Annotated in this window: 59 protein-coding genes and 1 pseudogene (2 of these 60 running past the window's edge); 37 read left to right on the top strand and 23 right to left on the bottom strand. The window is 34.0% G+C overall.

Going from position 1 to position 57,671, the window contains the following annotated elements; genetic code table 11:
• The 8 genes from topA to CW751_RS09290 all read left to right on the top strand — a co-directional run.
• Window positions 1–907 carry the end of a type I DNA topoisomerase gene (gene topA, locus CW751_RS09255; protein ID WP_101334722.1) on the top strand. Its footprint begins 1,496 nt before the window's first position, so 907 of the gene's 2,403 nt are visible here — the last part of the coding sequence; its start codon lies off the left edge, out of view; the stop codon is at window positions 905–907.
• Between the two features lie 30 nt (window positions 908–937).
• Window positions 938–2,092, top strand: coding sequence for a formimidoylglutamase (locus CW751_RS09260; protein ID WP_101334723.1), 1,155 nt, complete (start codon window positions 938–940; stop codon window positions 2,090–2,092).
• 182 nt (window positions 2,093–2,274) lie between these two features.
• The gene (locus tag CW751_RS09265; RefSeq protein WP_101334724.1) at window positions 2,275–3,201 is read left to right on the top strand and encodes a PorP/SprF family type IX secretion system membrane protein; all 927 of its coding nucleotides are present in this window, start codon (window positions 2,275–2,277) and stop codon (window positions 3,199–3,201) included.
• Between the two features lie 110 nt (window positions 3,202–3,311).
• Entirely contained in the window at window positions 3,312–4,856 is a 1,545-nt protein-coding gene (gene porK / locus CW751_RS09270) for a T9SS ring complex lipoprotein PorK/GldK (RefSeq protein ID WP_101334725.1), read from the top strand.
• Window positions 4,857–4,914: 58 nt separating this feature from the next.
• On the top strand, window positions 4,915–5,736 hold the full coding sequence (porL, locus tag CW751_RS09275; protein ID WP_101334726.1) for a type IX secretion system motor protein PorL/GldL: 822 nt from the start codon (window positions 4,915–4,917) through the stop codon (window positions 5,734–5,736).
• A 66-nt stretch (window positions 5,737–5,802) separates the two neighbouring features.
• The gene (gene porM, locus CW751_RS09280) at window positions 5,803–7,503 is read left to right on the top strand and encodes a type IX secretion system motor protein PorM/GldM (protein WP_101334727.1); all 1,701 of its coding nucleotides are present in this window, start codon (window positions 5,803–5,805) and stop codon (window positions 7,501–7,503) included.
• 19 nt (window positions 7,504–7,522) lie between these two features.
• Window positions 7,523–8,530 carry a type IX secretion system ring subunit PorN/GldN gene (gene porN / locus CW751_RS09285; protein WP_101334728.1) on the top strand — a complete coding sequence of 336 codons (1,008 nt, stop codon included), beginning with the start codon at window positions 7,523–7,525 and terminating at the stop codon, window positions 8,528–8,530.
• A gap of 111 nt (window positions 8,531–8,641) precedes the next feature.
• A complete protein-coding gene (locus CW751_RS09290; RefSeq protein WP_101334729.1) occupies window positions 8,642–8,968 on the top strand; it encodes a 2Fe-2S iron-sulfur cluster-binding protein in 327 nt (108 codons plus the stop codon).
• A 2-nt stretch (window positions 8,969–8,970) separates the two neighbouring features.
• Here the strand turns inward: CW751_RS09290 and nadE are convergent, their stop codons facing one another.
• Entirely contained in the window at window positions 8,971–9,753 is a 783-nt protein-coding gene (gene nadE / locus CW751_RS09295; RefSeq protein WP_101334730.1) for an NAD(+) synthase, read from the bottom strand.
• Between the two features lie 3 nt (window positions 9,754–9,756).
• On the bottom strand, window positions 9,757–10,572 hold the full coding sequence (locus CW751_RS09300; RefSeq protein WP_165779275.1) for an outer membrane beta-barrel protein: 816 nt from the start codon (window positions 10,570–10,572) through the stop codon (window positions 9,757–9,759).
• A gap of 91 nt (window positions 10,573–10,663) precedes the next feature.
• Between CW751_RS09300 and gldB the strand changes: the two genes are divergently transcribed.
• A complete protein-coding gene (gene gldB / locus CW751_RS09305; RefSeq protein ID WP_133122185.1) occupies window positions 10,664–11,671 on the top strand; it encodes a gliding motility lipoprotein GldB in 1,008 nt (335 codons plus the stop codon).
• A 10-nt stretch (window positions 11,672–11,681) separates the two neighbouring features.
• Complete coding sequence (gene gldC, locus CW751_RS09310; RefSeq protein ID WP_101334733.1) at window positions 11,682–12,035, top strand: gliding motility protein GldC; 354 nt, start codon at window positions 11,682–11,684, stop codon at window positions 12,033–12,035.
• Between the two features lie 23 nt (window positions 12,036–12,058).
• Here the strand turns inward: gldC and lnt are convergent, their stop codons facing one another.
• Together lnt and CW751_RS09320 are read right to left on the bottom strand one after the other, a co-directional pair.
• Entirely contained in the window at window positions 12,059–13,669 is a 1,611-nt protein-coding gene (gene lnt, locus CW751_RS09315; protein ID WP_101334734.1) for an apolipoprotein N-acyltransferase, read from the bottom strand.
• Between the two features lie 215 nt (window positions 13,670–13,884).
• Window positions 13,885–16,182, bottom strand: coding sequence for a choice-of-anchor L domain-containing protein (locus CW751_RS09320; protein ID WP_165779276.1), 2,298 nt, complete (start codon window positions 16,180–16,182; stop codon window positions 13,885–13,887).
• A gap of 233 nt (window positions 16,183–16,415) precedes the next feature.
• Here CW751_RS09320 and CW751_RS09325 point away from each other — a divergent pair, with 233 nt between their 5' ends.
• The 3 genes from CW751_RS09325 to CW751_RS09335 all read left to right on the top strand — a co-directional run bounded on the left by CW751_RS09325 (window position 16,416) and on the right by CW751_RS09335 (window position 19,596).
• Window positions 16,416–17,273 (top strand): M23 family metallopeptidase, encoded by an 858-nt coding sequence (locus CW751_RS09325; RefSeq protein WP_317045807.1) that lies wholly within the window; start codon window positions 16,416–16,418, stop codon window positions 17,271–17,273.
• Window positions 17,274–17,381: 108 nt separating this feature from the next.
• Window positions 17,382–18,077, top strand: a complete 696-nt coding sequence (locus CW751_RS09330; protein WP_101334736.1) for an inorganic pyrophosphatase — start codon at window positions 17,382–17,384, stop codon at window positions 18,075–18,077.
• An 82-nt stretch (window positions 18,078–18,159) separates the two neighbouring features.
• Window positions 18,160–19,596 carry a VWA domain-containing protein gene (locus CW751_RS09335; protein ID WP_101334737.1) on the top strand — a complete coding sequence of 479 codons (1,437 nt, stop codon included), beginning with the start codon at window positions 18,160–18,162 and terminating at the stop codon, window positions 19,594–19,596.
• A gap of 82 nt (window positions 19,597–19,678) precedes the next feature.
• On the opposite strand, the gene folE is transcribed toward CW751_RS09335, so the two are convergent.
• The 5 genes from folE to CW751_RS09360 all read right to left on the bottom strand — a co-directional run bounded on the left by folE (window position 19,679) and on the right by CW751_RS09360 (window position 25,112).
• Window positions 19,679–20,272 (bottom strand): GTP cyclohydrolase I FolE, encoded by a 594-nt coding sequence (folE, locus tag CW751_RS09340; RefSeq protein ID WP_101334738.1) that lies wholly within the window; start codon window positions 20,270–20,272, stop codon window positions 19,679–19,681.
• 21 nt (window positions 20,273–20,293) lie between these two features.
• Window positions 20,294–20,725, bottom strand: coding sequence for a 6-pyruvoyl trahydropterin synthase family protein (locus CW751_RS09345; RefSeq protein ID WP_101334739.1), 432 nt, complete (start codon window positions 20,723–20,725; stop codon window positions 20,294–20,296).
• A gap of 432 nt (window positions 20,726–21,157) precedes the next feature.
• Window positions 21,158–21,508 (bottom strand): T9SS type A sorting domain-containing protein, encoded by a 351-nt coding sequence (locus CW751_RS09350; RefSeq protein ID WP_101334740.1) that lies wholly within the window; start codon window positions 21,506–21,508, stop codon window positions 21,158–21,160.
• A gap of 126 nt (window positions 21,509–21,634) precedes the next feature.
• Window positions 21,635–22,381: a GLPGLI family protein gene (locus CW751_RS09355; RefSeq protein ID WP_101334741.1), complete on the bottom strand. Its 747-nt coding sequence runs from the start codon at window positions 22,379–22,381 to the stop codon at window positions 21,635–21,637.
• A complete protein-coding gene (locus CW751_RS09360; protein WP_101334742.1) occupies window positions 22,356–25,112 on the bottom strand; it encodes a TonB-dependent receptor domain-containing protein in 2,757 nt (918 codons plus the stop codon). Before CW751_RS09360 ends, CW751_RS09355 begins: the two co-directional genes overlap by 26 nt.
• 183 nt (window positions 25,113–25,295) lie before the next feature.
• Between CW751_RS09360 and rsgA the strand changes: the two genes are divergently transcribed.
• The 5 genes from rsgA (at window position 25,296) to rluF (ending at window position 28,451) form a co-directional block, all read left to right on the top strand.
• A complete protein-coding gene (gene rsgA, locus CW751_RS09365; RefSeq protein WP_101334743.1) occupies window positions 25,296–26,222 on the top strand; it encodes a ribosome small subunit-dependent GTPase A in 927 nt (308 codons plus the stop codon).
• The gene (gene dtd, locus CW751_RS09370; RefSeq protein ID WP_101334744.1) at window positions 26,223–26,675 is read left to right on the top strand and encodes a D-aminoacyl-tRNA deacylase; all 453 of its coding nucleotides are present in this window, start codon (window positions 26,223–26,225) and stop codon (window positions 26,673–26,675) included.
• On the top strand, window positions 26,675–27,013 hold the full coding sequence (locus tag CW751_RS09375; RefSeq protein WP_101334745.1) for a nucleotide pyrophosphohydrolase: 339 nt from the start codon (window positions 26,675–26,677) through the stop codon (window positions 27,011–27,013). Before dtd ends, CW751_RS09375 begins: the two co-directional genes overlap by 1 nt.
• A gap of 229 nt (window positions 27,014–27,242) precedes the next feature.
• Entirely contained in the window at window positions 27,243–27,656 is a 414-nt protein-coding gene (locus CW751_RS09380) for a T9SS type A sorting domain-containing protein (protein ID WP_165779277.1), read from the top strand.
• 72 nt (window positions 27,657–27,728) lie between these two features.
• The gene (gene rluF, locus CW751_RS09385; protein WP_101334747.1) at window positions 27,729–28,451 is read left to right on the top strand and encodes a 23S rRNA pseudouridine(2604) synthase RluF; all 723 of its coding nucleotides are present in this window, start codon (window positions 27,729–27,731) and stop codon (window positions 28,449–28,451) included.
• A gap of 305 nt (window positions 28,452–28,756) precedes the next feature.
• Here rluF and dinB read toward each other — a convergent pair whose 3' ends face one another.
• From dinB to xseA, 3 genes are read right to left on the bottom strand one after another with little or no spacing between them, the layout of a single operon-like run.
• Window positions 28,757–29,836 carry a DNA polymerase IV gene (gene dinB, locus CW751_RS09390; RefSeq protein ID WP_101334748.1) on the bottom strand — a complete coding sequence of 360 codons (1,080 nt, stop codon included), beginning with the start codon at window positions 29,834–29,836 and terminating at the stop codon, window positions 28,757–28,759.
• Window positions 29,829–30,038, bottom strand: coding sequence for an exodeoxyribonuclease VII small subunit (gene xseB, locus CW751_RS09395; protein WP_101334749.1), 210 nt, complete (start codon window positions 30,036–30,038; stop codon window positions 29,829–29,831). Before xseB ends, dinB begins: the two co-directional genes overlap by 8 nt.
• Entirely contained in the window at window positions 30,022–31,485 is a 1,464-nt protein-coding gene (gene xseA / locus CW751_RS09400) for an exodeoxyribonuclease VII large subunit (protein ID WP_101334750.1), read from the bottom strand. Before xseA ends, xseB begins: the two co-directional genes overlap by 17 nt.
• A gap of 523 nt (window positions 31,486–32,008) precedes the next feature.
• Here xseA and CW751_RS09405 point away from each other — a divergent pair.
• The 3 genes from CW751_RS09405 to CW751_RS09415 are packed head-to-tail and all read left to right on the top strand — an operon-like array spanning window position 32,009 to window position 34,151.
• Window positions 32,009–32,686, top strand: coding sequence for a hypothetical protein (locus CW751_RS09405; RefSeq protein WP_101334751.1), 678 nt, complete (start codon window positions 32,009–32,011; stop codon window positions 32,684–32,686).
• Window positions 32,683–33,435, top strand: coding sequence for a hypothetical protein (locus CW751_RS09410; RefSeq protein ID WP_101334752.1), 753 nt, complete (start codon window positions 32,683–32,685; stop codon window positions 33,433–33,435). The genes CW751_RS09405 and CW751_RS09410 overlap by 4 nt, the downstream gene beginning before the upstream one ends.
• A gap of 2 nt (window positions 33,436–33,437) precedes the next feature.
• Window positions 33,438–34,151, top strand: a complete 714-nt coding sequence (locus CW751_RS09415) for a hypothetical protein (protein WP_133122186.1) — start codon at window positions 33,438–33,440, stop codon at window positions 34,149–34,151.
• A 414-nt stretch (window positions 34,152–34,565) separates the two neighbouring features.
• On the opposite strand, the gene CW751_RS09420 is transcribed toward CW751_RS09415, so the two are convergent.
• The 5 genes from CW751_RS09420 to CW751_RS09440 form a co-directional block, all read right to left on the bottom strand.
• A complete protein-coding gene (locus CW751_RS09420; protein WP_101334754.1) occupies window positions 34,566–35,105 on the bottom strand; it encodes a hypothetical protein in 540 nt (179 codons plus the stop codon).
• Window positions 35,102–36,034 (bottom strand): RHS repeat-associated core domain-containing protein, encoded by a 933-nt coding sequence (locus CW751_RS09425; protein ID WP_101334755.1) that lies wholly within the window; start codon window positions 36,032–36,034, stop codon window positions 35,102–35,104. The genes CW751_RS09420 and CW751_RS09425 overlap by 4 nt, the downstream gene beginning before the upstream one ends.
• Window positions 36,019–36,795 carry a hypothetical protein gene (locus CW751_RS09430; protein WP_101334756.1) on the bottom strand — a complete coding sequence of 259 codons (777 nt, stop codon included), beginning with the start codon at window positions 36,793–36,795 and terminating at the stop codon, window positions 36,019–36,021. Before CW751_RS09430 ends, CW751_RS09425 begins: the two co-directional genes overlap by 16 nt.
• Before the next feature lie 75 nt (window positions 36,796–36,870).
• Window positions 36,871–37,827: a phosphoribosylaminoimidazolesuccinocarboxamide synthase gene (locus CW751_RS09435; RefSeq protein WP_101334820.1), complete on the bottom strand. Its 957-nt coding sequence runs from the start codon at window positions 37,825–37,827 to the stop codon at window positions 36,871–36,873.
• A 1-nt stretch (window position 37,828) separates the two neighbouring features.
• Entirely contained in the window at window positions 37,829–38,764 is a 936-nt protein-coding gene (locus tag CW751_RS09440) for a PhoH family protein (RefSeq protein ID WP_101334757.1), read from the bottom strand.
• A gap of 241 nt (window positions 38,765–39,005) precedes the next feature.
• Here CW751_RS09440 and CW751_RS09445 point away from each other — a divergent pair, with 241 nt between their 5' ends.
• A complete protein-coding gene (locus CW751_RS09445) occupies window positions 39,006–39,305 on the top strand; it encodes a YbaB/EbfC family nucleoid-associated protein (protein ID WP_101334758.1) in 300 nt (99 codons plus the stop codon).
• Window positions 39,305–39,877 (top strand): 5-formyltetrahydrofolate cyclo-ligase, encoded by a 573-nt coding sequence (locus CW751_RS09450; RefSeq protein WP_101334759.1) that lies wholly within the window; start codon window positions 39,305–39,307, stop codon window positions 39,875–39,877. The genes CW751_RS09445 and CW751_RS09450 overlap by 1 nt, the downstream gene beginning before the upstream one ends.
• A gap of 1,019 nt (window positions 39,878–40,896) precedes the next feature.
• Here CW751_RS09450 and CW751_RS09460 read toward each other — a convergent pair.
• Window positions 40,897–41,544, bottom strand: a complete 648-nt coding sequence (locus tag CW751_RS09460) for an HD domain-containing protein (RefSeq protein WP_101334761.1) — start codon at window positions 41,542–41,544, stop codon at window positions 40,897–40,899.
• Window positions 41,545–41,615: 71 nt separating this feature from the next.
• Between CW751_RS09460 and acs the strand changes: the two genes are divergently transcribed.
• Together acs and CW751_RS09470 are read left to right on the top strand one after the other, a co-directional pair.
• Window positions 41,616–43,520: an acetate--CoA ligase gene (acs, locus tag CW751_RS09465; protein ID WP_101334762.1), complete on the top strand. Its 1,905-nt coding sequence runs from the start codon at window positions 41,616–41,618 to the stop codon at window positions 43,518–43,520.
• 1 nt (window position 43,521) lies between these two features.
• On the top strand, window positions 43,522–43,770 hold the full coding sequence (locus CW751_RS09470; protein ID WP_133122187.1) for a hypothetical protein: 249 nt from the start codon (window positions 43,522–43,524) through the stop codon (window positions 43,768–43,770).
• A gap of 114 nt (window positions 43,771–43,884) precedes the next feature.
• On the opposite strand, the gene CW751_RS09475 is transcribed toward CW751_RS09470, so the two are convergent.
• Complete coding sequence (locus CW751_RS09475; protein WP_101334764.1) at window positions 43,885–44,616, bottom strand: biotin--[acetyl-CoA-carboxylase] ligase; 732 nt, start codon at window positions 44,614–44,616, stop codon at window positions 43,885–43,887.
• Between the two features lie 71 nt (window positions 44,617–44,687).
• Here CW751_RS09475 and rsfS point away from each other — a divergent pair, with 71 nt between their 5' ends.
• The 6 genes from rsfS to CW751_RS09505 all read left to right on the top strand — a co-directional run bounded on the left by rsfS (window position 44,688) and on the right by CW751_RS09505 (window position 49,472).
• Window positions 44,688–45,062: a ribosome silencing factor gene (rsfS, locus tag CW751_RS09480; protein ID WP_101334765.1), complete on the top strand. Its 375-nt coding sequence runs from the start codon at window positions 44,688–44,690 to the stop codon at window positions 45,060–45,062.
• Between the two features lie 9 nt (window positions 45,063–45,071).
• A complete protein-coding gene (gene ftsH / locus CW751_RS09485) occupies window positions 45,072–47,231 on the top strand; it encodes an ATP-dependent zinc metalloprotease FtsH (protein WP_101334766.1) in 2,160 nt (719 codons plus the stop codon).
• Window positions 47,185–47,442 carry a putative signal transducing protein gene (locus tag CW751_RS09490; RefSeq protein WP_101334767.1) on the top strand — a complete coding sequence of 86 codons (258 nt, stop codon included), beginning with the start codon at window positions 47,185–47,187 and terminating at the stop codon, window positions 47,440–47,442. The genes ftsH and CW751_RS09490 overlap by 47 nt, the downstream gene beginning before the upstream one ends.
• Window positions 47,435–48,250 carry a phosphatidate cytidylyltransferase gene (locus CW751_RS09495; RefSeq protein WP_101334768.1) on the top strand — a complete coding sequence of 272 codons (816 nt, stop codon included), beginning with the start codon at window positions 47,435–47,437 and terminating at the stop codon, window positions 48,248–48,250. Before CW751_RS09490 ends, CW751_RS09495 begins: the two co-directional genes overlap by 8 nt.
• A gap of 283 nt (window positions 48,251–48,533) precedes the next feature.
• Window positions 48,534–49,199, top strand: coding sequence for a phosphatidylserine decarboxylase family protein (locus CW751_RS09500; RefSeq protein ID WP_101334769.1), 666 nt, complete (start codon window positions 48,534–48,536; stop codon window positions 49,197–49,199).
• A 36-nt stretch (window positions 49,200–49,235) separates the two neighbouring features.
• Window positions 49,236–49,472 (top strand): hypothetical protein, encoded by a 237-nt coding sequence (locus CW751_RS09505; RefSeq protein ID WP_101334770.1) that lies wholly within the window; start codon window positions 49,236–49,238, stop codon window positions 49,470–49,472.
• Window positions 49,473–49,581: 109 nt separating this feature from the next.
• On the opposite strand, the gene CW751_RS09510 is transcribed toward CW751_RS09505, so the two are convergent.
• Window positions 49,582–50,136, bottom strand: a complete 555-nt coding sequence (locus CW751_RS09510) for a 1-acyl-sn-glycerol-3-phosphate acyltransferase (RefSeq protein ID WP_101334771.1) — start codon at window positions 50,134–50,136, stop codon at window positions 49,582–49,584.
• 236 nt (window positions 50,137–50,372) lie between these two features.
• Between CW751_RS09510 and CW751_RS09515 the strand changes: the two genes are divergently transcribed.
• The gene (locus CW751_RS09515; RefSeq protein ID WP_133122188.1) at window positions 50,373–51,599 is read left to right on the top strand and encodes a hypothetical protein; all 1,227 of its coding nucleotides are present in this window, start codon (window positions 50,373–50,375) and stop codon (window positions 51,597–51,599) included.
• Between the two features lie 183 nt (window positions 51,600–51,782).
• Here CW751_RS09515 and CW751_RS09520 read toward each other — a convergent pair whose 3' ends face one another.
• Window positions 51,783–52,574 carry an ABC transporter substrate-binding protein gene (locus CW751_RS09520; protein WP_101334773.1) on the bottom strand — a complete coding sequence of 264 codons (792 nt, stop codon included), beginning with the start codon at window positions 52,572–52,574 and terminating at the stop codon, window positions 51,783–51,785.
• A 6-nt stretch (window positions 52,575–52,580) separates the two neighbouring features.
• Complete coding sequence (locus CW751_RS09525) at window positions 52,581–53,942, bottom strand: pyridoxal-phosphate dependent enzyme (protein ID WP_101334774.1); 1,362 nt, start codon at window positions 53,940–53,942, stop codon at window positions 52,581–52,583.
• Between the two features lie 261 nt (window positions 53,943–54,203).
• Here CW751_RS09525 and CW751_RS09530 point away from each other — a divergent pair, with 261 nt between their 5' ends.
• Complete coding sequence (locus CW751_RS09530; protein WP_101334775.1) at window positions 54,204–54,683, top strand: hypothetical protein; 480 nt, start codon at window positions 54,204–54,206, stop codon at window positions 54,681–54,683.
• A 390-nt stretch (window positions 54,684–55,073) separates the two neighbouring features.
• Here the strand turns inward: CW751_RS09530 and CW751_RS16115 are convergent.
• Window positions 55,074–55,199 (bottom strand): annotated as a pseudogene (locus CW751_RS16115) (IS91 family transposase); the annotation flags it as partial.
• A 285-nt stretch (window positions 55,200–55,484) separates the two neighbouring features.
• Between CW751_RS16115 and CW751_RS09535 the strand changes: the two are divergent.
• From CW751_RS09535 to CW751_RS09550, 4 genes are all read left to right on the top strand, one after another.
• Window positions 55,485–56,300, top strand: a complete 816-nt coding sequence (locus CW751_RS09535) for a hypothetical protein (RefSeq protein WP_133122189.1) — start codon at window positions 55,485–55,487, stop codon at window positions 56,298–56,300.
• A gap of 139 nt (window positions 56,301–56,439) precedes the next feature.
• The gene (locus CW751_RS09540; RefSeq protein ID WP_101334777.1) at window positions 56,440–57,069 is read left to right on the top strand and encodes a CatA-like O-acetyltransferase; all 630 of its coding nucleotides are present in this window, start codon (window positions 56,440–56,442) and stop codon (window positions 57,067–57,069) included.
• A 116-nt stretch (window positions 57,070–57,185) separates the two neighbouring features.
• The gene (locus CW751_RS09545) at window positions 57,186–57,641 is read left to right on the top strand and encodes a GNAT family N-acetyltransferase (RefSeq protein WP_101334778.1); all 456 of its coding nucleotides are present in this window, start codon (window positions 57,186–57,188) and stop codon (window positions 57,639–57,641) included.
• Window positions 57,629–57,671: the 5' end (the start) of a GNAT family N-acetyltransferase gene (locus CW751_RS09550; RefSeq protein WP_101334821.1), read on the top strand. The gene runs 482 nt beyond the window's last position; only the first 43 of its 525 coding nucleotides appear in the window; its start codon is at window positions 57,629–57,631; its stop codon lies off the right edge, out of view. Before CW751_RS09545 ends, CW751_RS09550 begins: the two co-directional genes overlap by 13 nt.

The raw sequence follows: 57,671 nt of genomic DNA on the forward strand, positions 1-57,671 counted from the left end.
AGGAACAAAGAAAGAAGAAGCAACAGAAATAACTGGACGCGATCGTAATAAACTTTCTCCTTCAGATATTGGAATGGTGGTAACTGACTTCCTTGTAGAACACTTTGGAGACATTCTAAACTACAATTTTACCGCTGAAGTAGAACAGGAGTTTGACGAAATTGCCAACGGATTAAAAGAATGGACAGAAATGATCAAACGTTTTTATGATCCATTTCATAAAACAGTTGAACATACACTAGAACATTCTGAACGCGCATCGGGTGAGAGATATTTAGGAGAACATCCTAAAACTGGCGAAAAAGTAATTGTTAGAATTGGACGTTACGGTCCAATGGCACAAATAGGAGATACTGAAGGTGAGAAAAAAGCAAGATTTGCAAGCTTACGCCCACAACAATCAATCGAAACAATAACATTTGATGAAGTTATGGATTTGTTTAAACTTCCTAGAGAATTAGGCGAGTTTGAAGATAAAGTAGTAAAAGCAAACATCGGACGTTTTGGACCTTATGTGCAACATGACGGTAAATTTGTATCGATAAAAGAAGACGATCCTATGGATATCGAGCTTGATCGCGCAATTGAATTAATAAAAGAGAAGCGCATTGAAGATGCAAAAAAGTTAATCAAAACATTCCCCGAGGATGACAACATGCAGTTACTTAATGGTCGATGGGGACCGTACTTGAAAATTGGTAAGAAAAACTATAAACTCCCTAAAGATCTTGAGGAAGAAGATATTCCGAAGCTAACCTACGAGCAGTGTGTTGAAATATCGGAAAATCAGCCTAAGAAAACAGGACGCAAAAAAAGTACTGCAAAGAAAAAGAGTACAACAAAAAAGAAAAGTACGACGAAGAAAAAAAGTACGACGAAGAAAAAAACAACAGAAAAAAAGAAATAAGTTCGTAAACATCCATTCAGAAAACGAAAAATGAAAGACATATCCTTATATTTTCAACCTGTCGGAAATACAGAAGAAAAAATAGAAGATTCTTTACATACTTATATTAATATATATCAAGAGGAAGAATTTCCAACTTTAGATAAAAAAGGGGTCGCCATTTTTCACGTACCTGAATACCGTAACGATACTCATGCTAAAGAGAAGCGATACAAAAATGAATTTAGAAACAAACTATATCGTTTATTCAGTGGTTCTAATTGGGAGCACACTATTTACGATTTAGGCAATATAGCACCTGGTAAACACATTAACGACACCTTTCATGCTATAGAAACTGTATGTGAAGAACTCATAAAAAAAGAAATTATCCCAATAGTCGTTGGAGGAACACATGATCTTACCAACGCTATTTACAACACCTACGGCAAACTTGAACAATTGGTAAACTTAACTGTAGTGGATCACAAGATAGACTTAGGAGATGCTAATCAACAAGTTAAGAGTGATGGTTGGTTGAGTCATTTACTACTTCAAAAACCGTGTTACCTCTTCAATTTTGCAAACATTGGCTTACAAGGTCATTACACCAGTAAAAATTCATTAAAGCTTTTTGAAGAGTTATATTTCGATGTTACGAGGTTAGGTGACATCAGCAGTAACATAACTTTAGCTGAGCCTCAACTAAGAAACACAGATTTGCTTAGTTTTGATTTAAACAGCATCAGAGCAAGTGATTTACAGAATGAGAATTACTCATCGCCCAATGGTGTTTTTGCCCACGAAGCTTGTCAAATAATGAGATACGCAGGAATAAGCGACAAATTAACAAGCGTTGGTGTTTTTAATTATTTCAGTGAAAATCATCAAGTAACAGATGAACTCCTCGCGCAACTCATTTGGTATTTCAACGAAGGATATGCCAATAGAAAGGGAGACTTTCCGATTGGAAGCAAAAAAAGTTACACCAAGTACCGGGTGTTTTTGGAAGAACTCAATGAAGAAATTTTGTTCTACAAAAGCGACAAGTCTAGCCGATGGTGGATTGAAGTTCCTTATCCTGGAACTTCAAAATCTAAATTCTTAAGACATCAAATGGTTCCCTGCGATTATAACACTTACCAAGAAGCAATGAAAGGAGAGATTCCAGATGTTTGGTGGAAGACATATCAAAAGTTTGTATAAACAAATATTACGAAAGATTTCGAAAACCAATAAAGCACCGAAAAGCATTATTTTATTACAGAAAATCGAGAATTTTATTTTTTTTATTTTCTTTTTACATTTTTTTAACTACTTTAGTCGACTGATGAAGGTAATAAAACCATCGTCAAAGGCTTAAACTATTGAAAAGAAGCAGTATAACTATGAAAAAACTTTTACTTATTTCTATCTTAATATCCGTAAGCGTTCTATATACTTACGGACAACAGGACAAAGTTCTTACACATTTTATTTTTGATAAGATGAGTATTAATCCTGGAGCAACAGGTGTCGGAATGAACCATCAGGTTTGTGGAACAATGATTTACCGAAATCAATGGGATAAATTTAATGGTGCCCCCAACTCAGTTTTAGTTAATGCAGAAGCAAATCTATCTCAGTACTTTCCAAGTGCTGCAGGTATTTCATTCTATCATGATGCTATTGGATACTCAAGACAAAACAACCTCACTTTGAACTACGCTTATCATTTGAATTTAGCGGATGGTGTTCTTGGAATAGGAGCTGCATTAGGAATGGTAAGTTATGGAATGAATCCTACATGGATCACTCCTGACGGAAACCCAAATGACAACTCACTTCCTGAGTCAAAATCACAAGCCACTTTTGATGCTAATTTCGGAGTTTACTATATGTCAAACGGAGGTTGGTATGCAGGACTTTCTTCAACACATTTACCTGCAATGGGTTTAAGTGATTTAAACTTTAACACCGCTAGACATTATTATGCAATGGGTGGTTATCGCATGGATGAAGCATTTGATGTTTCTCCGCTTTCACTCGAAGCGAATGTCCTTGTTAGATCGGATTTCAAAGTATTGAGTTCCGACATTAACGTAAGAGCAATCTGGGATGATATGTTTTATGGAGGAGTAACTTTTAGAACAACAGATGCTATTGGAATTATGGCAGGTTTAAACTGGAATTCATTTACATTTGGTTATTCTTATGACATCACTGTTAATCGAATTTCAAATATTTCAGCAGGTTCTCACGAACTCCTTGTGAAATATTGTCATCCATTGCCTCCAATTCCAATTACAAAGGCAAGAAATCCAAGATATTTATAAAACTTTAATTAGAAACTGTAACCATTTACAAAGCTTTACCGTTATATTAATCCCAAGTATGTTGATCCTGTAGAAAGTTATTGGAGATTCGGAAAGCAAAAACGAGGTATATGAAAAAATTATTAATTATTGGTTTAATCGGGTTAATACTCGGGTCTTGTAGTACAAGATCAGGGCATTTAACAGGTGTTTTAGGTAGACAAGTTTACTACCCTGAAATTCCATTAGGAATGGTCTATATTCCATCAGGTTCTTATATCATGGGGCAAAATGACCAAGATGTTCCTTTTATGCATCAATCAGTTGCTAAGACGGTATCTGTTCAAGCATTTTATATGGATCAAACAGAAATCACTAACAATGAATACCGTCAATTCGTTAATTGGGTAAGAGATTCGATAGCGCGTACAACAATTTATACCACAGTTGAAGAAGACGAGACTGCTGATAGATTCTTAAACTATCGTGAAGAATATTACGATGAAGGTATCGTTGAGTGGGTTGAATACGAATCAAGTGACCGTTTCGAAAACATTGAGAAGTTTCCATTGAACTGGGATCGTTCATTCTCGTATGATGATCCAGAGTTAGTTCCGTTATTAACTGATATGTATTATCCATCATCGCAACGTTTCTACAAAAGAAAAGAGTTTGATACAAGAAAGTTAAACTTCAAATATTACTGGATTGATATTGTTGAAGCTGCACGTAGAGGTAAAATTCATATCAAGCAGGACGGATATGATAATACGGGGTCTAAACTTGACAATGATCACCGTACATTGCGTACACCAAAGCATCCTTTTACGAAGGAAGAACAAGGACAAGACAAAGATATGGGTCGTGTTAATAAACTTGGACAAAACAATGCCATTAGAGGACACGAAAACAGACAACGTTTTGTGATTGAGGAAACAATTAATGTTTATCCTGATACTTTATGTTGGGTACGTGATTTTACATATTCTTTCAATGACCCAATGACTAATATGTATTTTTGGCATCCTGCGTACGACAACTATCCTGTCGTAGGAGTAACGTGGGTTCAAGCAAAAGCATTTAATGTATGGAGAACCCAGCTTTTAAATAGTTGGTTACAATCCATGGGAGAAATCTATGTTAATGATTTCCGTTTACCAACAGAAGCAGAATGGGAAAGAGCATCTCGTGGTGATTTAGATTTGTCACAATATCCTTGGGGTGGTCCTTATATCAGAAACTCTTCAGGATGTTTCTTAGGAAACTTTAAACCGATGAGAGGAAGATATTTTGAAGATGGAGGTTTCCATACTGTTAAGGCATTTTCTTACAATCCAAATGGTTGGGGATTATATTGTATGGCTGGAAACGTATCTGAATGGTGTGAAACTGCATATGACGAGTCTATGTATGAAATGTCTCATGACTTGAATCCAGAATACCGTTACAACGCAATGGATTGGGATCCACCATCAATGAAGCGTAAAGTAATAAGAGGAGGTTCATGGAAAGATATTGGATATTACTTACAGAATAGTACAAGAACTTATGAGTATAGAGATACAGCTAAATCATACATTGGATTTAGATCTGTTGCAACTCATTTAGGTCGTGGAGGAAGAGATTTCTCAAGTGAAGGAGGTGAAGAATTAGATCAAGACCTTCAATTAAGATAAGAACAAACAAGTAAATAAAAACAAATAAATAAATCGTTAAACCTTAAAAATTAAAACTATGAAACCAGGAAGTAAAGGATGGAAAAATTTTATGGCTAAATTATACGGTATCGGAGCGGCCGTAGTAATTCTAGGAGCATTATTCAAAATTATGCACTGGCCAGGGGCAGGTCCGATGTTAGTTGTAGGTCTAGGAACTGAAGCACTTATTTTCGTATTCTCGGCATTTGAACCAATACATGAGGATCCGAATTGGGAATTAGTATATCCCGAATTAGCTTTAGGAAATGATGAAGACTTCAATCCAGAAGAGCTACAATCAGGGTCTAGACGTGGAGGAAATGGTGGTACAGGTATCACTGGTGAACTCGACAAAATGCTCGAAGAAGCGAATATAGATAGTGAGCTTTTAAATCGCTTAGGTGAAGGAATGAAAGCTTTAGGAGATAATGCCGCACAATTAAAAGGTGTAACATCAGCAGCTGCTGCAACAGATTCGTATGTTGAAAGTTTACAAGCCGCTTCAGATAAAGTTTCACAGCTTTCAGAGTCGTATGAAAGAGCATCGGTTGCAATTTCAGGAATGACGTCTTCAACAGAGGAAGGTCAATCTTTCGGAGAGCAAATGCAAAAAGTATCGAAGAACTTATCAGCTTTGAATAATGTTTATGAGCTCCAATTAAAAGGTTCATCGGCACACTTAGAGGCAACTGAAAAGTTCCAAGGACAAGTTACAGATATGATGCAAAACTTATCTGAATCTGTTGAAGATACAAAACTATACAAAGAAAATATGTCTATGTTGTCTAAGAATTTAACAGACTTAAATAATGTATATGGTAACATGCTTAAAGCAATGACAGTTAGAGATAACGGTTAATTATCATATCGAACCAACAAAGAAAGGTTCAACATTAATTAGTAAATTCTAAAATATTAATAAAAGATGGCAGGAGGAAAAGAAACCCCAAGACAAAAGATGATCGGGATGATGTATCTCGTTCTTACTGCTCTTTTGGCACTGAACGTGTCAAAGGAGATAATTGCAGCATTTGTTACAATTAATGATAAGCTAGATGCCAGTGGTGAAGTTATAGATAACGCCACAAAGTCTACTTATGGTACATTTGAAGCGAAAAGAGCTGCTATTCTTGCAGAGAAAGGTGATTTAAAAGTCATTAATTTATGGCAAGGAAAAGCAGATAACTTAAACAACAGAACAAAACAAATTATTCACTTTATATTATCTGAATCTAACGACATGATTAAATATGTTGAAGGTAAAGACTGGGTTGCAGACAAAGATGAACAAGGAAGAATTGTTGAATTAGAATCGCTTTTGAAGATTCAGGCGATGGATAATTACGATAAACCGACTGAAATGTTTATTGGTCCAAATCCAATGAAACCAAAAGCAAGAGGTTTAGCGATTCTTGACAGTATACATGCATACAGGAATTATGTTGCTGAACAAATGGGTAACTATAAAGTCGGAGCAAAAGAATATACGTTCACTGCACCTGATGATATATCTGGATTAAAAGAGGCATTGAAAACTGCAAATCCTGAAGATACTTCACGAATTGCACAGTATTACAAGTCAATGACTATTCCTGCTGAAATAGAAGTAAAAGATGCTGGAAAAAACAGAATGGTTCCATGGCCTACAGCTATGTTTGACAGAGCACCAATTGTTGCAGCAGCAGCTATGTTTACAGCACTAAAGCTTGATGTTTTGAATAGTGAAAGTACAGCCGCTGATTTTATGTTATCAAAAGTTGATGCACCGACATTTAACTTTAATAAAATTGAACCATTAGCTTTTGCGAGAACAGGTTATATTAACGCAGGTGATTCTTTGAACGTACGCGTGATGATTGCGGCTTATGATTCAACAGATGTGCCTCCGATTAAGTATGGAGTAAATGATTCTATACCTGGAAATTGGAAAAGCACAACTGGAAGTATTAAGGTAGACGGCTCATCTCCTGGAAACTACAGAATGACAGGATCAATTGGAGTTAAGGAAAAAGGAGAGTTGAATTGGAAGCCTTGGGAGTTTAATTACACTGTTGGTAAGCCATCTGGTACAGTTTCCCTTCCAGAAATGAATGTACTTTACCGTGGTTATGACAATAAGGTTGAAGGAGCCGCATCTGGTTTTCCAGATTACAACCTATCAGGTGCAGGAAACGTTTCAGTAACTAGGAGCGGTGATGGATACATTGCTAAACCTGGGTCAGGAAGAACAGCTAAAATTAATATATCAGGGGTAGCTGAAGATGGTTCAAGTAGTAACTTGGGTAGCTTTGAATTCAGAGTTCAAAACTTACCAAAACCTTCTGTATCTTTAGGTAGAATTAAGGATGGAGAATCTGCTACTTCAGGTCAATTACGTGCCTCTAGACAATTATTCGCAGGTTATCCGCCTTCTATACCATTGAAAGCAAAGTTTGGTGTTGTTTCTTGGGAAATATCTGTTTCAGGAGCACCAAGACCAGTGAAAGGTACAGGTTCGAAGTTAAGTGGAGCAGCATTGAGAATCATTGCGAATGCTCAAAAAGGTGGCATGGTAACAATTGTTACTAATTATCGTGAACCAAGCGGTAGAATTAAGCGTCAAAATGCTGTATTTACTGTAAAATAAATGAATTAAAAACAAAGTCATGAAGAATTTAATGCTATGTACAATGTTGATTTTTAGCTTGAGTCTTTTTGCTCAAGAAATCAATGGAGGACCAATTAATAGCCGAACGGAAACGGGTGTTATTGATGGAGTTTATCTAAAATCAAACATTCCAACAAAACGGCTTATTCCCTACGAACATGTGCGTGAAGCTGATGTTATATGGAGTAAACGTGTTTGGCGAGCAATAGACCTTCGTGAAAAAATAAATCGTCCTTTGTACTTTCCATTGGATGAGTTTACAAATCCAGATCCGGAAACAGGAGAGGTAGAATGGGTTAGAAATGATAACCGTTGGAGTTTGTGGACAATCATACGCCAACATATTTTATCTGGTGATCTAACAGTATATTCAGACTACAACCCTGTAAGACCTTCAATAAAGGATGGTGATAAATTTAAATATCCATTATTACCTGAACCTGGTAAAAATTATGCAACAGACTCTATCTATAGAGATGAATTGTTATATTATTTAGCAGAGTTAGGTGAAGTTGCATTAGATCCATATCTAAACATATACGGAGAAGACTCAGTTGATATTAATGGAGAATTAGTTTATCCTCCTCGTGATACAATCTGGTATACCTCTAAAGACATTATTCAATACCGTTTGAAAGAAGATTGGTTTTTTGATAAAGAAAGATCAGTTCTTGATGTTAGAATCCTTGGAATTGCACCGGTAAGGTACTTGAAGGATCAAAACGGAACAATTTCTGGAACATGGACAATGTTTTGGTTATACTTCCCTACTGATTGTCGTTACGTATTTAACAATTACTTTGTTTATAATGAAGACAATGGTGCTAGATGGATGAGTTTTGATGATTACTTTATGAAAAGACGATTCAGTTCATTCATTTACAAGGAAGAAAACGTCTATGACAGAAGTGTTGAGAAATACCGTGTAGGTGTTGATGCCTTGATGGAATCACAAAGGATAACTGAGGAAATAAGAACCTTAGAACACGATGTTTGGAGTTACTAAACATTGATAAACAAATTGAAAAGCCGTATAATTTACTTTATACGGCTTTTTTGATTTAATGATTTGCAGCATATCAGTATATATGGTTATTTTTGTAAAAAATATTGAACGATGGAAGAAAACAGCATCATTGTAAACATAATTGATAGAGAAGGAGAAACACATAAATTAGAGGCTCCAACAGATATGAACATGAATATTATGGAGCTGTGTAAATCCTATGACTTACCTGTAGAAGGAACATGTGGTGGAATGGCTATGTGTGCTTCTTGTCAATGTTATTTAGAATCTGATCATGAATTGGAAGAACAAAGTGATGCAGAGTTAGATATGCTAGATCAGGCTTTTTTTGTTGAGGACAATAGCCGTTTAGGCTGTCAAATTGAAATCACTGAGGCAATAAACGACATTACACTCAGGTTAGCACCCGAGGCATAAACCTAAGATTTAACCTCACTCAAATCACAATAAGGTATTGGTTTCATTTTATGTTGATTCATGGTATTGTAACGTTTATAAATATCATAAATCTCTTTTTGACGACCAGATAAATCATCATAAGCTCCTTTATAATTCATAGCGAATTCAAGTTCGTCATAAGAGGCACCAATCTGATCTTCATCATTACGATTGTCACCCCATAGTCCGTCTGTTGGTTTAGCTTCAATGATTGATTTACATACGTTCAAATGACGAGCTAACTTGTACACTTCAGATTTTAACAAGTCTGCAATTGGATTTATATCCACTCCCCCATCTCCATATTTGGTAAAAAAACCTATTCCAAAATCCTCAACTTTATTACCTGTTCCAACAACGAGACAGTAATGCTCTTGACCAATAGCATATAAAGTGGTCATTCTAATACGGGCTCTAGCATTTGCCATAGAAAGATCGTTAGATCCAACAGATTCAGGTAATGCGTTTTTAAAAGTTATAAATGTCGACGTTAAATCAATTTCCAAAGAAGAGACGTTTTCATAAGATACTTCTAAATGATGAATTTGCTCTTTAGCTCTTTCATACTCTGCTGAAGACTGAAGGATAGGCATATTCAATAGAAGAACCTTTTTTCTAGTTTGTGCACATAGCGTAGCGACTACAGCCGAATCAACGCCTCCAGAAACACCAACGATAAAGCCATCCAATGGTGCTTCTTCCAAATAATCAACAAGCCAGTTAACGATGTAACTGGCTATTTTTTCACTATTAAATTGAGTCATTTCTTAAAATAAAACTGCTACTTTGAGCAATAGTTGACTTTGTTTTAGGCTTGGTGAGTAATATGCTCCACGCGTACCATCTTCTTCTCTTTGAAATAAAGACAAAGATTTATCATCGTCCCCGAATAAAGCACCTTCTTGTTGAAAAACTTCCGAAAAGCCATAATAAAAACCAAGTTCTGCCACTAAAACTGTACTTCCTGTAATATTATACTCGGCTCCGCCTGATAAACCAATAGATCCTTTATAAAAAGACATCACACCCGGTGAGATCATATCATCTAATTGTGTAATCTCTTTATCGATTGCACCTAATTCATTAAATCCTTGACCTTCGTTATTGGTTCTTGTTGTCAATAAAAAACTATTTCTAACACCAAACTTTCCATAATAACGCATATATCCCATAAAATTAGTTTGAAATTTAAGCATTACAGGGATAGTTAAATATATGCTTTTGTGCTTTCTCTCGTTCAGCATAAAGCTTGTTTCCGCGTTATTCGGTTCATCTTTTGCTTGAATCACATTCTTATCTCTGTAGTCAAAGAAAATATCTTTGTTGTAAGTTGTTCTGAAACGGTTAAAATCAAACTCTAAACCTGTTGCAAGACCAATATTATTTGAGAAATTCCAATCAAGTGCCATTCCTGCAACAAAATCACCTCCTACATTGGCATCAATGGTATTTGTTTGTGGTTTATTAAAGTTTAAAGCACCTCCAAAAGTTAAACCAGCCATAACTTTTTTATCTGCTGCATCTTGTGCATTTGCACTGAAGAACATTGTTGATGCTAAGGCTAAAGTCAATATTTTTTTCATATTTTTGGTAATCATAATTTCAATATGTGTTAGATACATCTTTTTAATGAGTAGTCTATCTACTTATATCTCACAAAAATAATCATAATTCATGAACTTTAAGAAAGCAATATGGTCAATTCTTATTATCTCCCTCTTTTTTTCATCATGCAAAAGCAATCGTTTGGATGTTGACATTAAAAAAACAGATAATGTAAAGATAAATTTTATAAATGCAGACCAATTATTAAACTCAACTGATATAATAAAAACCAAGAAAAATCTAGATAAGTTAAAGCAGGAACTTGGTAGTTTATTTGAATATGAACTGAGTCAAAATATTCGTCAAAATCTTAATGATTCAGTTTATCAAGCAGTTTTCAACTTTTATAATACGGCATATATATCTGATCTAGAAAAAGAGAAGTCTAAACTCTATCCAGACTTAGAAGATCGTAAAGATAAGATTATATCTGCTTTTAATTATTTAGCATATCATTTTGGAGATTCAATTATTCCTGAAAGAATTATTTACCTCAATAAGTTATTTAGTCAGGTTTCATGTTCGCAAACAGAAATTGCTGTAGGTTTAGAAAACTATATTTCTCCAAAGAGTGAAGTTATTCAATCCATTCCTAACAGCCAACTTTATCAATGGCAACGAGATCGCATGGATATTCAATATCTAGAGAGAGACATATTACTCAATTGGATTCAGGTACAATTATTTAATGAAATGGATGGTAAATTTGCAGAACATCTTATACAAGCTGGAAAAATTCTTTACATTTTAAATGCAGCATTTCCGAAAGCATCAGAGCGATATGTTTTGCGTTATAAAAAAGAACAAATGGAATGGGCCAATCAAAATGAAGCCATTGTCTGGAATTATTTAATAAAACAAGAGGTGCTCTTCAAGAATGATTTAAGAATGCGAACTAACTTTTTAAATGAAGGTCCTAAAACAGTTGGTTTAGCTGATGACGCTCCCGATCGTATTGGACAGTTTCTTGGTTATCGTATCGTAAAAGGTTTCATGGATAAAAACAAAGCATTATCTTTGTCAGAATTGCTAAAAGTAAGGTATAATACCATACTTCAAACATACGAAATCAAGTAATTAAATTAAGATGGAAAAAGAAGATAAAATAACCAAGACCTCAGAGATATCAATAAAAGTTGGAACAAATGAGAACAATGTACCTGTGCGAATGAAGTGGAGTGCACAAGACGGTAATATTGAAAATGCTGAAGCAAGCTCAATGTTTTTGTCAGTTTGGGATCCAAAAGAAAAAAATACCATGAAAATTGATCTTTGGACAAAAGAATTATCCATTGAAGAAATGAAACAATTCTTTCATCAAACCTTGGTCACAATGGCAGATACCTTTGAACGAGCGACTGGAGAAAAGAACATTTCTGAGGACTTAAGAGATTATTGTTATCATTTCGCAGAAAAAATGGATATTCTTCCAGAAGATTAACACGTAGAATTAATAGCGCTTACTTAAACAGAAGTTCCAAAAGTTTTCAGATACTTGACGATAGTTAATATAATCAATAAAAAGAAAACAAAAGAGAAAGAACGACCAATAACGTCTCCGTAGGTGATGTAAAATGTTGGCCTATTATTGAGATGAACAACTGATTTAAAAGCATCTCTAACCCAATAATCCGTAGCTTTTAAGACATCTCCTCTTTGATTAATCACACAAGAAGTACCCGTATTAGCAGAGCGTACAACGTAACGACCTGTCTCTACAGCTCTTAATCTAGCAATACTTGCATGTTGCTTATGACCCGCAGAATTTCCCCACCAACCATCGTTGGTTATTACAAATATCACTTCAGCCCCTTTTCTGCACTGTTCTGCAATCATACCCCCATAAATGGATTCATAACAAATAATAGGTGCAAAGGTGAACCCGTGACTATTGAGAACACGAGGCTCTTCTTCTACTCCTAATGTTCCAGAAGTGCCTCCATTTTGAACAGATAATTCCTCTAAAAAAGGAAACCATTCAGAAAAGGGAATTTTTTCAACACCCAAAACCAATTCAGATTTATGCACAAAAGAAGGAGGTTTTATTTTTGAAATTAATGCTGAAGTATTATAAGATTCATAAAACATGTCAGAACCTGCAATAGGTTTTGCTGCCGCACTCACCTTTTTATCAAATGTTTTATAGGTAGATGCACCAGTAAACAAACTAGTACCTCCCCAATTATTTACACGTTCTTGTAAGTAATTAAAAGCAGCCGATGTTTGATATTGATCTTCATTAAAAGGTTGTGAAATTGCTGTTTCGGGTGCTAATACGACACTTGTTTTTGGTGTGATTAAAGCTTCTGCATCCAATACAAACTTATCTAATTGCGTTTTTACATCTGTTGAAAACTTCTCATTATAAGGATCAACATTGGGTTGGGTAACCACAACTTCAATAGGATTTTCTTTTTCCTGATAACTAGCATAACTCCAATAGGATAAAAGAGCTGGAATAATTAATAGGAATATCGAAAGATAAATTAATGGCGTTTGAATTTTAAAGCTTTCCTTTTTAAAAATTAGATTAGATGAAATCTTAAAAACAAGCATATTTATTAACAAAATCCATAACGCACCACCTAAGATTCCCGTATATGAATACCATTGCACTATTTCAGGCACAGTTGCAAAAGTATTTCCAATATTAATCCATGGCCAGCTTAATTCCCAATGAAAGTGTAAATATTCAAATCCTATCCAAAAAAACAATAATCCTATATACCCCTCTTTTTGTCCAACATATTTTTTGGTCCAATGAAAAAGCATAAAGACCAAAGCCATTAAAAAACCGTTTAAGAAATAAGCCAATATTGCACCGGCCTCTCCTCCTATTGAATAATATATCCAATAGGTTGTTCCTAAATTATAAATGAAAAAAGTAATATAAGCGTGCAATAAAACCTTTCCTGACTTATATTTTTCTCGATATATATTATGCTCTACAAGAAGCAAAGGGACCCAAGCTATAAAAACCAATGGAAAAATACTTCCCGTATGGGGAAAAGAAACAACCATAAGTATACCACTCAAAATACTGAGTAAATACCTTTGTAAACGTGTCAACTTCATATCAAGAATTTTCGAATCATTACAAAGATAATATTGCCTACCTATTGAAAGCAAAAATCAGGTAAAAGTATTCTACTAACTATGTGTTTTGTTTTATTGAACTATCAAAGATTATGTGACTTCTAAATAAATGATTCCATTACCTTCACATCTGAATTCTAATAAAATAAATGTGGAAAGTGGCAAACATCACCAAGCAAATCATTTTAGACAAATTACCTTAAGACATTAATATGTCCTGTCTTTAACCTGGTTGCCTCATCATGTATAGTTCTATATTCGATTTTCCACACGTATGTACCATCGCGTACAACTTTATTTCTATACCTTCCATCCCATTCAAAATCGACATCATGGGATTCATAAATTTTCTCACCCCACCTATTAAATATCTTAATATGTAGCTCTACAATTCCAATTGCTTCGACTGTAAACACGTTATTTGCGCGATTCCCATCTGGAGTAAAAGTATTTGGAATATACAAGTAAACCTCATCTAAAATCACAATAGGTTTTGTAATTGTATCTTTACAACCATACTGATCTGTTGCTATTAAATTAATGTTATAATTACCAGGCACTTCATAGATATTATTAGGATGTGTCATTGTTGAAGTCGATCCATTTCCTAAATCCCATGTATAACTATCACCATTATTGGTTAAATTCTGAAAAGTTATCGGTAAACCAATAAACTTCGGTTCTGTAATCGCTTCAAAATTTGCCTTGGGTTTTACAACTTCTACAAAAGTTTCTGCTACTACTTGAAATGTTTGGCAATCATCTTTTACAATAACTGAATAACCGGTACTTTTTTTAGGATTAACCCAAACACTCTGTGTGGTTTCTCCTGAATGTGGCCAATTGTAATAATAATTTCCAAAACCTCCTGTTGGATTAACGGTAAGTAATACAGAATCGCTGGGGCAAACTTTTTGTTCTGGCGTAATATCCAATAATAAAGGTGGACTTAGGACAGTAATCGTAACTTCTGTTGTGTCTGATTCGCCGCAATCATCTGTAACAACCACAGTATAAGTAGAAGTTTCTCTTGGTGCAGCTTCGGCTTCCGAAAAAATACTAATCATCTGACCTTGAGGATTAAACCATTGATACGAATATTCCCCCGAACCACCTATTGCTTCTACAAATAAGGATTGTGGTACATAAGGACATTGTTCCACAATATCTGGTGTAGCATCAATAACCAATGGATCAAATACAGGTACAGTTACCTCAATAGTTGTGGTAGCGGTTTCATTTAAACAATCATCAGTAACACTAACGGTATAACTTTGTGTTGTATTGGGATTAACAAAAATAGTTGGTGTTGTTTCTCCTGTACTCCAACTATATGTGTATCCTCCGCCTCCACCTGTAGCCACAGGAATTAATTCAATTTCTTCACCAGGACAATTTAGAGTTTGATCATCTAATGTAATTTCAACAGGGTCTACAGGTTTTATGAAAAGTTCTATTTCTTGAGTTTCTATATTACCACATGCATCTTCAATTTCAAATGTCATAATTAAATTAACAACACCCGTAATTGCGGTATTATTTAAAGCATCAATTGTAAAACTCACTGTTCTTTGTCCAGGTGAAAAAGTTACTGAAGACGGAACAGAAGAGTAATCCAATCCTTCAACAGCTGAACCCGAAAGATCAATAGGTATGGTTAACGCTTGATTCAAATTCCCTCCAGATCTTGAGACCGTCACCTCTGCCCCTGTACAGTTTTGAGCCATCGTTTGACCATCACCTGTTGGGTCGCTAGTTAGTGTATATTCTACTTTCACTGGCTGTTCACTATTCAAACTGTTTTTTTCTAGAAATATACCCGAATCATAAATTGCATCTTGGACGTCTGCAAGAGCTATTACCAAATGATACGTTTCACCACATTCAACTTTAGAAACCGCCTCTAATGGAGTTGTAAACCCATCATATTGTACATAATAAGGGTTAGAATTATATGGACCATCATTCCCTGTACCATTATATTGATAGTAGGAAGAATTTAGTCCTGCATTCACATTATTAATGGTTACGGGTGAAGTCGTTCCTGGAATAATTGCCATGTTTTGCGTACCACCCGAAATACCTGGTCCTGATATAAAGAAAGCAAATACATCGTTAAACTCTGAGTTTACATATTCAGGATATTCCTCAGAGGCAAAAACATATTTAAACCGAACGGTATCGGATAAAGGAATGAAATCAAATTCTAATAATGTAGCATTATACGTTTGGGTATTCACTAAAGCTGAAAGCTGATTGTATCCACCATACCCGTTATCTATTCCCGCATTTTCTTTGGTATTTGGCCCGTGTGGACCATTTGGACCTGCCAGGACAGTTCCTGTGGTTAAAATAATTCCTTCATCAATACCTATACTAGCATTAGTAGCATCAAAAGTTCCAATAGCATTATTTGCACCAGAGTACGTCACATTTGAGACTTGAACTCCAGAACCTAGAAGTACATCTTCAACCAATTGGGTTGGGGTCATACCAGTATTTGTTTGCAACTGTCCATAAAGTACAGAGGAAGATAACAACATAAAATATAAAAAAATAGTCTCATTTGGTTATATGACGTTTAAAAGTACATAAAGTTGTTCTTTATCATACAATTAATAAGCCAAATTTAAAGTTCATATTTATCAAACTAAAATAATATTCAATAATTTAACTTAAAATAGCTTTTAAAGCTACTACATTAATATAATTTTGCAGCATCAAAATGAAAAAAAGAAGAAAAGAAAAAAATTGGTTCAAACGTTCTACACGAATTGTAGGAATGGATCCCGTTACGTTTGAGGAATGGTGGAGGATTAGAATAAATAGAATACAACTAATAAGCGTAATTTCTTTAATAATTATGTTCATATTCTTTTTAAGTTATTTCATTTTTTCATACACTCCTGTGGGTTATTTATTACCTGAAAATATTAAGAACAGGAACAAACAAAAAATTGAAAAAGCTGCTATAAGAGTTGATGAATTAGAGAAGAAAATCAATAAACAAAGCCATTACATTCAAAATCTTCAAAAAGTTATTTTAGGCGAAACTTCTATCGATTCTATTTATGAAATTAATAAAAACTTTTATGACAACAATATAGAAATTGATGTGGACACTTCAATTTCACAAGCCGAACAGCTATTAGATAAAAATATAAAACAATCAGCGGTAAACAAAGAAGCCGATCAGCGGAGGTATTTTGACCAATTGTTTTTGTTTGATCCTGTAGTTGGTGAAATCAGTCAGAAATTTAGAATTCCTAATCATGCGGGAGTAGATGTAGTTACAAAAAAAGACGCTCCTATAAAATCATGTTTAAGCGGTGTGGTGCTACATTCTTCATATAATTCAGAAGATGGACATACCATAATTATTAGTCATGAAAACGAAATTATTTCTGTTTACAAACATGCAAAAACAACTAATGTAGAAGTTGGAGATCGGGTAAAAATAGGAGAAACGATAGGAATAGTTGGAAATACTGGAGATAGAACTTCTGGTCCGCATCTGCATTTCGAATTATGGTCAGACATTGGTCCTCTTGACCCATTAGATTATTTTTCTTTTGGTCAATAACAGTCATTAATCTTACTAAACACCCGTTTATGTAACTCACTTTTTTCATTTCAAATTTTTCAGTACTTTTGCCTTCCTTAAAAATGAATATTTATTGAATTTATATATATGAACGAAGAATTAACAAAATTAAACCAAGCGTTGAAACAAAGATTTGTTGCTCATCCTTGGCACGGAATCAAAATTGGAGCTCAACAACCTGACTTAATCAATGCTTTTATAGAAATTATCCCTTCTGATACAATTAAATATGAAGTAGATAAAGAAAGCGGATATATTATGGTGGATCGTCCACAAAAGTTTTCAAACAACATGCCTTGTCTTTACGGATTTGTTCCACAAACATACTGTGACAAAGAGGTTGCAGCTTATTGTAATGAAAAAACAGGAAGAACTGAAATTGTTGGTGATCAAGATCCTTTAGACATTTGCGTCCTTTCAGAAAGAGAAGTAAACAGAGGTAATATTATTGCTGAATGTGTACCAATTGGTGGTTTTCGCATGATAGATGGTGGTGAAGCTGACGATAAAATCATCGCTGTACTCAAAGATGATCAAGTTTATGGCGATATGCAATCCATTGATGATGTTCCTGAAAAAGTTTTGGATAGAGTTAAGCATTTCTTCTTAACATATAAGGATTTGGATGGCGTATCTAAAAAAGTAGAAATAACGCATACATACGGTGTAGAAGAAGCCAAAGAGGTTATTAAACGTAGTTATAAAGATTATAGTGACAACTTTGGTGATGCAGACAATTTGCTTGCAGAAGCACTAAGTAATTTTGTTAAAGAAAAGATTTAAATTTCAAACAAAGATCATAAAAAAGGGGAGCAAGGGCTTCCCTTTTTGCTTTTTATGGCACAATTTTTCCTATTTTTAAACCATGAAATATTTGTTAATTCTCTCCTCTTTACTTTTTATTAGTCTCGCTCAAGCACAAGTTGTGTTTGATAAAACAGAATATGATTTTGGTGAACTAAATGGAAATGACAGTCGGTTTGTAGACATTTATCTTAAAAACAACACCAATAAAGATGCATTTATTTTAAGTGTAAAAAAACCAATTGAGGTAGTCTATATTCAAAAATCAGCATTGATTGTCCCAGATAGCTCGAGTATAATTCGTTTTCAAATTAATAAAAAAACAAAAGGCAAATTCTCTTATTCTATTCCTGTCTATACAAGTGACAAAAATGAACCCACAAACATTATACTTAAAGGAAAAATAGCTTCTTTACCAAATCGTTCTTCCAATTTTACTGCTTGTCCTGATTTTAGACAATCTCCAGGAAGCGGAAATCCTCTAGACTTTGTACTTACCGTAAGAACCATTGATAAGATAACCGGAGCGTCTTTAGGAAAATCAAAAGTAGCGATTCTACAAAACGGTGAAGCATTAGGAAAATGGAATACTTCCAAAAATGGAAATTTAAAGCTTAAGCTTCCTTTAGGCATTACTTATTTTTATGCTACGCACCCTGGATATTATGCGGCTGAAAAAGGAATGTATGTTAATTTTAAGAGAAACTTTATTGAATTAGCCTTAATACCAAAAGAAGAACAGCAAAAACAAGAGGTTGAGAAAGAGCAAGAAGAATCTGAAAAAGAAGAGGAAATAATTGCACAAATAGACAATAAACAATCTTCTATTGATATAAGTGAACTTATTGAAGAGGAAGAGGAAGAAGAAACAAATAGTAAAGACTCAGCGTTTGCACCTCCACAATTTAAAGATTTAGATAAAGATAATTTCGATGCTTCGCATTTTAACCCGATCAATGTCGTGTTTGTAATTGATGTTTCATCTTCAATGAGACAGGCAGATAGAATAGAGCTTTTGAAATATTCTTTAGACCAATTGGTACAAATGCTAAGACCCCAAGATAAAATTGGCTTGGTTTCATATTCTAATGACGCAAGGGTTTTATTAAAACCTATAAGTGGTAATAGAAAGAATGAGATTTCCGAAGAAGTAAAAAACTTAAAAGCAGCAGGACTAACCGCCGGAGGAGCAGGAATAAAACTGGGTTACAAACAAGTGCGCAGAAACAGAATAAAAGAAGGTCAAAATCATCTAATCATTATAACCGATGGGGCTTTCAACAAAAACTCTGGCGATTACAAGAAGTACATTAAAAAGAATTTACGTAGAAAAAATATTACGATGAGTGTTGTTGGAATAAAAAGTAATGAAAAATCTGAGGAAAATATGCGTGAAGCCGCCCAGTTAGGAAATGGAAGATTCATATTAATTGAAAAACTCGCTGATGCACAATCCAAATTAAAACAAGAAATTCGGTTAACCTCTTTTAAATACTAAAACATACCTCAAATTGGAAACAACTACTAATTGTATAAAAAAATATGGATCAATTATTTACTTCATCAAAAGAAAGAAAGAACTAATGTAAATTAGCTTGAATTAAATTAATAAATTCTTTTCTCGTGCTATCATTTTGCATGAATAAACCCTTAAAAGCAGAAGTTGTTGTGGACGAATTCTGTTTTTCTACACCCCGCATCTGCATACACATGTGACTACATTCTAATACAACCGCAACTCCTTTTGGATTTAAAGTTCTTTGAATACAATCACGAATTTCTAAAGTAAGTCGTTCTTGAACTTGTAACCTCCTAGCATAAGCATCCACAATGCGTGGCAACTTACTCAACCCAACTATTTTACCATCAGGAATATAAGCAATGTGCGCTTTGCCAAAAAATGGCAACATATGATGTTCACATTGTGAATATACTTCAATATCCTTAACGATAACCATTTCAGAATAGTCTTCATCGAATAAAGCACTTTTGAGTATCTCGTCTGGATCTTGTTTATAACCTTGCGTTAAGAACTGAACAGATTTAGCAACTCTTTCAGGAGTTTTTAGTAAACCTTCTCTTTGAGGATCCTCTCCTAAGTCTTTCAATACCTCCTTATAAACCTCGGTCAATTTAAGGGTAATATTTTCGTCGTAATCAAATTTATTTTCCATTCAAATTCATTTTTCACACTGTTAATATGGTGTATTTTCACCAAAGTACTCTACATAATTATTTTCTGTTTCTTCGAGCCTAATTTTCGCAAGCTCTCCTCCTGCCTCTTGAATAGGTTTTTCTATTTCCTCCCAAATTTTAATCACTAAGTTTTCAGTTGAAGCCAAAACTCCATTCATAAAAGGAACATCTAAGTTTAAATTCTTATGATCTAAAGCTTCCACAACATGATCTTTCATTATTTTGCTCAAATCTTTTAAGTTAATAACAAATCCTGTTTCTTCATGCGGAACTCCTTTAACTGTAACAAAAATATTAAAGTTATGTCCGTGCCAATTTTTATTGCTGCATTTTCCAAAAACGGACTCATTTTTCTCATCGCTCCATTCTTCATTCCATAACTTGTGTGCAGCATTAAAATGTTCTCTGCGGGTAATGTAAACTGTTTTCAATTCTAAAAAATTTAGCTACAAAGATACAAACGTTCAAGAAACTATATTGTTTATTAGTAAGTAAAAAAAAACGCTCTGAAGAAAGCGTTGTATAAATTTTGATAAATAATGTTCTTAAAGGTTAGGTAAAATCCAATGAAATAGGAGTTTCGGAGTATTAATAACTACGTAATGATCCATTTAGGTTGTTTAAAATGATAAAATGAACTCTCTCAATCATTGCAGCGCATCTCTTATTTTACACAACTTAAAGATTGTTTTTTAAACAATGAAAACCTGCTTGACTCATAATGATCATTTTATTGACTTTAGCATCTATTGGTTTTATATACCAATTGTGACTTACAAATTCAGAGTATCCTTATCACTAAATCAAATACTATTCTAAAGTAAAAACAACCTCTACAGAGCTTACGAAGCTAAAAAAGTGGATTACCTTATAAAAATTGATTTCATCCTAATTTCATTGTCCATGTGAAGTTTAACGAAATACTTTCCTGGCTTTAAATTATCCAATTCGAATTCATACTTCTTGTTTTCCGAATCAACGTATTTATAAATAAGTGTTTTTCCTCGTTGATTGATAATTGCAATACTAGAAAGATCATTTTCTACGCCCCAAACGTTTACTTCAATCAGATTGTTTTCCAATTGATGGACTTCAAAAGAAACCGTATTAAAATGGTACTCCTGTTGTTGTAACTCAATATTTCTGACATTATCTTGCGAAGATGCGTTAAGAGCTGAAATAAAAGCAGCAACTAAAATCATTTTTTTCATCATAATTATATTATATATTTTTATGCAAATATATATTACAAAAAGTGATGTTTCAGCAGTAAAAGCAAAGCTTAATACAAGATTAAAACAGTTAATTTAAGCTTAATATAGCAACTGTTTTTTAATGCTTTACCACACAAAAATATCATCAAAAATTCGACCGCCAGCTCCCCTTCCAGAGAAGAGTTCAATTACAAATTCTTTTAGTGAATCTTTGTTATAATAATCTTTTTCTTTTCCTTTTGGCATTTGCTTATAAATGTCATCCTCCGAAAGCGTTTTTACTTCTCTGGCAAAGTACACCACTCCTCCATCTTCAAGCGCTAGCCCAAGGATGGTTCCAGGTAAGCCTCCAAAAGATTCTGGACCTGTTGAAGGCGTCAATCTCTCAGCGTACCAAGCGTAAATACGTGTAGAATCGTTGGCTATCCACAAAGCCTGTTTGGTTTCAAATCCTGCAATCTCCCTACGATTTTCTGTAATGATCCAATCTCTTTCCTTTAAGGAATCGCGTAAATATAATTCAGAACCGTAATATGAAAATTGGCGTTCCATCTTATTTTCTTTGTAGTTCCTGTAAGTTGAATTCTTCATGGTAGACCATTCACGGTCTTCATCTCCAACATCTGGGGGAATAGGAACAAAAACCGATGCGGATTCATTAAAATAAAGAACGTATTTATCAATTTTAGGCTCTTTTATCCATTTATTTGAATTTCCACCAAATCGTTGTGTTCCTTCATACCTCTTCTCAAGATTTGTACGTTTTTCATAAATAATCTCACCTGAACTAATAACTTGTCCAAATGACCAAAATGAAATAAAGAAAACGGAAATTACCGCTATTAACTTAGAACCAATGACCTCCTCCTTCATCTACTTTTGTTTTATTGTTATTAAATCTTAATGTTGCACCAATCATAAAGTACCGTGCTATTATCCTACTTCTCGTATCCGTAATGATATTCGTTCCAACATTTCTAGAAATGCCTATGTTTTGATTAAAAATATCATACACTGATGCATGCACAACTAAATTTCCTGTTTTCAAAAAGCGTTTGTTTAATTTTGCATTCCAAATGAATGGTTTTTCGTTAAATCCAGCTGCTCTTCGTGAATTTATTTCGTAAACCGCATCACTTTCTACAAAGAAGCGGAAAGGTAATTCAAAGAAAACAGAAGCTCTATATCTTTGCACATAATAAGGTTCGTTTAATCCGTTAGAAAGTGTACTTCTTGGATCATTATAACTCAATCCTGCACTTATGCTAATTTCAATAGTGTCATTTCTCAAATCTAAACCAAGCTCACCATCAATATTATAGTTTTCAGTAGTATTCATTTGGTTATTAATCTCTGTATTGAAACGTGTATAACCTCCGTTTGCTTGTGGTCTTAAACTAAGTAATTTCTTAAACAAGGGAATTCCTCCCCCAGCATAAAAACCACTGTATAAATTGCCATCCACATTTATAGAACGAGCGATAGACTGTCCATTAGGCATGTAAACAACGGAATTAGAAAATGCGTTATCGGTATAATTAAAATAAGCACCTCCATATATATAACTTTGTTTTAACGCATTCCATTTATTGTAGTTTATATTGGCATTGTGCGAATAATTGGGTTTCAAATTTGGATTTCCAATTACAATACTATTCGGATTGGTATTATCTAATACAGGTTGTAATTGATCTAAACTAGGTTGATCTGAACTTGTGGAGTAACTAAATCTAAATCGATGCGCATTAGAAAATTTATAACTATACTCCAAATAAGGAAGGACATCATTCACATTTTGATTGATATTTTCATTTGAAACATTATTAAAATTGTCTATCTGTACATTTCTAAATCTTGAACCCACTTCTAAAGAATGTTTTCTATCTGTGTAATAAATTCCTGCAGCTCCTCTATTCTCTAGTCGGGTATTATTAAAATCATTACTGTATAAATTAGCTAAATTATCATACCCAGTAGGTGTTCTATTAAATGTTGAGGTTGACTGCTCTCCATAAAAGTAGTCTAATCGATATTGAAATTTCAACCTAAACCTTCGTGTAATAGGTTCCATATAATCAACCAATAGTCGGTGTCCAGTTGTATTATTTAATCGGTTTCGTTTCTGGTCATAAATTGAATCAGGTGTAATAAATTGTCCAAAATACAACTCTGAATTCAATGTATTATCTCTATCTGATTCTGTATACCCTAATTGATACAACACATCTAGTTCACGAAAACGTTTTTCAAATTTCTTGTTTAACTCCAACTCTACATTTCCTTCTAAGCCTTCTGCTTCAGTTTCATTTCGAACTGTTGAAGCGCTAAACCTCTTGTTATTTGAGTTATAAAAATCAATCGTATTATCATCCAGTATATTTTCGTTTCGAAGGGTTAAGTTCGATTTCATTTTCAGCTTTGTTTTGTCATTAATGTCATATTCAAAGTTTAAGTTTACGGTATGCGATTGTTGCATTTGTTCACTAAAAGATGAATCTCTTTTCACATAAGTTGTGTCAGCAAAAAAATGCTCTGATTCCCGTACTTGCTCTCTAGTTAATCGACTATCGTTGTAGGTATAGTTCAATCCAATCTTTATTTTTTCTCCAATTTTATTGGAGTAATAAAACCCTCCTTTATAATTCTCTGGTAATCCATTCAAATTACTTGTGTTCATCGAAGATCTCCAACCTCCTTTCATTTCGTTAGTCAAACCAAATCGAGAGGCATCTCGATAACTAAAGCCTGTATTTGGTGTATTTGAACCAAGCGCAAAAACCGATATTTTTAAATCTTTATCGAAATAATTTGCCAATAATTCGCCTTCGTAAAAGCCACTTCCGTTTGGTTGGTCTCTAAAATACTCAGAGTTTGCCCCACCACTACCGGCAATTTTACCAAAGTAACCTTGTTTAGCGTCGTCTTTTAAACGCACATCTAGCACTTGAATTTTTTCCTCTGTATTTCCTCCTGATGTTTCGTCTTCCGTTTCATATACCTCAACTTTATCTACACCGTCAGCTGCAAGATTTCGGGTGGCGATTGTAGGATCTGATCCAAAAAACTCATCCCCATCGACTAATACTTTTGTTACCTTTCTTCCTTGTGAACTTACATTTCCATCGTCATCGACCTCCAATCCGGGTAGGTTTTTAATCAAATCTTCAACCATTGCATTTTCCTTTGTCGCAAAAGAATCGGCAACGTAAACAAGTGTATCACCTCGAAAGTAAATGGGTTCTTTGTTAGCATAAACCACTACCTCATCTAGCTGGGTGGCTTGTTCGGGAAGTACCACATTTGGAATATGAATCTCATTATTATCCGCTGAACCAATAATATAATATCGTTTTTCGTCGAACGCATGATGTGAGATAACAAGTTCCATTGTATCGATAGGAACGCCACGAAGGTTATAAGAACCATCACTTTCAGAACGTGTATATCCCAACAACATTCCGTCTGACAAACGAACCGCCATAATGATTGCATTTTCCAAAGGTTGGTCGTTCAAAGTATCATTTACGAATCCTGTAAACTTCATTTCTTGACTTAAAGAAACAAAAGAGAACAAGAAAAAGCTTAAGGCCAGCAGTTTTTTCATCTCAATTCAAATTTTAGACGATTCAAAAGTACAAAAATGATTAGTTATAAAGCACAGATGTAACTTATTAACGAAAAAATACGAGATTTTCATCCTAATTGTACTTGAATTCAATTAATCTTAAAAATGAATTATCACCTTTAGAATATTTAATTAAATTTGAGAAAAAGCTAAAAGGAAAAGTTGGGAAAAGGAAAAGTTATCAAATCAACAGGAAAATGGTACATCGTTGAACTAGAAGATGAATCCATTATTCAGGCTGGATTACGTGGAAAAATCCGTCTTAAAGGAATTAAATCCACTAATCCTGTGGCCGCTGGAGACGAGGTCATGATAAGCAAAAATGATGACGGAACAGGTGTGATTACCGAAATATTACCCCGTAAAAATTACATTGTCAGGAAATCTATAAACCTTTCCAAACAATCACATATTTTAGCAGCAAACGTTGATCGTGCTTATTTGCTTATCACATTAGCTGCTCCAGAAACTCATTTGGCTTTTATTGACAGATTCTTGGTGGCAGCAGAAGCTTATCGCATTCCTGTAACTTTATTGTTCAACAAGATGGATATCTATATGGAAGAACATTTACCAATTATTGATGATATTATTGAAATTTATGAATCAATTGGATATTCATGCGAAAAGATATCTGCACTAAACAAAACAAATGTTGACTTTCTAAGGCGTGAAATCAACAAGCAGCAAGTAATGATTGCAGGACACAGCGGTACCGGAAAAAGCACATTAATCAATGCTTTAGATCCGAGTTTAGACATCAAAACGGCTGAAATTTCTGTTCATCATTTGCAAGGTCAACATACCACAACATTTGCTGAAATGCACAAGCTTAAATCAGGCGGATATATTATTGACACACCTGGCATTAAAGCCTTTGGAGTAGTTGATTTAGACAAAAAAGTAATGAGTCACTATTTTCCAGAAATGCGTGCATTAATGCATCAATGTAAGTTTAATAATTGTATGCACCTCAACGAACCACAATGCGCCATTAAATCGGCCTTAGAGGAAGGAGAAATACATCTCTCTCGGTACAATACTTATGTTGATTTAATTACTGAAGATCAAACAGAAACATACAGATAAATGAGAGCAGTTATTCAAAGAACAACAGAAGCAAGCGTAAGTATAAATCAAAGTATTTCAGGTAAAATAGAGAAAGGACTTGTTATTTTCCTGGGTATTGAAGCAAATGATAATGATGATGACATTGAATGGCTTTGTAAGAAAATGAGTGCATTGCGTATTTTTTCAGACGATGAAGGAAAAATGAATTTAAGTATTCAAGATGTGGAAGGTTCTTTTTTAGTTGTTTCTCAATTTACATTACATGCCAAAACAAAAAAAGGAAATCGACCGAGTTTTATCCATGCAGCAAAACCGGAAATTGCGGTTCCCATCTATGAAAAGTTTAAAAAAATGCTGGCTGTTCTTAGTGGTTGTACTGTTGAAAGTGGGGAATTTGGAGCTGATATGCAAGTTCAACTAATAAATGACGGACCGGTTACGATAATCATTGATACAAAAAATAAAGAATAATGACGGTTTCCGAACTACAAAAAACTGTTGACCAATGGATTAAAGAACATGGTGTTCGCTATTTTGATGAACTTACGAATACAGCAGTTCTCATGGAGGAAGTAGGAGAAGTGGCGCGCATTATGTCAAGAAGATATGGAGAACAAAGCGAAAAAGAATCCGATAAAAATAAAGACCTTGGAGACGAATTAGCAGATGTACTTTTCGTGTTAACTTGTATTGCGAATCAAACAGGAGTTGATTTGTCAGCAGCAATAAGTAAAAATTTAGACAAAAAAACCAAAAGAGATCACCAAAGGCATAAAAACAATCAGAAATTGAAATCTGATTCAACTTAAAATTATTTCTAATCTCAATCTAGAAACTTTGAGCTTAGTTTTACTATGATTTATTGAAGATTTCCTCGACCAACAAAAGAAAACCTCCTCGATGCTGCGTATTATCAAAATGGACTAAAGCGATTGAGGAATATCTTTTTGATTATCACTTAATATCATTTCAATTATTAAAGATGTAAATTTAATTTCTGACCAATGTGATGATATTGCACCTACTACACTCGTTAACGTGTCTCCAGGATGGAAAATAAATGACTTTATTGCCAATTTTAACGATCAAGACAATTCAGGAGGAAGCGGAATTGCAAAAAGCTTTTATCAAGTTTTATTTTTCGATGGTAATTTCTGGAAAGCCAATCCAAACAATGGATTTTATACAGACAACTTCGACGGAAATTCAATTGATGCCTTATGGACTGTTGAACACGGTAACTGGCTTTTAACTGCAAATAACAAATTGGAACAAATCGATAAAAGTGAATATAATTCCAACATTTATGATGCACAAGGCCGTTTAGTTTTAAAATCAAACATAGATCAATCCAATACAACCTTGGATGTTAGTGAACTTTCAGATGCTACTTATCGCATTTTAATTCAAGTGGACCAACAATTTATTGTCAAAGAGTTTATAAAGCACTAAAAGAATTTATGCTGATGAGAAGAGATAATTGAAGAAGATAGAAATATCTAAAATTCCAATATCTTTGCAGGTATGAAAGAAACGCGCATCAATAAATATTTAAGTGAAGCTGGATATTGTTCAAGACGAGCAGCTGATAAGTTAATTGAGCAAAATCGAGTTACGATAAACGGAGTTGTCCCAGAAATGGGAACAAAAGTAAAACCTGGCGATGTTGTAGCAGTGGACGGAAAGGACGTTTATAACGACAATAAAAACAATATTTATATTGCTTTAAACAAACCCATAGGTATTGTATGTACTACAGATACACGTGTTGAGAAAGACAACATAATTGACTTTATGAATTATCCAGAACGAATCTTTCCCATAGGAAGACTTGACAAACCCAGTGAAGGACTCATATTGTTAACAAATGATGGCGATATTGTAAACAAAATTCTACGTGCAAGTAACAACCATGAAAAGGAATATATTGTTACAGTAGACAAGCCGATTACGCAAGATTTTATAGATAAAATGGGAAATGGTGTGCCGATTTTGGATACAATAACCAACAAATGTATTGTTGAGCAGTTAAATAAAAGAACATTTAAAATTATTTTAACACAAGGACTCAACCGACAGATTAGAAGAATGTGTGAATACTTTGATTATGAAGTTACAGCTCTTAAACGGGTACGCATCATGAATATACTTTTAGACACTCCTGTTGGTGAATGGCGTTATCTTACGGAACAAGAATTATCTCGCCTAAGTGAACTTATTGGTTATTCTAAAAAAACACCTTCATAAAATTTTGACCTTCTTCTTAGCCCGGATTATTAACTCCTTTAGTCGTTGAGCTCGCAGGCTCGGTTCATGCATTTAATTTTAAATCTATTCTAGGCACAAGACCTAAAGTAATATATGTATATTTCGCGGGGCTTGTAACGACGAATAGATCAAAATTAAATCAAAATCTTACAAATACACAAATACCCAAAAATGGGTTTCTCAAATTTTACAGGAGATACAGTTAAAACACTGACTTACAGGTGTTAATATTCTTAAACTTTAAGATTGGTGAATAATTCGGGTTAGCATACGCGTAAACGATTTCACCACAATGCTAATTGCTTAAGTTCTTGTTGCTCAGTATCGCTTTCAAAACTACTAATCGACACACCAATTAATCGCAATGCAACTCCAGGCGATATTGATTCATACAGTAATTGATCGAGATGTTTCCTGACATTCCTTTTATCAACCACATATTTCGTATCTGTAAAAGATCGAGTAATGGTTTCAAATTCGTGATTTCGAATTTTTAAAGTGACCGTTCTACCCTTTCGACCATGCGCCTCATAACGTTCCCACCATTTTTCAAAAACTTGTGTAAACCTCTCATTAATTTCAACGGGAGTACTTACATTCTGCGAAAATGTCATTTCTGCTCCTACACTTTTACGAACACGCTCAGATTGAACCTTCCTATGGTCTTCTCCACGTGCAATATCGTAAAGAAAGCCACCAGTTTTTCCAAAAATTTGCTGTAATTCCCATTTCGAATAAGGCAGTAAATCACTGCCTTTAAAAATATTATTGGCCTTCATTTTTTCAGCGGTTACTTTTCCCACCCCAAAGAAATCTTCTATGGGCAATGCTTTTATAAACTCAGCCCCATCTTCTGGTGTTATCACAAACAATCCATCTGGTTTGTCTTGGTCTGAGGCGATTTTAGCTAAAAACTTATTGTAGGAAACTCCAGCCGAAGCAATAAGACCTAACTCATTACGAATATCATTTTTAATTTGCTGTGCAATATAGGTAGCCGATGGCATTTCATACTTCGAAAAAGTAACATCCAAAAATGCTTCATCAAGCGAGAGCGGCTCGATAATTGGCGTATATCGCGAAAAAATAGCATTGATTTCTTTAGAAACTTGTTTGTATTTCTCAAAAGTCGGACGAACAAACAATAATGTAGGACATTTTCGTAAAGCTAAACGTGAAGGCATTGCAGAACGCACTCCAAATGCGCGCGCTTCATAACTTGCCGCAGCAATAACTCCACGTCCACTTGATCCTCCCACAGCTACAGGTTTTCCACGCAGTTCAGGATGATCTCGTTGTTCAACAGAAGCATAAAATGCATCCATATCAATGTGAATTATTTTACGAACTTCTGCTTTACTCATTCTCGTTTTCAGGTGTAATAATGCGTTTTATATCTTCCTCTGTCTTATCGAGTTTTTCACGACAAAAATCTACCAATTCTTTAGCTTCAATAACTGTTTCTGACAAATTATCAATTTTTATTTCTTTAGACTCCAATGCACCTACGATTTCTTTTAATCTTTGTAATGCTTTTTCGTAGGTTGTTTTATCTGTTATTTTCATGTTTTATTTCTTTCCTTTTGATGACCTCACTCTCTATTAGTTGATTGGACGACAATGTTTTCATTATATCTCCAACTTGGATTGGTATCTCTTTTATATCTTTATCATTTACTGTTGAAATGGTATAACCTGAAGCTAATATTTTCAAGGGATTTAATAACTCTAAAAGTTCAACCTGATTTTCATATATTATTCGCTCACGATCTACAAGTTGTTGCCCATATAATCCAATAGAAGCTAAAGCCTGATTGAGTTTCATTTCTTTTTCCCGGTCTACCTGCTGCAAACATAAGTCAGAAATACGCGTAAACAATCGATCTACTTGACTATTTTCTTGTTGCACTAAATGCTGTAAACGAGATGAAGTTTGATGACTTAAACCAGCCAACACATCTTTTTCTGCAAAAAGTAAAGTTCGACTTTTTTGTAAAATTTCATGTTTTTTATCCTGAAATAAATTACGCCAGTGATGAATTAACTCTCTACTATAATGAGACAAGTAATTATTATAGTGCATAAAATCCTCTCTACTCTCCCCCAACCTTTGCAATGCAATTTGAAGGGTTTTATCGCTTAATTCACGCATAATTTCTTTAAAAGAACTAATGGCATAATGAATATGTCGAGCAACAGCTGTTGGAGTAATAAACTTTACCCGCGCAACTAAATCTGCGACCACCTCATCATTCTCATGTCCAATTCCAGTCATTACGGGTAAACGCGAATGACAAATAGATTCAGCAATTGAATAATCATCAAACAAAGCCAAATCCATTTTACTTCCTCCACCACGCAAAATAACAATTACATCTGCATCATAACAATTCGCTTCTTTAATGGCAGCTACAATATCTTTTTTAGCTGCCTCTCCTTGAACTCTCACAGGAAAAGACTTAATTGTAAACTTGTTAAAATCATGATTTACGAGCAGTTCATTTTCAAAATCTCGATATCCTGAAGTGTTTGGAGAACCAATAAGAGCAATGCGTTTAATTATGGTTGGCAATCGAATCTCTCTTTGCAAATCAAAAATTTTCTCTTTTTTTAATCTTTTTATAACCTCTTGTCGCTTGCGTTCAATTTCCCCGTAGGAATAGGAAGGATCAATTCCTCGAATTTTTAATTTTAAACCGTATAAGGCATGGAATTCAATTTTTACATTTATGAGAATCTTATTACCAGGTTGTAAAATACCGTGTAATTCTTTTGCTCCAACCTGATCAACAATAGTCCGATAAGTAGACGCCCATATTGTTGCAAAACTTCTTGCCGTAGTTATATCATTAGCACTATCTGCCAACTCCACGTAACGGTGTCCGCTTTTCACATTGATTTTAATTAATTCAGCAGTAATCCAAAAATCACGCTTTGAGAATTGCTCCCAAATGTGCTTTTCAAAAGACTGATTTAATTGCGTTAATGAATATATTTTTCTTTCCGTTGGCATAGGAAAATAAAGATAATGAAAAATATTTGTTAAAACACCAAGTCATGTAACTGAGAAATTTAATATACAGATTAAAAACGCCATCCATGGTTTCGTCAAATTGCAATGAGAAGTATTCCTCTTAATTTTGTAAAACCCAGACCACCCCGCGAACGAGATGGAATCTCGCACGAGCGGGGGGTATTCTTCTTAATTTTGTAAACCCCAGATACCGCGAGATTAGTAGGTAAGCTTTTCGAACCCCATCTTAAGGTGGACTGAATCTTAACTAATATCAACTAAAAGTACAACTATTTTACGGTCCAACCACCACGACACAAATCAATCCAAAGCAGCAATATACAACATGTTAATTGTCAATCTGATAATTATCTCATTTACTTTTTGTGAATTAAACATTAATCTTTAAATTTACACTGAATACGGTTTTTTCAAAATAAATTAACCATCAATGCATTTTAGTTTTTTTAAATGAAACACTTCAGTGTTCAATCACTGACCAATAATTGAAACCTTTACTCAAATGAAAAGATACCTACTGCTCCTTTTCTTATTTTTTACTCCTCTAACATACGCTCAACGTGATAACGGTATAATTATAGGCATATATAAGAATAAAATAAATTATAATGACGGAGTGTCTCCATTTAGCATTTTAGAAACGATATTTGGAAATGAAAATTATTTCAATAATTATGGATTAAACATAGGTTATCAATTCAATGAAAATCTTGACTTATTGCTAGATGCTAGTTTTATGAATTTAGGTGGAGGAATTCCGTATGGCGAGAATGAAAACGACCAAAATATGAAGACGATTAAAATGGGAATTGATTTTAATTATCGTATTATTAAAAGTTCCAAAATAAGTCCCAAACTAGGCTTAAAATGCGGATTTTTTCCTTTTTCGGATTTAGAGGGGAAAATAACAGAAAATACATTTGTAAAAAGTAATTCTTCAGGCTTATACTACGATACGCGATTTATGTCATGGGATTTCTATAGTACGTTAGATCTTCTAGCATCATTTAAGTTTAATCACTTAACGCTTGACATTGGAGCAAACCTAGACTATTTAAGATTCAGCGCCTACAAGTTTTATAGTGATGCTCACAAAGAGAATAGATTGAATTTAGGAATTACTTTTGGATTGAGTTATTTTTTACCATTCAATACGTCCCCAAAAACCGAAACACCATGAAACAAATACTAAAATCAAGATGTCTATTATATTTGATGTTGTTTTCTCTACTCTACAATAATTCAAGCTTAGGACAAAATTCTTTTTCTCCATTTGTTGGAATATCTGAGGAAGTAACATTTCGTTCTTTTTTAAGCTCTAATCTACAACTAGGAGTCCAATTCGGTGCCGATAAAGGAGTTTTTAGAACGTATGGTATCTATCAATTATACGGCAACGTAAGACATAAAGAATTTGACAATTTTATGTTCTCAAGTCAACTTTTAGGGCTAGGTTTAGAATACCAAGTCAATACAAATAAAACAATCTCATTTATCACTGGTATTTCATTTTTAACAGAAGTAGCAACAAATTTTAAAAATGGGTATATGCTAAATGGAGAAGTATCGTACCCAAATCCCCAACAGCCATATAATAATTACAATGGATCTTATAATACCTATACCAAATATTCAAATGATTTTTATCAAAAAACACCTTTTTCGGGAAGTATTTGGGTGGGCTGTAACTTTTATATTTTCAAGCAAATAAATCTCAACATTTCTTTATCGAATACGATAAGAATCATAAAAACGAAGCATTTAGAATGGGATTTAGATGATTTTAAAAATGAAAATATCATTGATGCAATTCAAAGACAACCTGAGAAGACACTTATTTATGACCGTGTTCATCTTCGGCTTGGAATAAGCTATGCTTTTTCTTTAAATAAAAACAACTCAGGAGTAAACAACAAATCAAAAATCTAAAAATGACAGCTAAACGTGCAAGAAAAACGGGATTCATTTTATTATGTATTGGCACATTATTAGTGGGCTGTAAAAAAACAGGATGCATGGATGAATTTGCGGTAAATTATGATCCTCAATCCGATATATCCAACAATCAATTCTGTTTTTACAACACACCATCAACACAAAATTACGCTCCTAATTTTGGTCCAAATACAGCTATGCTTTTAACAAGAAATGGTCAAAAAGTCTACCATGATTCAAAAATAGGAAGCTATTCAACATGGAGTTATTACTGTTCGGCTCAATTTATAGGGAGTGATGGAAACCGTTTGGATGCTGGAGTTGTAGAAATGCATGGATATGTAGATCCACCTGCATTCGATAGTGCAACTTTTTCACCTTTACCCCAACATGGAGATAATTTTTATTCCATGAAAACAAACATTCAACCAGGGCAATTCCCTCAATATTTTCCAGGTGAAATAAAATGGCGAGCTTCTGGAGCTCAATGGCCAGCTTTTAATTATACGAATACAGTCGGATTTCCAAATAGAAGTGTTCCCCAATCAGGTGACCCTTCCATATCCACAGACTACATTTTTCAAGCCTCTCCTGTAGCAAATGCAGACTCTTTAGTACTTCAAATTTTTGGACAACGCCATACGATAACCAAAACTATTTCTGCTGACAAATCTTCAAAGAGGTTCACTTCTCAAGAATTAAAAAAATAGGTATGGGAAATGCTATTTTAATTGTAATTGCTGTTCGTTATGATGTAAAAATAGACGGAAATCGAACCTATTATTTACTTAAAACAAAAAGATCCTCTAAATCTGTTAGAATAATAGACTGACCCCAGGGTTATGAGAAGCTGCGCTAAATTTTGGGGCATCTTGGGGGAGTTGCCTGCCCAAAGTTACGAGAAGCTATGCTTGTTCTCGCTGTAGCTTTGGGATAAAAAAGCAAAAGTAAATTAGCCGTTATCAATTCCCCGCGAACGAGATGGAATCTCGCACGAGCGGGGGGTGTGCATTTTAATGTTTTCGAGAATGAAATTATTATTGTTGCTGTTTTTCATACGAGCCAAAGTCCGAAGAAGTGGGATAAAAGATAAAAGCGCAGCAGTACAACTGCAGCGAAGCTGGTTACAATGATAGTGTGTCTATTTTAAATTTTAATATTTTTTGCCTGAGCTTTTGTTTATGAACAAAATAAACTTGGTTTTGTCTATCTTTTACTTTAAAGCATATATCATCTGATTCGATAAATACATCAAATACTGAATGGACTTCATTTTCATTCGTATGATTATTTACATCTTTATCGTTTATTGTAGCCAAAAAGACGTTTTCTGATAACGATTTAATTAAAACAAATCCTTTAGAGATAGGTTTTATACTAAATCTATAATTTTTATTGTTCAATGCTTGAGGTCTGTATTCTATCTTAATCCTAAATGTATCATTTAAGCTAAAAGATGTTTTTTCCTTTCCATATTTATTTAAAAAATCAACAGGTAAAATTTCAGTATTCTCAATTTTTATTAAACCATCAAACGAAATCGTATCACATCTTTCAAGTTTTTCCCGATTGGTATTTTGGAGAAGGTCTTCCTCCTTTTGATTATTACAAGAGCAAGCTATTGAAATAACTAATAATAGAAAATAATATTTTATAAGTGTCATTTTTCTGGATAAATGTTTTTATCTGGATTTCCTCCAACCGTATCCCCTTTTTCCATTTGTTCAGGAGTTGCCTGAGGTCGATCGCCAGCATTATAATAATTATCTTTGGGATATTTCCAGATAATTATATTTGCATCTGGTATTGGTTTACCTCCTCCAGCTGTTTTATCTGATCCTTCTCCCCCGCTTCCATCAATTGGCACAAGTTCATTCATGTCTTGAACCATATCTACGAGATCTTTTATTCTATCCGCATCGTCACTCCCTAAACTTCCGTTCTTTAGCCCACCTAATGCATCAAGTAACGCTCCTATATCTCGACTCTCAACATCATTTTCTGATATAGTTTTCGTGCTAGAAGCTCCACCATCTTCGCTAGTTAGTCTAAACCCACCTCTTTGGGTTTCTCCATCTCCAAATATTGAAAACGGAGCAAAATCTACAATGGCTCCTTTATCATATGGGAAAATATATTCTTCAGAAAATTTAACCTCGCCTTCAGCCACGCTTGTCGTAGTTTTAGTAAACTCACCATTTTCACCCTGTGTATAAGTTACAGTAGTTCGAATATCACGAAAATCTTGAACAGCAAATAGATTCATGGTACCCCATGCTGCATCTGCCATGAATTTCTGAGAAATTCTTTTGTCATTTTCTATAATATGCGTACTGCCATCCTTTAACTTTATAATTGTTGTTAAAAATTCATCATTCCCGTCAGGGTCAATAAAAATAACAGGATTGTTTTTAAAGCCTTGGTAGGGTGTTAAATATGGTTTTTTACCTTCCAGCTTATCTCGACTTAACCAACGCCCAACACGAGGATCATAGATTCTAGCACCGAAGTCAAGGCTATTTGATTCCCCTTTCACTTCATCATCTTTTTCCATTCCATTGAAGCCATAACGGCACCCTACCAATCCAACCATGATTTCAGATTTGCATCAAAAGGCTTTCCGTAAAATTCGTTGAGGTAGCCTTTAATTTGTTGGTATTGTTTTTCTTTGGAGAAAGATTGGTACTCATCTAAAATGACTTGAATTTCTTTCTTTAGTAATTGTTGATTAGGAAAAACAGCATAAAAAGAAGCTAAAGATTGGTTTTCTTTTGTCTCTGCGTTTCTGTAATATAAATTTATCTTTGTATTGAAGGGTGTAATGGGCTGTCCATCAATCATAAAAATATGGTCCCGATGCAAAATTAACTTTCCGTCTCCTACTGGTAGTTGCTTCATAATTTTTTCGTCTTCGTATGTATAACTCACAAAAAAGAAATTATCTTGATTTTGTGGAAATTTTTGAGGACTCACAGGTACAGCAACTCTATTTAAAATAAGATAGTCGCCTTCAAAATGCTTAGCAAAATCTAATGCATTTACAATTGCTCCAGAGCGGGAGGAAATGCTATTTACAGCGGGAACTAAATTAGTTGTTTTCTTTTTCGAAGGTGGCGCCAATACAAATCGACCCTTTGCGCTTGAAATTACAGCTGCCCGAGAATTTCCTGTTACGAAATTAAGCTTGGTTCCAGTAGCAAAGACATCTCCTGTTGCCATTTTCTTACCAGAATTTTGATACAAAATCTCACCAATTACTTTTATGACCTTAAACTCTTCTTTGGCTGGTTTTGCAGAACTAAATAAAAATCCTACTGCAAACAGAACTATAAAGGTAAACAACTTCGTTTTCATGATATTAAAAATTATAGTGTATTCAAAAATAGCGATTTGCAAACATAATTCATACCATAAAAAGAAAAAAGTACATTAAACTAGGGTTTTCCCTTGCAACGATTTTCGTGTATTACTTTCAATACGCGTTTCAATATTCGTCGTGTCTGCTCTTTTAAAAGATTGCCCTGTTATTTTTTCGTAAAGTTCAATGTAACGCTGTGTGACTAAAGCAATAAAGTCTTCGGGAATTACAGGCATTTCCTGCCCTTCTAACCCTTGAAAGTCATGCTCTATTAACCATTGACGAACAAACTCTTTGCTCAATTGCCGTTGGGGCTGTTTATTGTCTTGGCGTTCTTGATATCCATCAAGATAAAAATAACGTGAAGAATCAGGCGTGTGAATTTCATCCATTAACATCACTTGTCCATCCTTCATCCCAAATTCATACTTCGTATCAACGAGAATTAACCCTCGTTCTTTTGCCATTTCAACTCCTCTTTGATACAGTTGATGCGTATATTTTTCTAATTGTTCGTAAACCTCTTTACTTACAATACCTTGATTTAAAATTTCTACTTTAGAAATATCCTCATCATGCCCCTCAACAGCTTTAGTAGAAGGCGTAATAATGGGCTCGGGAAAAGGATCATTCTCATTCATTCCTTCAGGCATTTCAACACCACATAATGTTCTTTTTCCAGCTTTATATTCTCGCCATGCATGTCCAGTAAGATAACCTCGAATAACCATTTCGATTCGAATAGGCTCACATTTATGTCCAACTGCTACATTTGGATCTGGAACATCTATCAACCAATTGGGAAGAATATCTTCCGTTGCTTTTAAAAAATATGTTGCCACTTGATTAAGCACCTGGCCTTTGAAAGGAATACCTGCTGGCAAAATATGATCAAAAGCGGAGATTCTATCTGAAGCAATCATCACTATATATTCCTCACCTATAAAATAAACATCTCTTACCTTTCCTTTGTAAACTTCCGTTTGGTTGGGGAAGTTAAAATCTGTTGTCGTTAAACTTTTCATCATTTTATTTTTCTTCGAAAGCATTAATAATTTTCTTCACCAAATTATGGCGAATCACATCGTTTTTGTTCAAACGTACTAAACCTATCCCGTCTATATTTTTCAAACGATCAAGTGCAAATATAAGACCCGACTTCTGTTTTGACGGTAAATCAATTTGAGAAGCATCTCCCGTGATAACGAAGTTGGCATTGGTTCCCATTCGTGTTAAAAACATCTTCATTTGATTGACTGTTGCATTTTGAGCTTCATCTAAAATGACAAAAGCTTTATCAAGTGTTCTTCCACGCATAAAAGCAAGGGGAGCAATTTCGATGACCCCTAACTCTATGTAATCCATTAATTTTTCTGCTGGAATCATATCTCTTAAAGCGTCATACAAGGGCATCATATAAGGATCTAATTTATCTTTCATGTCGCCGGGTAAAAAACCGAGACTTTCTCCTGCTTCTACCGCTGGACGCGTAAGGATTATGCGTCGAACTTGCTTATTTTTCAATGCACGCACAGCACAAGCTACAGCCGTATATGTCTTACCCGTTCCTGCTGGTCCAACAGCAAAAACCATATCTTTGGTATTGACCGCCTCAACTAATTTTCGCTGATTAAAAGTACGGGCTTTTATTTTGTTGCCACCTACACCATGTAAAATAATTTCTGACCCGTCGCCCGATAACATTTCAACAGGATCTTCAACCATTACATTATCAATATTGTTTTCGGTTAAACCTCCATATTTTTTGATGTGTGCAATAAGCTGTGTCAACTTCTCTTCAAAGACCTCCGCAGCAGATTCATCACCTGAAACTGAAAGCACATTTCCACGTGCGGTGATTTTTAAATCTGAAAAATATTTCCGAATCAATTTTAACTTGCTGTTATTAATCCCCAGTAATTCTAAAGGATTAATATCATCAATTTCAATCTTTTTTTCTATCAATATGATTTTTTTATGTTATTCGGTCTCAAATTTAAGGTATTTTTTGTTTGTTCAAAGTAATTTTAAAAAACAAGTTGATGTTAGTTTAACTAAAAAAACAGAAATATTATAAATCAATGAATCAAGTAACTAGAATGATCATTTTTCAAATTACTTCAATAAATTCAATTCATTTCTAAAAAAGCTTAATCTAAACATATTCTATATCTAATACATTAATTATGTTTGTATAAAAAAAGATATGTTTGGAAAAGATATGATGGAGAAACTGCAAAAAATGCAAGCGCAAGCAGAAGTCTCTAAGCAAAAACTAGACGAAATTTTAGTTACAGGAGAAGCAGGTGGAAATCTTGTTGTAGTAGAAATGAACGGAAACCGGAAGTTAACGAATCTTTCCATTAATACAGCCTTAGACCAAATGGACAAAGAAGATTTAGAAGATCTACTTACCGTAGCTTTAAACCGAGCTATGGACGCTGCGAATGAAGCAAATGAAAAAGAAATGGCAAACTCCGCAAAAGGAATTATTCCAGGATTATAATGACAAAAGACGAAATAAGAAACCATTACAGAGCATTGAGAAAGGAACTTTCACCAGAACAGTGTATTTATTATTCTCAACAGATTACAAATAATTTTTTAAGGGCTTGGAACTTTAACAATCAATTAATTCATTGCTTCCTTCCCATCCACCGATTAAAAGAGGTTGACACCGTTCCACTTATCAAAAGACTAAAAAGAAATAACAAAATATGTATTCCTGTTTCTAATTTTGATAAAAATAACATGACGCATAAGTTACTGAATGAGCATACGCAGTTTCAAGACAATGCTTATGGAATCCCTGAACCTGTCTCAGGTGAAGATGTAAATGTGGAAGATATTCAAGTGGTTATTATCCCATTATTAGCTGCTGATCAGCATGGAAATCGTTTAGGATATGGTAAAGGATTTTACGATCGTTTTCTAACACAATGTTCACCCGACACAGTATTAATTGGACTTACCATGTTTGATATTCACGAAGACTTAGAAGATATGGGAGCACATGATGTACCACTGCATTACGTAGTAACGCCAAAAGGAATTATTAAAACAGAACATGCCCAGTAAAAGGCTTCTCGGAAGCTTTACCAATAGTTGAATAAACTACTATAAAAAGCACTTTTTAACTTGACAAGACCCTTCCATATTTGAAAATCTTGATTTTTGAATTTGATAAGGATGAAAGTTGTGTGTGTGTGTGTGTGTGTGTGCTGGAAAGCAAGAGAGAGAAGAATAGTATCGGATAGGCATTTAAAACAGTTCACAAACCGCTCGAATAGTGTCTTGATTTTTAACATTTAGAAAAATCTGTTTACTTTTTTAACAAATTAAAAAACAGCAGATTGTTCACTTTCATGATATTTGCCACAAGATGCATAAGCAATTATGTGTCCTAATAAGTAGTTTTAGCAAACATTGAAGCCTCTCTTTTGAGAGGTTTCTTTTTTTTACCTAGTTTCACTTAATCTATAAAAACCAAATTAAGGTTCAAAAACAATTGTTGCAGTCTGGTTTAGACATTAGTTAACCGGCTTATACCTAGGAAGAATATAAAGTTAATGGGTTACCAAGATTTGTCGGTAATTAATCACTATTTGCTAAAAGATTTCTCCATCCCAAAAATCTTTGATTTTTGGGATGATCGAAATGACATTCACTTTAGGGTTGGTATAGGAGAAAAAGAGGAAAAGCTACGCTTTTCCTCTTTTTCTCCATCTATCTTTTCATTCCTGTCATTTCGACAGAGTCCCGAGAACTCGGGGCGACAAGAAATCTTTACAAATCATTTTAATACATGCGTTAACAATGAAAAAATTGTAATTTATCGATTACAATTCGCAACATAAAGAGTTAACTACCTATCTTGGTAACCCAATAAAGTTAATTAAAATGCTTAACAGGAACTTTACCAAAAGTTTAATTAACTACAATAAAAGTACACTTTCCAACTGATTGGAAAGTGAAATTTGCAAGGGATCTTGCTAGTTAACCATTTATTCACATGATTGACGGCTTAGATTTTTTATTTTCACATCAGGACGACAGACCTATTAGTGTTAGAAGCAAAAAACAAACATTATCCGACGCTACACGTCATCCTTCCACTCTTCATAAAACTGATTTAAAAACGTCTTCATAAAATCTGTCCTTTTTCTGGCGATTTCTTTTCCAGTTGACGTATGCATGCGACCTTCTAATAGGAGTAATTTTTCATAAAAATGATTAATCGTATGCGTTCTTTCGTTTATATACTGTTCGACATCTTGATTTTTTTGCGGCAATATTTCAGGATCATATATCATTTGACCTATTGAACCGCCATAAGCAAAAGTTCGAGCAATACCAATTGCGCCCAAAGCATCGATTCTGTCAGCATCCTGAACAATCTTACCTTCCAAACTTTTCATCTCATCTTTTTCTCCGCTCCCCTTAAAAGAAACCTTGTTTACGATATCAACTATCTGTTGCTTAAACTCTTCATTTATATCTATATTTTCTAATATTAATTTTGCAACCTCACCACCTTTCAAAAAGTCCCCTCCATTGAATTTATGATCTGATACATCATGCAACAAAGCCGCAGCTTCTACAATCAATGCGTTTCCACCTTCATTCTTTTGAATAGTTAACGCCAATTTCCGAACACGATCAATATGATACCAATCATGTCCAGTGGATTCACCTTCAAATTGTTTCTTAATTTTACTTGCAAGATCTACTAATTCAGAATGCATATTTATTTCAAATTTAGAAGTAATTTTAAAACAATATTAGTAAATTTAGGAGTTATCAAAATAAAAAAACCATGAAATACATCGTAAAAAATCTTCCAGAGTACTTTAAATTTCAAGACAAGGCTTTAAATTCTCCTGAAGAATTTTGGGGAGATATTGCATCAACATTTGTTTGGAAAAAAAAATGGGATAATGTTCTCAATGCAGACATGGTAAATGCAGACATCAAATGGTTTGAAGGCGGACAATTAAACATTACCGAAAATTGCATCGATAGGCATTTAAAAGATCGCGGAGAAGAAACCGCTATTATTTTTGAACCCAATTCTCCAACTGAAAAAGCGCAGCACATAAGTTATAATCAATTATCTGTTGAGGTTAATAAAATTGCAAATGTATTGCGATCACAAGGAATTGAAAAAGGAGATCGGATTTGCATATACCTTCCAATGATACCTGAATTAGCTTACACGATGTTAGCCTGTGCTAGAATTGGAGCGATTCATTCTGTTATCTTCGCTGGGTACTCTTCAACAGCCATCGCCTCTCGTGTTAATGATGCCGCATGTAAAATGGTGATTTGTGCAGATGGTTCCTACAGAGGTACTAAAGAAATAAATTTAAAATCACTCGTTGACAAAGCTTTAGAAAATTGCCCTTCCGTTGAAAGTGTGCTGGTTATTAAGCGAACGAACGGTGAAGTATCCATGCAAAGTAACCGCGACTTTTATCTTGAAGAGTTGATGCAGGAAACACAAACAATATGTAAACCAGCTGTTATGGACGCAGAAGATCCTTTATTTATTCTCTACACTTCTGGTTCAACAGGTACACCGAAAGGAATGGTGCATACAACAGGCGGATACATGGTTTATACCGCGCACACCTTCGCAAATGTATTTCAATACAAAGAAAAGGACATTTATTGGTGCACAGCTGATATTGGATGGATTACCGGACATTCCTATATACTATATGGTCCACTGTTAAATGGAGCAACAACGATAATTTATGAAGGAGTACCTTCTTATCCAGACCACAATCGTTTTTGGGAAATCGTAGAAAAACACAAAGTAAATCAGTTTTATACAGCCCCCACAGCGATTAGATCATTAGCAAAACAAGACATTAAACACGTAGAAAAACATGATTTATCTTCATTAAAAGTATTAGGATCCGTTGGCGAACCTATCAATGTTGAAGCATGGAATTGGTATTATCATCATATTGGAAAAGAACGTTGTCCTATTGTGGATACATGGTGGCAAACAGAAACGGGAGGAATATTAATATCTCCAATCCCTTTTACAACACCTACAAAAGCTACTTTTGCTACTTTTCCTTTATTAGGAATTCAACCAGTATTAATGGATGATGAAGGCGTTGAACAAGAAGGTAATTTAACAAGTGGCAACCTTTGTATAAAAAAACCATGGCCTGGCATAGCCAGAACAGTTTGGAATAACCACCAACGATATAAAGACACTTATTTTTCAGCCTATCCTGGGTATTATTTCTCTGGAGACGCAGCATTGCGAGATCCTGCAGGATATTATAGAATAACTGGACGTGTGGATGATGTCGTTATCGTTTCAGGTCATAACCTAGGAACCGCTCCTATTGAAAACACCATTAATGAACAAACCATTGTAGCTGAATCTGCAATTGTTGGCTATCCACATGAAGTAAAAGGGAATGCACTTTTTGGATTCATCACTTTAAAACATGAAATCTCTTCAGAAGAGCAGGAGAATTTAAAAACAGCTATTAATGAAGCGATTGCCGATCAAATTGGACCAATTGCCAAGTTATCTAAAATTCAATTTACAGTTAGTTTACCCAAAACGCGTTCAGGAAAAATAATGAGGCGTATTCTACGAAAAATAGCGGCCAATGAATTGGATAATTTAGGAGATACTTCAACTTTATTAAATCCAGAAGCTGTTCAAGCAATCATTGATAATAGAACTGATTAAAATGAAAAAGAATAAATTTCTGCAAGGACTTTTGGTAATTGCAATTATAATTGGACTTTTTGCATGGGGCATATTCCTATCGAATTCGAACACACAATTAAAAAAAGTAATTAAAGAGGAAAAAGAGAAGTTTCATTATTTAGATGCATACAATAAAGTAATTGAATACGATTTGACAACTGCCCGCGACAGTGTACGTATTTTAAGAGAAAAAATTGAGCAATTTAAAAATACAGATACCCTACGCTAAGTATAAATTATTCTTGTACTTCGACTTATTTTTAATTATGATATACTAGAAAAATCAGGAGTTTAGTATTATCATCGACTTCTAAACAAAATATATTTTACCTGATCTGATGAATTAATACTTCACCTCTCCATTTTTAAATAAATGATGATGCCCATTAATGTCTACCAACAACTCTCCTTCGATAGTTGAGGTAACAATTTTTCCCTTCTTCATTTGATTATCGAATTGGAATACATGATTTACATTGCGTTTCCACAAATGTTCATTATAAAGCGAATGCAAATATTCTGAGCCCTTATGTTGGTACAGCGCTACATATCCATCAAGTATATCTACCAAGCTATATATCATGTTTCTTGGCGAATATGATTGCCCTGTAGCGATTTTTAAAGATGTTGCACGCGGCAAATCAAACTCTTGTTGATTGATATTTATACCGATTCCAATTATTGACTTCACTTGTTGTGAGGAGTATTGATTCTCAATCAAAATACCTGCAGATTTTTCATCTTCAATCATAACATCGTTTGGCCATTTTATTTTTACATTTTCAGTGTGGGCGGATAAGAAATCATGAATAGACAACGCAACGATGTGATTTAAAGAAATTATATTTTTTATTTTCCATAATTTGAGATCAGCGGCAACACTAAACAATAAATTAGAAAACGCGTCAGAATGCCATTCATTTTGGCGTTGTCCTCTGCCACTTGTCTGTTTATCTGTCATAATTACAGTACCCGAATCAATAGCACCTGATTTAAACAGATTGGCAGTATAGTTGTTAGTAGAGTCGACGCACTCAAGAAATATAATATTTGTGCCAACGAATGTATTTTTCATAATAGGGAAACTCCTTAAAAGTGAAGGCTCAAAATTAAAATTTAATTAGCTTTGTGCGCAAGAAAATAAGAATGATAAATATAGTCAAAGAAATAAACTCAGAAAAACTATGCGAAGTTATCGTTGAAGGAATGAGAGATAACAAAGCAGAGGACATTGTAGTTATAGATTTAAGAGAGGTAGAAAACGCCGTCACTGATTTTTTTGTAATTGGTAGTGGAGAATCTTCTACGCAAATAGATGGTATAGCAGATTCTATCGTCCGATCTACACGTAAACATTTAAAGGAAAAACCTTGGCATCAAGAAGGTAAAAACGGTTCACAGTGGGTCTTGTTAGATTATGTAAATGTAGTTGCACATATATTCCATAAAGATGTGCGCGATTATTATGAATTAGAAGATTTGTGGGCTGATGGTAAAAAGCGTCAGATTGAAAATCAATAAACTTTAGAAATGGCAAAAGAAAATAAAAATAAACCAAATAATAAAAAACCTAATAAAAAGAATCCCTATTCAATTTATTGGATTTATGCAGCCATAGGGCTTGCAATTATTGGAATTCAACTTTTTATGAGTTCCTCAACAACTAAACAACTACAGTCGAAACAAACTTTTTTAACCTTAATGGAAGAAGGTTTTGTAGAAAACACCATTCTATGGAGAAATGTGGGGCGTGTTGATTTTAAAATTTCAGAATCTGGTAGAACAGCTATCAAACAAAATGACTTTTCAGGTTCAGATTTTGAACTAATAAAACGTTCATTAAATAATAACAACAACACACTTGGTTCTGCATCACCACAATTTTCTTTCGACATTGCCTCAACAGAAGCTTTCATCAAAGAATTTGAAAGTATCAACGAAAAACGAAAGGCAGAAGGTTTTGATGTCATCTCGTATAAAGTAGACGAAGAGCATAATTACATTGGACAAATATTTAGTTTCCTACTTCCCATCATTATTATCATTGCCATTTGGATGTTCATCATGAGAAGAATGTCAGGCGGTGTTGGCGGCGGTGGCGCTGGTGGCCAAATTTTCAACATTGGAAAATCGAAAGCAAAAGTTTTTGAAAAAGGTAAAGGAACTGATGTTACGTTTAAAGATGTTGCAGGATTAGAAGGCGCAAAAGAGGAAGTTCAGGAGATTGTTGCTTTCTTAAAAAATCCACAGAAGTATACAGATTTAGGTGCTAAAATCCCGAAGGGAGCTATATTGGTTGGACCTCCAGGTACAGGAAAAACATTATTAGCAAAAGCAGTAGCTGGAGAGGCAGACGTTCCTTTCTTTTCATTATCTGGTTCTGATTTCGTTGAAATGTTTGTAGGTGTTGGAGCATCTCGTGTACGTGATTTATTCAAACAAGCCAAAGAAAAGTCTCCGTCGATCATATTTATTGATGAGATTGATGCTATTGGTAGAGCTCGTGGAAAAAACAACAACATGGGATCTAACGATGAACGTGAAAACACGTTGAATCAACTATTAACAGAAATGGATGGTTTTGGTACCAATTCAGGAGTTATCATTTTGGCAGCTACAAACCGGGCTGATGTTTTAGATAAAGCTTTAATGCGTGCTGGTCGATTTGATAGACAAATATATGTTGATATGCCAGATCTTAATGAAAGAAAGCAAATATTTGAGGTTCATTTAAAACCCATTAAGCTTTCTAAAGAAATGGATGTCGATTTCTTGGCGAAACAAACACCTGGCTTTTCAGGAGCAGACATTGCCAATTTATGTAACGAAGCAGCATTAATCGCTGCCCGAAAAGACAAAAAAGCAGTCGAAAAACAAGACTTCTTAGATGCTGTTGATCGAATTATTGGTGGTTTAGAGAAGAAAAATAAAATCATTACCAAGACAGAAAAACGTGCTATTGCATTCCACGAGGCAGGTCATGCCGCAGTTTCATGGTTAGCAGAACATGCACATCCTTTGGTAAAAGTAACCATTGTTCCTAGAGGTCAATCACTAGGTGCAGCTTGGTACTTGCCAGAAGAGAGAAGTATTACTACTACAGAGCAGTTACTTGACGAAATGTGTGCGGCACTTGGAGGTAGAGCAGCAGAAGAAATTACGTTTGGAAAGATTTCAACTGGAGCTTTATCAGATCTTGAAAAGGTAACCAAACAAGCGTATGCTATGGTATCTATTTATGGATTAAACAAAGTCGTTGGAAATGTTTCTTTCTATGACTCACAAGGACAAAGTCAATTTACAAAACCTTATTCGGAAGAAACGAATCGGATAATTGACAAGGAGGTTAGCAAATTAATCGAAGAGCAGTATCAACGCGCTAAAAACATTTTGCTTGAAAACCAAGATAAATTAACTGAGTTGGCAGAAAAATTACTTGAAAAAGAAGTTATTTTTAAGGAAGACTTAATTGCAATCTTTGGTGAACGTCCTTGGGACAAGCTTTCAGCTGCAGAAAAAATTCAAGTAGCTAGCGAGCAAAATGAAAATGTCGAGCCTAAAGACAAAACAGCTCCATCTGCACAAGAAAAAAGTGGTGAGCATACTGGGTCAGATATTTCAAACGAAAACAAAGACACAAAAGATGTGGAAGAAAATAAAAGATTGGATTCAGAAAATTCTTCCGAATAATACCGAGTTTGAGAAAAATAGATTGGTTTATAGGACCAGTCAGTCTCACTTGGCTTCAATTATGAAATTAAAACTTGAAGAAGAAGGAATTCAGGTTATTTTAATCAATAAAATGGATTCCTCTTACAATAATTTTGGGCAAATAGAACTTTATGTCCATCAAAATGACGTTATTCGTGCTAAGTATATCATAGAAAAACCACATGAGTAATCTTGTTACACGCGCAGTTTGGGGTGCATTATTTGTCGTAGTTGTCATTAGTTCCTTTTTAGTAGGACAAAATGCCACTGCAATTATACTTGGCTTTTTTATGACCATTGGAATCTACGAATTCTATCGTTTTTTCAAGTATTCAAAACTCGTAAAACCATTGATACCCATTGGAATTCTAGGTGGACTAGGATTGTACATTACATTAATCCTTAAAGACTTAAGTCTATTTAATTTTGACATATATCTTTTTCTCATTCCATTGCTGTTTTTACCATTTATCTCAATCGTAGTAAGAAAAACAGCGCATCCCTTATTCGATTTAGCAATTACGTTTTTTCCATGGATTTATATCGTATTTCCATTTTTCTTGATGTTTCAAATCTTTAATCATGCTATACCAGAACAGCCGCAATGGGTTCTAATTCTAGGACTTTTTATTATGATTTGGTCCAACGATTCTTTCGCGTATCTAACAGGAAGAACTTTTGGTAAAACAAAGCTCATAGAACGCATATCACCAAAAAAATCTTGGGAAGGTGCTGTAGGTGGATTTATATTTACAATATTGGCAGGAATTACTTACTGTTTTTTTATAGGCGGTGACTTCTTATTCTGGATAGTTGCGGCTGGCTTTGTCTCACCAGCTGGGATAATTGGCGACCTCATAGAATCTAAGTTTAAACGGCTTGTTGATGTGAAAGACTCGGGTACAATCCTTCCTGGTCATGGCGGAATTCTTGACCGTTTTGATGCTGTCATTTACGCTGCTCCCCTATTCTATTTCCTAATACTTTTATTTTACTGATTTAATGAAACTAGACTATTACTGCGCTAATTTTATTGTTAAATGCTCATCGGGAGCCTTACCAGTAGTTTAATAAACGTCAATAACAAGTGTTTTCTTTAATTTGACAAGATCCGCCATATTTGAAAATCTTGTTTTTTAAAATATGACCAGCTAATCAAAAAAGGTGTTTCTAACACTTTATTGATTTAACTGTGTTTTCCGATAAGAATATGATGACGGATAATTGTGAAATAACTGAATTAGTTTATTTTTACGGTTTGATATAATTTTAGCAACAACCATGAAATTACACAGAGAGGGATATTTGATTATCACAATAGGATTACTGATACTTATCGGTATTCAGGGCTTGAACTACTACTTATGGACACTCCATGATTTGTGGTGGATATATGCTATTTTAACCATCGGCGTTTTGGTTATGGCTTACCTAATTATTCAGTTTTTCAGGGTGCCTAAAATAACATACATTGAAAAAACAAATGAAATTATTTGCCCCGCTGACGGAAAAATTGTTGTGATAGAAGAGGTAGAAGAAAACGAGTACTTTAAAGACAAACGAATTCAAATTTCTATTTTCATGTCACCTTTAAATGTACATGCCAATTTCAACCCTATTTCAGGTATAATCAAATATGCAAAATACCACGCTGGATTATTTTTAGTAGCCTGGCATCCTAAAAGCTCAACAGATAATGAAAGAACAACCTTTGTTATTGAACATGAAAACGGCAAAGAAGTACTTTTTCGTCAAATAGCAGGCGCTTTAGCTCGTCGTATTTGTTATTATGTTGAGCCAGGAGATCAAGTCAAAGCTGCAGAGGAATTTGGGTTTATCAAGTTTGGCTCTCGTATAGATTTACTACTTCCGCTTGACACTAAGATTGATGTGAAGATTGGTGATAAAGTGAAAGGTAGAAAAACACGAATTGGGGAATTAAAATAATTATCTTATTTTTGGAACAACATAATACCAAACACAATGAAAAAAACAGTAATGATTTTAACCCTAGGATTGTTTTTCGGAACAATGGGATACTCTACTACAGCAACTGCTGGAACACTAACGCAAATTGAAAAAACAGATTGCAAAGACAAAGATAATTGCACAAAAGATAATTGTTGCAAGAAAAAGTCTGAGAAAAAATCTTCAGAAGCTAAAAAAGCATGTGGCAGCAAAAAAGGAAAAAAAGCATGTTGTAGCAAGAAAAAAAGTTAATAGTAGACTTAAATTGATACAAAAAACGGAGCTCTAAGGCTCCGCTTTTTTTTATGTACACTTTTTTATCTCTCTCTATATATAAAGATATTTAGCCATTTCAATAGACTTATTCATCTTCAACAGCACGAATTCCATTCTCTGGAAACTTGCCCCTAAACTGACTGAGTTCTTTTTTAATAAAAGCAATGTCTTTATCTATATCACCTGTTGGTTCAAATAATTCCAAAAACCCACCCGTTTTTGTTGGATAATCCATATACCCTATGTAAATCGGCACCTTAGCTTTTAAGGCTATGTAATAAAAGCCTTTTTTCCAATTTGGGCTATAACTACGTGTTCCTTCGGGAGTAAAAACCATGTACATAGATTCGTTATTTTCAAAGTATTCAACCGCTTGATCTGTAAAATTGTTGTTCTTTTTTCTATCGACTGGAATACCTCCTAGTTTTTTCAAAAACCAACCCATCGGCCAGAAGAAAAGTTCCTTTTTAATCAAATATCTACCTTTTACGCCGTAATGCATAAAAGCCAATTTCCCGATGATAAAATCCCAATTACTGGTATGCGGTCCCATTACTATAATCGCCTTATCAACACCTTCTGGATTGTCTTTTATCGTCCAACCCATTCTTTTTAAAATCCAAATTGCAACCTTGCTCATAATTGTATAGTTTAAGCTGTTTTTAGAAAAAAGTAGTTTACTTCCTTAAAATGTATATGGTTTTCATTACTTTTATACAAAACACATTACAAAGTTAGTTTTAAAAACCATAATTAATAAATCCAGTGCATAATTATCATCGAGTTTTTAAGGTCTTAGCGGTATTTATTTTTTTAATTTTTTTATGGTTAATAATTACTGTTTCTACCTTCTCATTTTCAGCTAAAAACATTGAATTGGGAAAATTCCTCGATGAGGATATAAATTTTGTAGTGAGTTTAAATACAGAAAAGGCAATAAAAACAACATTAATTGATCTTTTATACAAATCAGAACTTTCTGAAAACGAATTAGCCTACTTTGATACAGATAAAAAACAAACAAGCATTCAAAATAAGGGAATTGCCATTAATAAAGAATTAATCTATTTCTATGATGTTGAAAACAATGCAACGATACAAGGGTTTATTTGTCATATAAATGATGAAAAAGCTTTTAATCGAATAAAAATTGATGATAAAAAGTTGATTAAAAATACAAATGGCAAGCAAGGAATACTCATTATTTTAAATAAAAATGCGGATAGCGCAAATGTAAAGCATGCCGAATCTGTGGTTAGAAAAGCCATGCAGACAACTCCAAATCAATTTTCTTACAACAATGAAAAACCAGTATTAAATGTTCGCTTTAAAGGAAATGAACATACTTATGCCAATAACGTTTCCGTAAATTTAGAGGTTAAGGACGATAAAATCATTATAAATGGTTCAGGGACAAAAAACCATAACCTTTTAAACCTCATCAATGAACATCATGTTTTTTCCCATGAAAACGAAAGAAAACATCTACATATCCAAGCAGGGAAAATCCCAAATAGTTTATATAAATATTTTACAATTATTCTTGAAGATCTGAATTTAGATTTACCTCAGATAATAGCGCAACAATTAGATCTCTATGGCTTTTCTATTGAAAACATTAGTGGATCAACCACTTTTCTACCAAAGATAGATTGGTTATTAAAGTTTGAAACGCCATTGAATTTAAAAGAAAGAATGAAGGCAATAGAGTCGCAAAATGATCGGATTGAGATTATTGATAGTAGCAGTTTTAAAATAGGTAGTATTCAATATTATTGTCAACAAATTTCTGAAGATGAAATCTATATAGGTGTAACAAAAAATCCAAAACTTGAAAAACATATCAGCACTTCACTACCGTTTATAAAAGGAGACCCTGCTGTAACCTTAAACATTGAAGGTGAGGGATTAATTGCGCAAATCGTGAATGTAATGCCGCCCGTAAAAAATTCAAAAGACTTCCTTGAAAAAATAGAGCATTTTGAAATAAAGATCGTTGATCAAGGAGAGGATAAATTAGGTATTGAAGGTGAAATTAAGTTATACGAAGATCAATTAATAAGCACTGAGCTACTATTGTTAGCATTGAAATTCGCAGGTTAGACTTTAAGACATTTCGGAAGCTTTACATCACTATCCCTGTAAAATGGTTTTGTGTTTTAATATAATGTGCCAAGTGTTTAGCATCAATTCGTAAGCATTGAAAGTAATACATGCAAAAGAGACTAAACCTCTGAACTTATATCATTTTGAATATTAAAGCGTAGTAAATGGTAGTAAACACATTTAATAAGTTCCCAAAGCTCTCAATTGATTCAATAATGATTCAAAATATTTGGGTGCATGCGCTAAACGAGATCCATACCAGGAAAAATACTCACCATCTACCAACATTATTTTGGCATGAGGAAAATGTTCCTGCACAGTTTGAAAATGCTTTTGTTTAAAAGGATAAGGTTCCGTACTTAAAAATACAAAGTCAGTTTCAGGTAATTGATCTAAATCAAGACTTGGATAGCGCTCTTGATTTCCCAAAACATTTACCATTCCTAAATGTTGAGTTAAAACTACATCAATAAAAGTGTTAGAACCAACTCCCATGTATGGATCTTTCCAAATTAAATAAGCAACTTTTGGTTGACTTCGCAATGGTTTTAGTTGTTCAAAGCTATTTTTTATACGATGAATTAGGTCTTGAGCAGTATTTTCAACTTGGCAAATACGTCCTACTTGAGCGATCATTTCCAAACTATCTGTTAGGTTATAAATGTCACTTACATAAACAGGTGCTATCTCCATTAAGGCAGAAATATCACTTTTTGTATTCTCTTCTTTATTGCCAATAATTAAGTCAGGATTTAAGTCTGCAACCTTAGAGATATCAACATCTTTTGTTCCTCCAATTCGTGTTTTCGAACGAAACCATTCCTCGGGATGAATACAGAATTTAGTGATCCCAACAACCTGTTCACCTAGGCCGAGATCATAAAGCAATTCAGTTTGAGAAGGAACCAATGAGACTATGCGCATTGGCTCCTTTTCAATATTAATGGTATTACCTAATTGATCTATTAACATTCAATTTTAAGACATTGCACTAATTAAATCGTGGCGAGTTATGATGTTAAATTTATCATCACCTAAATCGACCAATACAGCAGGAACTTCTTTATTTATTAATTTTGAGAGTTCTTTTATACTCGCTGATGGCTTAACTATAGGAAGTTTTGGTCCCATAATCTTTCCTATCGGTTCATCAACCAATTGTTGATCACCTACAATTTGATTTATCAGCGTTGTTTCATCAATTAAACCTACAAACTCGCCGTCTTTTTTAACAGGAATTTGGGATATTTTAAAAGCACGCATTTTGGCAACAGCATGAGAAGCTAATTCTTCTACCCCAACAGTAACTAAAGGTTGGTCTTTGTGACTTTCTATTAAATCATTAGCAGATTGGTATTCTTCCTCTAAAAACCCTCTTTCTCTCATCCAATCATCATTGAACATTTTACCAACATATCGACTTCCATGGTCATGGAATAACACCACAACAACGTCATCTTTTTTAAACATGTCTTTCATTTGGAGTACGCCTTTGATTGCAGATCCAGCAGAGTTACCAACAAAAATACCTTCTTCACGTGCTAATTTCCGTGTATAAATTGCAGCATCTTTATCCGTTACTTTTTCAAAATGATCGATTACATCAAAATCAACGTTTTTAGGTAAAATATCCTCTCCAATACCTTCGGTGATATAAGAATAAATCTCATTTTCATCAAAAATTCCTGTTTCGTGATATTTTTTAAATACAGAACCGAAAGTATCAATACCCAAGATTTGAATATCTGGATTTTTTTCTTTCAAATATTTCCCTACACCAGAAATAGTTCCACCTGTACCTACTCCGACAACGAAATGTGTTATTTTACCATCTGTTTGCTCCCAAATTTCTGGTCCTGTTTGCTCATAATGAGCAACACGATTTGCTAAATTATCATATTGATTCACATACCAAGAATTCGGCGTTTCTTCAGCTAAACGCTTAGAAACAGAATAATAAGAACGTGGATCTTCAGGCTCCACATCGTTTGGACAAACCACTACCTCTGCGCCAACGGCACGTAAGATATCCATTTTCTCCTTACTTTGTTTATCACTCAATACACAAACAAGTTTGTAGCCTTTAATAATTGCGGCCAATGCCAATCCCATTCCTGTATTCCCTGAGGTTCCTTCAATAATGGTTCCTCCTGGTTTTATCCAGCCTTTTTCTTCGGCATCTTCAACCATTTTCACAGCCATTCTATCCTTAACGGAGTTTCCTGGGTTAGTTGTTTCTACCTTTGCCAAAACAGTTGCGTCAATTCCTTCAGTCAATTTATTCAACTTCACCATTGGCGTATCTCCAATCGTTTCAAGTATGTTGTTGTAAATTTTCATCGTTAGTATTTTCGACAAAGATACAAAGACTTAGCGCATGAGAAATAAATCCTTAAGAAATATCTTTTTCAGATTAGTAAACTGACTTACATATCTTTTGATCTATGAAATTATTAAGGTTAATAAGGGTGAAACAACACATCCATTAAATAAGACAGTAAAGCTTTAATTAATTTGTTAAATTTGAGTTGAAATATACAGGCGATATATGCGCAATTGCGTATATCCAGTTGTTGTGCATAATTTGATAAAAATCACGAAATGAATAAAATAGTTGGAATTTTATTGACAATTTTACTTCTGATTTCCTGTAAGAATTCACAAAAAATGGAAACGGAAAATAAGTCTGAATCTAAAAACGAACTCACTCAAACGGAATTAATAAAATCGGAATCAAATCAAACCGAATTGATTGTTCAAAAAATACTTGACTTACCCAAACTTCAATGGATTTTTCATCCTGAATTGAAAGAAAGACTACCAGTAAAAGTTTTGGAAACAGAAATGATTGAAAAAAACTTTAATCTTAAAAAATTCGGACAAAAAGTAAGAATATTATCAAAGTCGGAATTAGAAAACGAAGGAATTAAAGACTTTGTGATAATAGACAAAATAAAAATAGAGAAAGACACGGCGGAATTTGGGCTGTCTTATAAAATAGAAGGTGCTGGTTGTAGTGGAAAGTTTTTTAAACAAAATGGAGAATGGAAAATTCGAGATTATTCTGTATGGGAAAATTAAAAAAACTATGCACAATAACTAAGTATTCGGCGTGCCGATTACGCCCTACGGTTGTGAGATCGCTTCGCTAAGTTGGTCAACGCTGAACTACGAAGTACTCATGAATACCTTAAAAAACAAACAAGAATGAATAATACCATGTTGACGGATCCGGATTTACTTTCACCGTACTGAGCCTGCCGAACGTATGGGGAAAACGTTTTAATACATTATTTTTGAAAGATGATTTAGTGGTTTGCAGACTCGAAAGTGTACGTGCATTTCTCATTTAAGTTGGTTGATAACTATTCATTTTCACAAAACCCGCGTAGTTATTAAGCTTTCGCTGTTTATATTTCTATTTCACTATTTCTAAGCCATAACTTCTCCATTACGTCAATATCGTTGCATTTATACTGTTGATTTATTGACACTTAAAGTTTCTCTCCAGTTTTCTGGTGGACCTCTTCCATCAAAAAGTAAAACTGTGATTAATTTTCCTTTTTTACACCTTGGACATCGCCTGTGATGTGTTGGATTTTCCTTAATAATTTCGGACGTTTTCTTTTCATTCAATAACTTTTGAAGTTCGGGTAGCTCCTCAAACTAGCTTGTATCCAACAAAACCAACTTCATAAAGCTGCCGGTTGCCGTCGGGGTGGGAATTGAAGCTTCGGGTTTTGGTTTGTAGCCGTAGAATTACACGTCTAATTATACGCTTACAAACGCTTATTACTTTTTGATGTAAATTGTTTTTTTTTGAGTAAAAACATAGCGTTTTAAAGCTATTAATATGTTATAATTGTTAAATTTGAATAAAAGTTGGCTAAACGTAATACGATTAGCCAATTGTTGGCAAACATGAGAAGTACACACTTCACTACAGACAATAATATCAATCGAAAAACAGTTTGTATAAGTTACCAAAAAATTAATTATTCGATGTTGAAGAAATCATTATTTATACTTTTAGTTGGTCTTCTAGCTTCAACTATAACTATTGCCCAAAAAAACCGAATATCAATATATTCAGGGTTATTTCATAATTACTTTGACGGTTCTCCAATGCTTAACGTCAATTACCATTCTGATGAGTGGGGCTTTTTTAAGAATAGATTTTTTAGTTCATTTGGGATTGCATATCAAAGAAAGTTGAATTCTAAATCAAGTATTTATATTGATGTTGATTATAGGACGAATGAATGGAAACATATATTTCCTAATTTAGAGACAAATGCAGTTCAAGCGAGGGAGAATGTTACGGCAAATCTCGGCTATAAAAGAAACTTTATGCTGTCTAAAAAATTTAACTTCATATATGGAGGAGGTATTAACTTTAGAAGGGGTCATGAATCAATCCTCGTTTCTTATGGTAAATTCATCGGTACAGATTTCTATCATTCAAACAGTGTGTCAAGAAATGTAAATGATTTTGGTTTAAATATTAGAACCGGAATTGAGTATACTCCAGTAAAATGGTTAACATTATATTCAAAGTTTAATCTTATTGGATTTTTCTTTCTTGATGATCGAGAAACAATAGATCTTTTACAAAGAGATTACGAAGGTTACGGTTACTCTGAGTACCCCCATAGGTTTGATTTGTCTTGGCGATTTGGAGTTGGCTTTAACTTCTAAAATAAATGCACGATTTGCTAACAGCAAATAAGCACAATCCCGAATCGTACCTCTCGGGACTGTGCCTATTTGCGAGACGTTAGCTGTAACCCCTAAACCAAAGAATACGTATTCATAAACTTAATACAACAAATTATTAATGAAAAAAATAGATTTAACTAAATGGAAAAGAAAAGAGCATTTTGATTTTTTTTCAAAAATGGCAAGTCCAACTTTCGGGATAGTTACAGAAGTTGATTGTGATGAATGCTATAAAAATTCTAAAGAAAACGGTATATCTTTCTTTGCAAATTACCTTCATAAATCAATGATTGCAGTTAATTCTGTAGATGAACTAAAATATAGAATCGTTGATAATGAAATAATAGAATTCGAAAAAGTTCATGCTGGAATAACTGTTGGAAGAGAAGACGAAACTTTCGGCTTTGGATTTGTTAATTTTACTTTAGATTTTGAGACTTTTAACGCAGAATTAAAAAATGAAATTTTAGCAGTAAAAAACTGTTCAGGATTAAGACTAAATAACGATGATATTAAAAAGGATTTAATTCGTCATTCAACTATTCCATGGAATTCATTTAGCGGATTATTACATCCTACAAATTTTGACCAAAAAGAATCTGTTCCTAAAATAACATTTGGAAAGTTTACTATCCGAGAAGGAAAAAGGATGTTACCGATTTCTATAGAAGCTCATCATGGATTAGTTGATGGTTTCCACATAGCAAAATATTTAACTGAATTTCAAAATCAACTCAATACAAAATAACAATTTGCTTTTAAATATTGAATATATTTATGATTGTGTAAGCAAATTGCCTCAATGCCAGAATATGCAAATCGTTAGCGGCAACCTTATCTGAACAACCATCAAAACAAAAAAAAATGGACATAATCATTAGAAAAGCAACAGAAAAAGACAGTCATAAAATTTGGGTTTTAATGAAAGAATTAGCTGTTTTTGAAAAATATATTGACAGTTTTGCAATTACGCCAGAAGTTGTAAAGAACAGTGGTTTTCGGAAAAGCCCACCTGACTTTCATTGTATTGTAGCCGAAGACAACGATAAAATTGTGGGAATATTGGTCTATTATTTTTTACCTTACACTGCCCAAAACAAACCTGCAATTTATATGAAAGAACTTTATGTGGACGAAAATTATCGTGGTCGGAAAATTGGCGAACGACTGATGAACGCTTTGTGGGATGAAGCGTTGGTGCATAATTGCGAACAAATAAAATGGACGGTTGCACCTTGGAACAAAGCAGGTCAAAAATTTTATGAAAGGTTGGGTGCTAATCAAAATAATGAATGGCTAAATTACGAATGGAATTTATGAAAATAACACGAATAACGACCAATGAAATAG

Source organism: Brumimicrobium salinarum (assembly GCF_002844555.1).
GTDB classification, from domain to species: Bacteria; Bacteroidota; Bacteroidia; order Flavobacteriales_D; family Crocinitomicaceae; genus Brumimicrobium; species Brumimicrobium salinarum.

Bases quoted from the DNA above. Each gene is read 5' to 3' on its own strand.
- folE (WP_101334738.1), bottom strand. From the start codon at position 20,272: ATGGAAAATAAATTTGATTACGACGAAAATATTACCCTTAAATTGACC.
- CW751_RS09470 (WP_133122187.1), top strand. From the start codon at position 43,522: ATGAAAAAGAATAAATTTCTGCAAGGACTTTTGGTAATTGCAATTATA.
- CW751_RS09505 (WP_101334770.1), top strand. From the start codon at position 49,236: ATGAAAAAAACAGTAATGATTTTAACCCTAGGATTGTTTTTCGGAACA.
- rsfS (WP_101334765.1), top strand. From the start codon at position 44,688: ATGATAAATATAGTCAAAGAAATAAACTCAGAAAAACTATGCGAAGTT.
- nadE (WP_101334730.1), bottom strand. From the start codon at position 9,753: ATGACTCAATTTAATAGTGAAAAAATAGCCAGTTACATCGTTAACTGG.
- CW751_RS09350 (WP_101334740.1), bottom strand. From the start codon at position 21,508: ATGATGAAAAAAATGATTTTAGTTGCTGCTTTTATTTCAGCTCTTAAC.
- CW751_RS09355 (WP_101334741.1), bottom strand. From the start codon at position 22,381: ATGAAGGAGGAGGTCATTGGTTCTAAGTTAATAGCGGTAATTTCCGTT.
- porL (WP_101334726.1), top strand. From the start codon at position 4,915: ATGAAACCAGGAAGTAAAGGATGGAAAAATTTTATGGCTAAATTATAC.
- CW751_RS09330 (WP_101334736.1), top strand. From the start codon at position 17,382: ATGAACGAAGAATTAACAAAATTAAACCAAGCGTTGAAACAAAGATTT.
- lnt (WP_101334734.1), bottom strand. From the start codon at position 13,669: ATGAAGTTGACACGTTTACAAAGGTATTTACTCAGTATTTTGAGTGGT.
- CW751_RS09520 (WP_101334773.1), bottom strand. From the start codon at position 52,574: ATGTTAATAGATCAATTAGGTAATACCATTAATATTGAAAAGGAGCCA.
- gldB (WP_133122185.1), top strand. From the start codon at position 10,664: ATGAACTTTAAGAAAGCAATATGGTCAATTCTTATTATCTCCCTCTTT.
- CW751_RS09435 (WP_101334820.1), bottom strand. From the start codon at position 37,827: ATGATGAAAAGTTTAACGACAACAGATTTTAACTTCCCCAACCAAACG.
- CW751_RS09415 (WP_133122186.1), top strand. From the start codon at position 33,438: ATGACAGCTAAACGTGCAAGAAAAACGGGATTCATTTTATTATGTATT.
- CW751_RS09460 (WP_101334761.1), bottom strand. From the start codon at position 41,544: ATGCATTCTGAATTAGTAGATCTTGCAAGTAAAATTAAGAAACAATTT.
- CW751_RS09410 (WP_101334752.1), top strand. From the start codon at position 32,683: ATGAAACAAATACTAAAATCAAGATGTCTATTATATTTGATGTTGTTT.
- CW751_RS09375 (WP_101334745.1), top strand. From the start codon at position 26,675: ATGACGGTTTCCGAACTACAAAAAACTGTTGACCAATGGATTAAAGAA.
- rluF (WP_101334747.1), top strand. From the start codon at position 27,729: ATGAAAGAAACGCGCATCAATAAATATTTAAGTGAAGCTGGATATTGT.
- CW751_RS09360 (WP_101334742.1), bottom strand. From the start codon at position 25,112: ATGAAAAAACTGCTGGCCTTAAGCTTTTTCTTGTTCTCTTTTGTTTCT.
- CW751_RS09430 (WP_101334756.1), bottom strand. From the start codon at position 36,795: ATGAAAACGAAGTTGTTTACCTTTATAGTTCTGTTTGCAGTAGGATTT.
- ftsH (WP_101334766.1), top strand. From the start codon at position 45,072: ATGGCAAAAGAAAATAAAAATAAACCAAATAATAAAAAACCTAATAAA.
- CW751_RS09530 (WP_101334775.1), top strand. From the start codon at position 54,204: ATGAATAAAATAGTTGGAATTTTATTGACAATTTTACTTCTGATTTCC.
- CW751_RS09450 (WP_101334759.1), top strand. From the start codon at position 39,305: ATGACAAAAGACGAAATAAGAAACCATTACAGAGCATTGAGAAAGGAA.
- CW751_RS09475 (WP_101334764.1), bottom strand. From the start codon at position 44,616: ATGAAAAATACATTCGTTGGCACAAATATTATATTTCTTGAGTGCGTC.
- CW751_RS09540 (WP_101334777.1), top strand. From the start codon at position 56,440: ATGAAAAAAATAGATTTAACTAAATGGAAAAGAAAAGAGCATTTTGAT.
- CW751_RS09405 (WP_101334751.1), top strand. From the start codon at position 32,009: ATGAAAAGATACCTACTGCTCCTTTTCTTATTTTTTACTCCTCTAACA.
- xseA (WP_101334750.1), bottom strand. From the start codon at position 31,485: ATGCCAACGGAAAGAAAAATATATTCATTAACGCAATTAAATCAGTCT.
- CW751_RS09425 (WP_101334755.1), bottom strand. From the start codon at position 36,034: ATGGTTGGATTGGTAGGGTGCCGTTATGGCTTCAATGGAATGGAAAAA.
- CW751_RS09260 (WP_101334723.1), top strand. From the start codon at position 938: ATGAAAGACATATCCTTATATTTTCAACCTGTCGGAAATACAGAAGAA.
- dinB (WP_101334748.1), bottom strand. From the start codon at position 29,836: ATGAGTAAAGCAGAAGTTCGTAAAATAATTCACATTGATATGGATGCA.
- CW751_RS09290 (WP_101334729.1), top strand. From the start codon at position 8,642: ATGGAAGAAAACAGCATCATTGTAAACATAATTGATAGAGAAGGAGAA.
- porN (WP_101334728.1), top strand. From the start codon at position 7,523: ATGAAGAATTTAATGCTATGTACAATGTTGATTTTTAGCTTGAGTCTT.
- porK (WP_101334725.1), top strand. From the start codon at position 3,312: ATGAAAAAATTATTAATTATTGGTTTAATCGGGTTAATACTCGGGTCT.
- CW751_RS09265 (WP_101334724.1), top strand. From the start codon at position 2,275: ATGAAAAAACTTTTACTTATTTCTATCTTAATATCCGTAAGCGTTCTA.
- xseB (WP_101334749.1), bottom strand. From the start codon at position 30,038: ATGAAAATAACAGATAAAACAACCTACGAAAAAGCATTACAAAGATTA.
- CW751_RS09420 (WP_101334754.1), bottom strand. From the start codon at position 35,105: ATGACACTTATAAAATATTATTTTCTATTATTAGTTATTTCAATAGCT.
- acs (WP_101334762.1), top strand. From the start codon at position 41,616: ATGAAATACATCGTAAAAAATCTTCCAGAGTACTTTAAATTTCAAGAC.
- CW751_RS09510 (WP_101334771.1), bottom strand. From the start codon at position 50,136: ATGAGCAAGGTTGCAATTTGGATTTTAAAAAGAATGGGTTGGACGATA.
- CW751_RS09490 (WP_101334767.1), top strand. From the start codon at position 47,185: ATGTGGAAGAAAATAAAAGATTGGATTCAGAAAATTCTTCCGAATAAT.
- CW751_RS09495 (WP_101334768.1), top strand. From the start codon at position 47,435: ATGAGTAATCTTGTTACACGCGCAGTTTGGGGTGCATTATTTGTCGTA.
- CW751_RS09300 (WP_165779275.1), bottom strand. From the start codon at position 10,572: ATGAAAAAAATATTGACTTTAGCCTTAGCATCAACAATGTTCTTCAGT.
- porM (WP_101334727.1), top strand. From the start codon at position 5,803: ATGGCAGGAGGAAAAGAAACCCCAAGACAAAAGATGATCGGGATGATG.
- CW751_RS09545 (WP_101334778.1), top strand. From the start codon at position 57,186: ATGGACATAATCATTAGAAAAGCAACAGAAAAAGACAGTCATAAAATT.
- gldC (WP_101334733.1), top strand. From the start codon at position 11,682: ATGGAAAAAGAAGATAAAATAACCAAGACCTCAGAGATATCAATAAAA.
- CW751_RS09320 (WP_165779276.1), bottom strand. From the start codon at position 16,182: ATGACCCCAACCCAATTGGTTGAAGATGTACTTCTAGGTTCTGGAGTT.
- CW751_RS09335 (WP_101334737.1), top strand. From the start codon at position 18,160: ATGAAATATTTGTTAATTCTCTCCTCTTTACTTTTTATTAGTCTCGCT.
- CW751_RS09500 (WP_101334769.1), top strand. From the start codon at position 48,534: ATGAAATTACACAGAGAGGGATATTTGATTATCACAATAGGATTACTG.
- CW751_RS09445 (WP_101334758.1), top strand. From the start codon at position 39,006: ATGTTTGGAAAAGATATGATGGAGAAACTGCAAAAAATGCAAGCGCAA.
- CW751_RS09325 (WP_317045807.1), top strand. From the start codon at position 16,416: ATGAAAAAAAGAAGAAAAGAAAAAAATTGGTTCAAACGTTCTACACGA.
- CW751_RS09525 (WP_101334774.1), bottom strand. From the start codon at position 53,942: ATGAAAATTTACAACAACATACTTGAAACGATTGGAGATACGCCAATG.
- dtd (WP_101334744.1), top strand. From the start codon at position 26,223: ATGAGAGCAGTTATTCAAAGAACAACAGAAGCAAGCGTAAGTATAAAT.